The following is a 40,448-nucleotide window of genomic DNA, read 5'->3' on the forward strand; positions in this document are numbered from 1 at the left end:
GGGCGTGCCGCTCAACGCATTTAAAATATTGGAATGTGCATTATTAGGAAGGTTTTCCTTTCACCTTTGCAAATATTAACTGTTGAGGTTAATTGCTGGTAAAAATAACAAGTCAATAAAAGCAGTTGTAAAAATACGTAATTATTAATAATGCAAAAGTCCGCGGTTCATTTTTGCAATGTCGCTATATGTATACGTCTGTGTATCTATATTCTTATATCAAGTCTGAAAATTGACTTCATTAAATACCTCTCAACAGCCAAGGGTTCTGTATGTCTAATGCTCCAGAAAACCCAGCCGTCAGTCAGGGGACCAGCCAGACACATAATGACGATCACCAGACTCCCACTGGTTTGTTATGTCTGGTTATGCTTCTGCAGTACCTGAAAAAGCCCGCCGACCCAGAAACCCTGCATCATGAATTCTGCCCAACAGGGCAAGATATGGATGCTATCACCATGGTGCGGGCCGCCAAAAAGCTTGGAGTCAAGGCACGACAAACGACGATTAAAGCCAAACGCCTAGAAAAGGCTCCTTTTCCAATTATCGCCAAAGGGAAAGATAACAAGTTCTTTATTATTGGAGCTATTAAAGAGGGTGAGGCTCTTGTTCAGCAGCCGGGCAGTCAGCCAGAACAGTTAAAAATTGAGGAACTCTGGGAACGCTGGGATGGCGAAGCCATTCTGATGACCAGCCGGGCCATGATGACTGGCAAGGAACGCAAGTTTGATCTCTCCTGGTTTATTCCGGTGATTGTGAAATATCGCAAGCTGTTTAAAGAAGTTCTGCTTGTCTCCCTGTTTATTCAGTTGTTTGCCCTGGTCACGCCCCTGTTCTTCCAGGTGGTGATGGATAAGGTTCTGGTCAACCGGGGGTTAACAACACTGGACGTTCTTGTGGTGGGGCTGGTGATTATCACGCTCTTTGATATCACCTTGAACGGCCTGCGAACCTATGTCTTTTCCCACACCACCAGTCGGGTGGATGTCGAGCTGGGAGCGAGGCTGTTTGATCACCTGCTTCGCTTGCCCATATCGTACTTTGGTGCGCGTCCGGTCGGGCAGATTGTTGCCAGGGTGCGGGAATTGGAGAGTATCCGCTCATTCCTTACCGGTAATGCGTTAACGGTTGTACTGGATCTGTTGTTTACCTTCGTGTTCTTCGCAGTGATGTTCTATTACTCGTCAACACTCACATGGATTGTTCTGGGTTCCATTCCGGTTTACATCATTATCTCTGTTCTTATCACCCCAGAACTTCGCGCTCGTACAGAAGAGAAGTTCCAGCGCGGAGCTGTGAACCAGGCATTTCTTACCGAATCTGTCACTGGTATGGAAACCCTGAAATCCATGGCGGTGGAACCTCAAATGCGTCAGCGCTGGGAAGAGCAGCTGGCCGGTTATGTGAAAGCCTCCTTCCGCTCAGTGGTATTGGGTATTTTCGGCAGCCAGTCCGTGCAACTGGTGAGTAAGATCGTCACAGCCCTGCTGTTGTGGAAAGGCTCCCAACTGGTGATTACTGGACAGTTGAGTGTTGGTCAGCTGATTGCTTTCAATATGCTCTCCGGCCAGGTGGCCATGCCAATTATACGGTTGGCACAGTTGTGGCAGGATTTCCAGCAGTTCCGTATCTCTCTGGATCGTCTTGGTGATGTACTGAATGTTCCCGGAGAACCACAGCAGAGCCTGAATCGCCCAACACTGCCACCGATCAAGGGCGATATTGTTTTTGAAAATGTTCGCTTCCGTTATTCCCCCATTGGCCCCGAAATTCTGCAGGGCGTTGATCTGACCATCCCGGCCGGGCAGGTGATTGGTGTTGTGGGTCGTTCTGGCTCCGGTAAATCAACGCTGACAAAGCTGATTCAGCGGCTTTATATCCCGGAATATGGTCGGGTGATGATAGACGGCAATGATCTGGCACTGCTGGACCCGGCTTGGCTGAGACGACAGGTAGGCGTTGTGTTGCAGGACAGCATCCTGTTCAACCGTTCGGTGAAAGACAATATCGCCCTGTCTGACCCAACCATGCCGATGGATCATATCATTGCGGCCGCCAAACTGGCTGGTGCCCATGAATTTATCCTGCAACTGACCCACGGTTATGACACTGAGATTGGTGAACGGGGAGCGGGTCTTTCCGGTGGCCAACGACAACGTATTGCTATTGCGCGTGCGCTGGTCACGAATCCTCGCATTCTCATCTTCGACGAAGCGACATCCGCTCTCGATTATGAGTCGGAACGGGCTATTCAGGACAATATGAAAGCGATCTGTGCTAACCGTACAGTGATCATCATTGCCCACCGTCTCTCCACTGTTCGTGGCTGCGACCAGATTGTCACCGTGGAAGATGGCAAGGTGATTGAACAGGGCTCCCACGAGCAGCTCCTGCAGCAGGGCGGGCGTTACTCGATGCTCTGGTCTGCCCAGATAGGGGAGACAGTCTGATGTTGGATTTCATGAAAGGCATGGGGGAAACCCTGAAGAAGTATCGTGCTCTCTGGAAAGCCTCCAAGGAGCACCATGATGCCCAACCTCAGGTGGAGCGTCAGGGCAATGAGCTGGAGTTTCTGCCCGCCGCAGTAGAAATTCTGGAAACTCCCGCCTCACCACTGGGGCGCACGGTTTCCATCAGTATTCTTCTACTGTTCATTACCGCCATTGCCTGGGCCTGGTTCGGCAAGATTGATATCGAGGCCGTGGCCCAGGGGCGCATTATTCCCAAGGGGCAGGTCAAGGTTGTTCAGACCCTGGATATCGGCAAGGTGGAAGAGCTGCTGGTGACGGAAGGCGAGCATGTCGAAAAAGGGCAGCCACTGGTCAAGCTGGATCCGACCGAATCAGAAGTGGATGTACAGCAGATCAACTTTGAAATGGTCAATGCCCTGCTGAACAAGTTGCGCCTGAACCTGCTGCTCTCTGTCCTTGATGATACGGATGTTCAAACCATCCATTACCAGGAAGAGCTGGAGAAGGCTTACCCCGAACTTGGCAGTAAGGTGTCGCCTGCACAGGTTCTTCTGCAGCAGCAGCTTCTGGGGCGTGATTTGGAAACTTACCGCTCAACAGTCTCCTCTCAGGCTGCACAGGTTCAGCGACAGGAGGCGACTATCAAGGCAACCCGTGCCGAGATTACCCGCCTGGAAACCCTGAAGCCGCTGTTTGATGAGCAGGAAAAGTCGATTCGGTCGCTTCTGGATAAGGGACACATCTCTCATATCGAATGGCTGGCCTCCAAAGAACAACAGGTTGAAACCAGCCAGAACCTTCTGGTGCAGATGAATCGTCTGGAAGAAGCCCGGGCTGCGCTTGTTGCCGTTAAAAATGAAGGAATGCGCCTGAACAGAGAGTTCCGTCGTGAGCGCCTCTCCCAGTTACAGGAGTACAGCACCCAGGCCCATACCTCAGAGCTGACCCTGACCAAAGCCATGGAGCGGGAACAGAACCGTTATCTTCTCGCACCCTCTGATGGAACTGTGCAGCAGCTGCAAGTGCACACCGTAGGTGCTGTTGTTCAGTCTGCCCAGACACTGATGATTATTGTTCCCGATGACGCAGTGCTGGAAGTGGAAGCGATGGCTTTGAACAAGGATATCGGCTTCCTCCATGAAGGTCAGCATGTCGAAATCAAGGTGGAGAGTTTCCCTTACACCCGTTATGGCCTGATAGACGGCGAGCTTCGCCACCTGTCCCGGGACTCGGTGGAACAGGAAGGTGTGGGCCGGATTTATCCTATGCGTATCCGCCTGAATACCACCCGCATTCTGGTTGACGACCATTGGGAGAAGCTGCAGCCCGGCATGGCTGTCACAGCAGAAATCAAAATCGGCAAGCGCCGGGTACTGGAGTACTTTCTCGCGCCTTTCCTGAGATATCAGGATGAGTCCCTGAAAGAACGATAGACGTCGCATGAAGGCCTGAAGATAGCGCAGTTATTCAGCAGTTGTCGTGAATTCGTTCTTCTGCGTGCTCTGCTGAATAGGCATAAGCAAGGGAGCGTTAAGGCCAGGACGGTAACGATCTGACTGTAGCGGTCAGACCCGATAAAACACACATAGGTTCATTCAAACCAAACAGGACAAATGTCCATAGGATTGAAACGTATGGCTACTCAAAGTAACACCCCATCTCCGGATGATGTTGAAGTACAAAAACTCAACGAACTAGCTGATGTTATCCAGAATGACTTGATGGCTGACCTGGTCAAGAGTCTCACAGCACAGCCGGTTGCCAGTGATGAATCTGATCTGGATCCGACAGTGTTGATTGACAAGACGCTGGCCAGGCTGGATGACTACCCTCAGGATTCCGAGATGGTGCAGGCTCTGAAAGCCACACTGCAGGATCAGGAGGTCAGGGATGCACTGGCAGCCTATAGTCGTCTATCCCAGGGGAAAGGTACCCTGGCTGATGTTGAGCTCATGAATAGCAGCACCTCAGCCACAGATTTTGGCAAGGCTGAAGAGAACGCAGCAGAAGGTCTGGAAGAATCCGCTGCTTCCAATCTGGGTGAGGGTGCCACCGCTGCACTGGAGTATGTTCAGAACAGTCGCATACTGAAAGCGGGTACCTCTTACAGTTTGTCTGTTGCCGGTACCTCCCTGGCGGCTCTCAAGCACGGGACAACTCTCAGCCGCTCCCGTGGTGCTGCGACGTCTGTGGATGATGCGATTGATGTTAAGGCAGGCAAAGCCGGCCCGGCTCTCAGTGGTTTAGGGACCGCGACAGGTTTTGCTTTTAGTGCCCTGAGCGTAAAGGCCGGTTTTGAGAGTGTGCAAGAGGGTAATAAAGCGGATGGTGCCCTGATTATCACCTCCGGTGCCCTGGGTCTGGTCAGTGCCACCTACAAACTGACCGATATTATCGCCACTCGCATTGTTAAGGAAGCGGCTTCTGAGTCGGCTCAGCAGGTGGCACAGTTCTTTGGTAAAGGCGCGGCCCACGCGGGCGTAACGGCGGGCACAAAACTGTCTAAAGCGGCCGCGGGCTTTGCTATTGGTGTGGGTTCGGCACTGGCTGTTGCTGCTGGTGGTGTTTCCCTGACCCGCAACGCCATGGCTGCCGACAGAGCCCGTAAAGAGGGGCAGACGGGACAGGCTGTCATTCTGGGGGTGCAGGCCGGTCTTGACGGTGTGGGTATTGTCCTGGATGTCGCCAGCCTGATTGCGGATTTCCTTCCTGGCCCCGGCTCTGTGATCTCTACCCTTCTCGATATCGTTAACCTGGGTGTTACCGGTGTGAATATCGGGCTTGGTTTCCTTCTGGAGGCTGTGACCAACAAAGATGCGTTGCAGAGAAATGCCTTTGCGGATTACCTGGACTCTTCTGGATTCAAGCAGTATATCGCTACCCTGGGAGACAACTTCCGGGAGATGGGCTACGACAGCCTTGAAGTGATCGTTGATACAGACTCCACTGTTGGTGATTTCGGAACCGGTCAAAACCTTAAAGAAAAGGTGAATCGCAAGCTGACCGACAGGGCAGAGCGTTTACCGAATTCTGACGACCTCAGACTGGCTATTCTTGACCAGACAACCGAGGGCCACATTCTTGAGGGCAGGAACAACGACGACTACCTGGATGGCGGAAAAGGCAACGACAAGCTTTACGGCAATGGTGGCAATGACATCCTTATTGGCGGTGGCGGCAACGACTTCCTGGACGGTGGAGAGGGTAATGACCGCCTGATCCCGGGTCTGGGGCGAGACAGCTCTGACGGTGGTTCAGGTGACGATGTTATCAACGTCGAAGTAATGAACGATAAAGCGGTCGACGGTGGTGAGGATAAGGATACACTGGTCACTATCATTAATGACCGGATGATAAAAAGACTGGGGCTGGAAGAGTACTCTGTTGTGACTCACCTGCAGCCTAAGCCCGGTAGAAACTACGGTGCCATGGGTCTTGATGTCGATCATGAAGGGTTGGTGCGCCTGCTCAAAAGCAATAAAGCGAACTACTTTGCACCGGATGATCATGGCAATGTTCACAGACAAGTCAATGATTTCTATCGCAGTGTCTTCAATTACCGCACGAATTTCTCCACAAATTACACCGACGGGAGAATGAGAGACTATCTGAAGGAGAACGAGTTCGTTCTGATGGATGTCGATCTCTCAAAAGACTGGGCACGTGGCCAGGAAGTTCGCTGGTTAATCCACTACAGTTTTAAGCTGGATGATGTTATCGCGGTTGGCTACAGAAAGGATAAACGCTCTTCAAGGCCCACAACCTGGAACTATATGGGGCATGCGGAATATCAAGACAACCCGGCGCACCGTATCACTGAGGCTTTTAATAATCAGGATTTCACTGCTGAGGGTGTTCCTGCCGAGCTGGAGAATGTCTACGTATTAGCCCTTTTGTCGAAAATTGGCCTGTATGTTGATGATGGCGAATCAGCAACCTTGCCCGAACCAGAAAAAAGAGGCCACTTTGCTCCGACTGCCGATGAGGGAAATCATCAGAAAAACGATTTCTATCGCAGCCTGTTCAGTTACCGCACCCATTACTCTACGAACTACCAGGGCCACACCATGGAGGAGTACCTGCGTAGTAATAAGTTTGTTCATTTCGATACTGATTTTTCAAAAGATCGGCATAGTGGTCAGGAGGTTCGCTGGGACCTGTACTACAGCCATGAACTGGATGACATGATCGCTGCCGGGTACAGGAAGGATACGCGCTCTTCAAGGCCCAATGACTGGAATTACATAGGTCATGCTGAGTATCAGGAAGATCCGGTAGGCCGTATCCGTGGGGCCTTCGAAAACATGGTGTACTCTGCCGGGACTGTTGATCCAGTACTGGGTAATGCCTACAAGCTGGCGTTCCTGTCGAATGTCGGAGGCAGCTTTGGTCAAAACATCAGTGTGAAAAACATTGAAAATGTTTACGGTAGTGCGCTGTCCGACATTATCCATGGTGATGATAACGACAACGTTCTGAATGGTATGGTCAACACCGTTACCAAGAAAGATGAACTGTATGGTTATGGTGGTAATGATGTGATTACCATTAACCAGTTTGGTGATAAAGCCGACGGTGGTGAAGGCCACGACACATTAATTGTGAACTCGGACCAGAATTCCCACCTCTCATACACAATAGAGGATGGTACCGGCACTATCACAGAGGCAAAAGCCGACAGTAGCGCAGTCTCCTACAAAAACTTTGAAACTCTGGTTATCCGCAAGGATGACGTGGATGTGACCGGTAGCTCATCAGACGACACTGTTCAGGTTTCTGGCAAGGATACGACTGTTACCCTGGGTGGCGGTCACGATTCGGTGTATGTGGCCAAAGTTGATGGGTTGTCCATAGATGGTGGTGCCGGAAGCAACACCCTGGCCTATACCGGTAACGGTACCCTGGAGGTTGATCTGCAGAAGGCAGGGGATGGTTCCAATAATATTAAGGCCACCCACATCATCGAAGACGACGATGGCAATAAAACCACGGAAATCACTGAAGGCAAGATCAGCAATATCACGAATATTCGTGGCTCAAGCGGCTTTGATACCATCAAAGGTGATGATGAAGCCAACCTGATCAATGGTGGCAGCTTTAGAAACCACCTTGAAGGGCGTGGTGGTGATGATACATTCATTATCGACGCTACAAATTCTGCAGAGTTCAACGGTTCGCCTGTCGTTGGCCTGTTTGATGGTGGCGACGGTAATGATACCGTTGATTTTTCCGGGTTAGGCTACTTGTCTGATCAGCTTGGGGATAAGCCTGGGACGGGGATAAGCAGGATCATTTACACCATGAATATCAATCTAGGGAGTGAATCTGTTAGTTTGTCGAGATATTCTGTCAGGCACACTATTGATCGACATTACCCTGTAAGGGTGAACCTCCGGGAAGATAAAGATCTATTCACACTGAAAAATGTAGAAAACATCATTGCACCCGATGGTACCACAGTAAAGCTGCATGCCACGGGAACTGCGAAAGGGATCACTCTGGTTAGCGGAAAGGGTATTGCGCCAACATCCTTGGGCCAGTACACATATCGCGATTCTGAATTTGTTAGTCCGGGTTATTATTATGAAATCAAGTCTAACCCATGGACACCCTATGGTGTCGAATTCAAGGGCACCTATGGTGATGATACGCTGGTTGTTAACTCCCCGGATGCCAGATTCCTTTTCCTTGGTGGTGATGGTAATGACACACTTTCTTTTGCTACATACAGCCAAGAAGAAGGAAGTGATAAGGTATTAAAGGTGGCTTTGGGGAGCGCCCCCAGCTACATAGGGAATGCTTACCTTGGAACAAAGAATATCGGGGTCTTTGATAAGCTTGAGAATGTGGTAGGGCATGCTGGTCGAGATACTCTGCTGGGCAACGATAAGGACAACGTCCTGAATGGCCTGGGTGGTTATAACGTACTCGAAGGCCGGGGAGGTGACGACATCCTGTCCACAGACGGCACTGGTACCCTGAATGGTGGCAGTGGGGAAGATACCTTCATTATCTCCAAAACTGCACGGGATGTCAGGATTGTAGATATAGAGGATGACACCAGAGATCGCCTGGTCTTTGATGGCATCGGTCAGGATGAAATCTCCCTAAAGGTTGATATCGCATCTGCAGCGCCTGCCTTGTTGTTCCAGGGTAAGGATAACAACGGCAATACTATCACCTACGCCCGTTTTGAGCTGGCTGAATCAGCCCGTTCCAATACCAACTGGGAACCTATTTTTGACCAGATAGTAGCAGGCGTTGGCCGGATTGCTTTTGCTGACGAAAGTGGTGCTGTTTCCTCTTTTTCCCATGAAGAAGACATCCGCAGCTATCTTTACGACCAGCTGGTTCTGACTGACGACCCTGCTGGTATAACAGATAAGCGTGGCAGAGACATTGAAGTTACAGAACGGCACTCTGAAGGCACTGCAGGTGCCGATGTGGTCCGCGTCAAGACCAGGACGCAAGGTCATCACTACGGTACGGGTGGCGATACGTTTATCAACGAATCAACTTTCTGGCAGAGCTATTATCTTGATAATGGTGGTGTTCTCGATGCCAGGCAGGGCGGTCTAACCCTAGTGGCAGCCAAGGAAGATGGCGCGCACATATCCGTTGTTTTCAACGATAAATCAAAGGACTGCGACATCGGTCATCCGGATTATGCCCATAGTAATGCTGTCTATCACCTCTATTTTGAAGGTGGTATTGATATGATCCAGGAAATCACTAGCAATACGATCCATACAACAGGAGGGCGCAGGATCCGAATCTATGATATAGATGGTGTCGTCAATTCGGATCAGGTGAAAATTCATTTGGGCGATCGGCCTCCCATTAGCTGGGATCTGCTCCAAAATCACAGCCATATTGTTGATGACCTGCTTGATACCCTGGGCGAAAACCATCAAACCATTAATCTGGGGACAGACGGGGATGAGACCACATTAGCTTATAATTCTTCTGATTCGTACATTAACCTGGCAGCAAACAATACGCAGTTTCAGGATCACTTCAGTAGAAAGAACGCTTTTGTCCATGGTAACGATCAGGATCAGACCTATAAATTTATCGTTAACGGTGTGGATCCAGCGGCAAAAGCTGTCTGGGATGATGGCGGCCATGATGTACTGGAGGTATTCAACAGCTATGCCAACGACAATAGACAGCTATTCCGCCGGGTTGGTGACAACCTTGAAATTGTCACGCTAAATCGGTTCAGCGAAGAGACTATTGATTCAACGACAGGAAAAATACAGGTTCTTGATCACTTCAGGGACGGTGGTGAAAATGCTGTTGAAGAGTTCCGCCTGCAAGATGGGAGTGAGACGACCACACTCAGCAGCGCGGACATTAGCCAGTTGATTGAAGCAACGGAAGACTTCCTGTCCGGCATTGGTGCAGGCGACATTGGCAAGCTGAATATTAGCGAAAACTACAGTTTCCTGAGTCAGTTCGCAGCCCAGGGCAATAATGCCGATGCCATGGCTGAACTGTTCAGCCAGAATAGGCTCAATGCCTTCAATGAGCGGATGCGTGATGGCGATCTGGATTTAACCGATGCCTATTCCCATAACACCACTCTGGAGCTGATTAAGGATGCTGATAATAAAGATGTTCTGGCATTCAAGACAGAGCGGAGAGGGAAGCCCGTAACCCTGGCTCATATGGCACTGCCTGAAGGGGCGGCTGTTGATGGCTCCTGGGCTCCTCTGTTTGAGGCTGTAACCACTCAGCTGAAAAATATCAGCTTTGCTGATGATGAAGCTTTGGCAACCTCAGAAGCCATTGAACAGTTCCTGTTTGATCAGCTTGTGACTGCAGACGGCGCTGACTATGGATCCCATATGGTTCAGCACAATTCCCCTGACCGTCGTGGACGTTATATTGAAACGGTGCAGGGACAGTCTGGTATTTTTGGAAGTGCTGGTGATGATATCCTCAAAGGCACAGTTAATAATGGAACAATCACCGGTGGTGCTGGCAAAGATCTCCTGTTAAACAGTGAGGGGCTGTGGACGACATTCAATCTATCAAAGGATGATATTCTTGATGCTCGTCAGGGTAGTGGTAAGTTTTACCGCAACGAACATGCAGCGTATTGGAAGCTGGACGATACCAAGGTCATTGTAGGTCAGGATACTGGTTCATACATTGGTTATGAACGGAATGCTGATTTGGGTATGGATCTGATTATCGAGGGCAATGTTGATATGGTTCGCGACTTCAGCACTGCAGAGATACTCTTAAAGGGTGGAGGTTCTGTCTCTTTTTATGGGAAAGGCTCGACTAAACGACTTTTTGATAGTATTCAGTTCACTCAGGGTGATTTTAATAACGGTGAAGCCTTTACAATAAACTCTAATGAACATATCAAAAAGCTGGTTGAGCATATTGCTGCCTTCAAGGCCAGCCATGAAAGCAGCGACTACACCACTGTCGAGAGCACATATCAGGTTAACCACCCATTAAATAACCTGGTTTCCAGCTCGCTGGCTTGATAAAACCGCTGTGACCAAAACCAATGCCATTTGCTGAATAGCGGACGACATTGGCTTTTCCAACCCAAAGGCTGTTTCGGTGACCATCGAAGCAGCCTTTCTATTGTCTATGTTTATTGTCCATTTGCCGGGTGACTGGCAGTTGACATGCCAGGTAGCAAACAATAGGTGGGGGCAGAAACCACACCTCATGGCCAGCACTAGCTGACAGTGGGCGTGTCTGGCGGTAAAATCGAGCCGCATTCTTCTTTTTTGTGCGGATTCTTCCCTTGAGTAGACGTCTCTTTATTGCCATTGCTGTAATCTTTTTACTGGCACTGGTTGTTCGTTTTTCTGATCTTTTTAACACTCCGCGTATTGCAGAGGCCGGTGGTCCCACAATGGGAACCAGCTGGTCGGTCAAATATGTTACCAATAGTACCCCTGATGCTGAGGTGTTGCAGGGGATCAAACAATCGCTGGTGGATGTTAACCAGATCTTTTCCACCTACATTCCTGACTCTGAACTAATGATGTTGAACAAAACGCCAGTTGGGGTTCCGTTTACGGCAAGTCCTGAGCTGTTCCATCTGCTTGAACAGGCTATTCATATTTCCACAATTTCCGGTGGTGCCTATGACGTAACGGTAGGGGCTTTGGTTAACCTTTGGGGATTTGGCAGTGGGTCAGGTTTTCAGAGGGAGATGCCGGAACAGATAGGTGACAATGCCCAGCCTGCTTTTGCCAAGTGGCTGGAGAAAGGACGGGTGACTTCTGTGCCAACACCGGACGCTATTGCCAGGGCATTGGCAGAAACAGGTTATCAGTCGCTGATTCTGGACAGGAAAAACCGTACAATAACCAAGAGTAAACCAGTATTTGTTGATCTTTCCTCCATCGCCAAGGGTTACGGTGTGGATCAGGTGGCCAGAGTTCTGGAGCAATCTGGTCTTACCAGCTATATGGTTGAGGTTGGCGGCGAGGTGCGTCTCAGAGGGAAAAAGTCAGGAGGCGAAGGTTGGAAAATAGCCATTCGTGAGCCGGTACTGGAGAGCCGGGTGAATACGGTTGTCTCCCTGGACAATAAGGGGATTGCAACGTCAGGTGATTACCTGAACTATTACGAAGTGGAAGGTGTGCATTTTTCTCACCTTATAGATGCCCGTACAGGCTATCCTGAGAAGCACCGTTTGGCCTCTGTGGCAGTGGTCAATTACGATACCGGTTTGGCAGACGCCTATGCCACTATGTTTATGATCCTGGGAGAGAAAGCTGGTATTGAGCTGGCTCGGGAAAAAAATATTGATGCTTATTTTATCTATCATACGGACAAGGGTTTCACTTCTCGTGCAACTGGTAACTTTAACCGCTATGTCCTTGATAAATAAGTAGATTGGGGTTTTATTATGACAGTTATAATTATGACATTCGGTTTGTTGCTACTCATTATTGCTGGCATGGCAGTAGGGGTTATTTTTGCCAACAAGCCAATCAAAGGTTCATGTGGCGGCCTTGGCAACCTTGGTCTGAAGGAGAGCTGCCCGATTTGTGGCGGCGGTGATGATAAAGATGCACTGGCTGAGGCTCCGGAAGCTCTGTTTTATGATGCGGCTGCGCCACAATCTGAAAATACTCGAGCTATGTAACAGCGTCGTCTGCTGTACCACAGGATGACAATAAAAAAGATAAACCGGTGATCCCGGTTTAAAGGGAGTTTCCATGGGAATAACAAACTACGATCTGATTATTCTTGGTAGCGGGCCTGCGGGGGAAGGGGCTGCCATGAATGCGGTAAAGCTTGGCAAACGCGTTGCGGTTGTTGAGCAAAAGCGTGTCGTGGGTGGCAACTGCACTCATTTGGGAACTATTCCTTCGAAAGCGCTGCGTCATTCCGTTAAACAGATTTATACCTTTAACAACAATCCCATGTTCCGGGAAATTGGTGAGCCGCGCTGGTTCAGTTTTCCGAATGTGCTGAAAAATGCCTATGACGTTATCAACCAGCAGGTTCGGTCTCGGACTCAGTATTATTCCCGTAACCGTATCTCCATGTATTTCGGGACTGGCAGCTTTGTTGATGAAAACACTATTGAGATTGTTGAGCATAACGGTAATGTTGAAACAATTGCCGCCCGCCAGATTCTGATTGCGACTGGCTCGCGCCCATATCGTCCGGCGGATGTGGACTTCAGCCATCCCCGTATCTATGACAGCGACACAATTCTTGAGCTAACCCATACACCTCGACGAATTATTATTTATGGAGCTGGGGTTATTGGCAGTGAATACGCGTCAATATTCTCCAGCCTTGGGGTATTGGTCGATCTTGTTGATACCCGTGATCGTCTGCTGTCGTTCCTTGACAAAGAAGTTTCCGACGCTCTCAGCTATCATCTGCGCAACAACAACGTGATTATTCGTAATAATGAAGAATATCAACGCATTGAAGGTACAGATGATGGCGTTATTCTGCATCTTAAGTCCGGCAAAGTTATAAAGGCCAACGCATTGCTGTGGGCAAACGGGCGCACAGGTAATACTGCTGGCCTTGGGCTGGAAAATATTGGTCTTGATGCTGACAGCCGTGGTCAGCTGAAAGTCAACGAAATGTATCAGACGTCAGTCGAAAATGTCTATGCAGCAGGAGATGTCATTGGCTGGCCAAGCCTGGCCAGTGCCTCTTATGATCAGGGCAGATTTGCTGTTACGAATATCCGCAGTGATAGTCCGGTCAACCAGTTGAGTTCTGTGCCTACAGGCATTTACACAATTCCAGAGATCAGCTCCCTTGGTAAAACAGAGGAAGAGTTAACGGCGGAATCGGTTCCTTACGAAGTGGGAAAGGCATTCTTTTCTCGTTTGGCACGCGCCCAGATTACCGGTGAGACGGCAGGCATGCTTAAGATCCTGTTCCATAGAGAAACACTGGAAATTCTTGGCATCCACTGTTTCGGTGACCAATCTTCTGAGATTGTTCATATCGGTCAGGCCATTATGGAACAGCCCGATGAAAAAAATACACTGAGTTATTTTCTCAATACAACGTTTAACTACCCAACCATGGCTGAGGCCTACCGAGTTGCGGCATTGGATGGTTTTAATCGTTTAACTTGAGTTTATCCGCCAATGGAAAAGCGCCTAAGTGGCGCTTTTTTTATATCTGATCGAATGTAGGGCAGGTAAATTTTCCTATGATGTCTAATCTGACAGGAAAACATCAGGGGGAAGTTTATGTCTGCCGATCAGCGGATGGTGACACGTTTTGGCTTTATCTTTGCCGTAGCTGGGGCGGCTGTTGGTCTAGGTAACATATGGCGTTTCCCTTACATGGCCGGTGAAAATGGCGGCAGTGTTTTCTTGCTGTTTTATCTGTTGTTTGTATTTCTTCTTGGTGTGCCTGCTATGGCGGCAGAGATTTTGGTTGGGCAGGCTGGAAGGGCAACTCCAGCGACCAGTCTCAGGCAGCTTGCTGTCACTCATGGTGGTTCAAGGCACTGGTCTGCTGTAGCGATTATTGGAATGCTGGCAGCACTTATGGTTCTCTCTTTTTATTCGGTTGTTTCCGGTTGGGGTGGGTATTATCTGATTAAGTCCGTTCAAGGTGAGCTTTCCGGATTGAATACTCAGGGGCTTGGGCAATTCTTTGATAGTTTCTTAAGCGATCCGGTGTTGCTGATAATTTTCAACTCCTGTTTTCTGCTCATGACACTGAGTGTGAATGGCCGTCCGGTAGCTCACGGTCTGGAGCGATTGAATTATTTATTGATGCCACTTTTGTATGTGCTGCTGATTCTCCTTGTTGTATACGCTGCTGGGTTATCTGGCTTTGGTCAGGCGCTGGATTATCTTTTTTCTCCATCCTGGGATCACATTACACCTAAAGTTTTAGTGGAGGCCATGGGGCATGCTTTTTTTACATTGGCTGTGGGAGCCTGTTGTTTAATGGCTTATGGTGCTTACATGCCCAAAGGCCAGTCTATTCTGGGAGCTGTTTCAGTTGTTGTAATCTTGGATTTACTGGTATCGATGCTCACTGGCGTTGCCACTTTTTCGGTTGTTTTCAGTGATGGGCTTGATCCATCAAGCGGCCCTGGACTGATGTTCGTGACTCTGCCCAGGGCTTTGGATGCTATGCCAATGGGTGAATATGTTCTGCCGGTATTTTTTATCCTGTTTATTATTGCAACCTGGACATCCTCAATTAACTTGGCAGAACCGTTGGTGGCTTCTACTGCCCGTTTGTTCTCAACATCGCGGGCAAAGGCTTCATGGGTGGTTGGTGGTGTTGTGTGGAGTATGGGTATGATTCCCGCCTTGTCTTTCAATCTGTTGAAGGATGTATCACTGCGAGGGCAGGGCGTGTTTGACCTCTGGACAGGTTTGGCAACCAATATCTTGTTGCCAGCCACCGGGTTTATGGTGCTGGTTTTTGTTGGCTGGGTATTACCCCATGCGATGGTTATGGGGCAACTAGACATATCTGGCAAAGGAAGTACTCTCTACTGGATAAGCCTGTTCCGGTATATAGCACCAGGAATGGTCGTACTTGTAGGAGTCGCAGGCCTCTTCGGTTAACCCTTGTTACGTACTCCTGTAGAAACACAGTATAAAGTGCTGTCAGTGTACGTCAGTATCATTGTTCATCTGTATTAATTGAGTACTCGGGGTACACAAATGAATATTTCTCTTTAACAAGTTTCTGACTATGGAAACAGTTAAACTGACAATGATATTTGAGTGTGCATATTCTTGATTAGAAAAGAAATTTTCGTTCGGTTATCTGCAGGATTTTGATAGAGAATAAGGAGCACGTACAAGGATGTGCTCCTTATTAGGATTTAGGCGGTTTGATCCCAATTTAATCTGTGTGATACAGCATCTCGATAATGTTTTGCCCATTTGCATACTGTAGTGGAAGGGTGTGACCTCAGTGCTTTGACAAGAGATTGATAGGGGGAGTCTGGATCTTCCGGGCAAAGAAACGAGCCAAGCAGGCTTGTTTCCGGAACATTCGCAATATCGATAATATGTGGTATTGGAGAACCAGCCAGCAAATCAGCGGTCGTTGGTATAAAGCGCCTCATTCTGCCCGGAACCTGAAAAATACTTACTGCCAAAGCCACTGGAAAAGGCAGGGGCGTGTCCAGCTTACCACTGTTTAATTCTTGAGCCCCTTCGGTGCTTCCGTAGTAGGCAACCCTTTTCAGTAGCTCTGTAATCCTTTTAACTTGTTCACCCCGTTCCATGGCATGTGCCATAGAGCAGGTTTTGGTATAGGATTGTTTTGCCCGTGTGCTCAGGGTCCAGTAGGACATCAGGCTTTGTTTTCTGGAAGTGATATCTGCGGCCTCACTTCCAGTTTTGGTAAGGTCATTAATTATTTTGGCCAGTTTGGTTAAGCAATCTTCAATACCAAGCTCCTCCGAAGTCAATTCTTCATAACCACTGGGGATCATGGAAGGGTCTGAAAGTACCTCATAGATCTGTGCCATAAGTGACTCAGGGGAATTGGTGGCGTTAAGATGCTGTTGCATTAACCATTCCACTGCCTGCCTCTGACTTTGCGTTCTTATTGGGAAATAGATGAACTTATATAGAGCTGTCTGCAGAGGGGTGTGACCATTTTGGTTTCGTGCTGTAAGGTCTCCTCCAGCTGTGTAAATCAGTTTTATGGTATCCAGGTCGCCACTGATGGCTGCCATATGTGCAGAGGTGTTGCCATCTTTGTTGACCATCCTGGTTAATTCATCAGCGGATTTATCCAGAATCTTGAACTGTTGTGCGGTGGCGGCGGAGTGTGAGTTTTTATGTTGCTTTCTGGCGGCCGGGTAAAGCATACCCAGTACCATATTGGCTCTGCCAGTCAACGCAGCAACATGCAGAGGGGTATTTCCTTCAGGGGTTGTTATTGTTAAATCCCCTTTTCGTTGTAAAACGGGTAGCCATGCGTTGTTTAGCCAGCCCCTGTCGATATTGTCTGAACCTGTTTTGGCGGCGCGGGAATGATCTCCGGCCATAGAGTGAAGGAGAGTGCCCCCGCCATTGACGCCATCAGTCATGTTAATATCCGCACCGTGAGAACAGAGTAACTCCACCATTTCTTGTGTAGTGGCAACATGGAGGCAGGATTGACTGATTGTGCGTTCATCCATCAGATAGTGACTTTTGTCATTAATGTTGGCCCCGGCATGAATTAGCTGTGTGGCACAGGCCAGATTATTTGTTTTTGCAGCGCGCATCAGAGGGCTTTGTACTTTACCTGTTTCATCCCTGTTGTGATCGTAAGCCCATGCGTTGGCCAGACTCTTATCAAGAGTAAGTAGGTGCTGTAATACATTGGGCTGGTTGTGGGTGATAGCCCAATGCACGAGAAATTCCCGGTCCGATTGGTAACCATTGTATTTCCCTTTACCAATGAAACCTTGTATATCACGGCAGTTATGGGCTGTGATCAGGTCTCTGACAGCACGGCACTCAACTGCTCCCAAATCTTCTAGCCTCAGTCCAAACTTGGCGAAGTGTTGGAAACAGGAAAACTCCTGCCACCCTCTCGACTCTAAATAATCTTGCTGCAGAGTGGTAAGAGATTCCTGATCTTCAAAAATCTGTTCAGGATTGGTATTACTGGGCGCAGCTTTATCAGGCTTCTGGAAGCTGCAGTACAGTTCTCTTACCTCAGCAGGAGTAATACACAGGGACGAGATAGGTTGAGTTTTAGAGGGAGAGTTTTTTTTGGGAATGTTGCGACGGCCATCGAATCTTTTAACATAGGCCTTTTTACTCTCTCTTTGCTCTTTCTGCTGTCTCTCTAGGGTTGTTTTATTTTTGGTGTGATGTTTTGCATCTTTCCGGTGCGCGATAGATTCATCGTCTTTGCTGGTGTCGACAACAACGGGCTGTGTATAAAACGGTCTGTAGTCTCTATAGGTTTGCATTGATGAAAATCTCCCAATCTCGTCGAATCTGGATATACAAATGAGCGCCGGGCTTGGAGGAAGTTTCTGACAATAGCGGTAGGCAGCCTGACAAGGCTGTTTATGCCGGTCGTGTTGATTGGCACCAAGTGCACTGGTGCCAGGTGTAGAGGCAGCAAAGGGAGGCTAACAATCTGGGTATTATCTGAATGGCCCATACTGCTGATAATCCAAGATCAAGGTTGATAGCCAGAGCCGTGAGGGGAAGGTTGATAAGCCAGAGGGTGGAGAAACGAATTTTCATAACGGCCCGGTTACTCCCTGTGCCCAGTAGTGACTGGGTCAACACCAGGGAAGCCGAGTCGGCAATAATGCTGATAGCCAGTAATTGCAGAGGAATAACACCTGTTTCCACAAGGGAAAGGTTGCCTGCTAAAAAGATTTTAAGAATCTGCTCCGGAATCAAGAGCAAAGGAAGGCTTAGCAGCGCCATAACAGCAAGTGCTGCGAAAGAAACATCCATTCCCCAGCGCCATGCGCGATGAAGGTTCCCTGCACCAATGGCATGATTAATAAGGGTTGTTGATGCCATACCAATACCGAGCCCGGGCAGTATGAGCAACAGTGAGATATTCACCAGAACATGGCTAACGGCCATGGCATTCGACCCCATGCCAGCAATGAGCCAGAAGAAAACAGCCATTCCCAGGGCGAATAGCGTTTGCTGGGCGGAATCGGGCCAGGCTTGTTGATAAAACTGAATGGTTTTTTCTGGTCTGGATTTCGGTGAAGGCAGGTTGTGTTTTCGTGCGTATCTCAGGGCACCAATGGTATTGATCATTGCGCTGCAATACATGGCGAACAGCGTACCAATAGCAGCACCAGGTAATCCTAATACCGGTAAGCCCAGCTCTCCAAAAATAAGGATATAACTGAGACAGGCATTAACAATATGGGTAGCAACCAGAATTTTCAGATAAGACCAGGGGCTATGGCAGCCATTCCAGAACCCTCGAAAACACAGCATCAGCATGCCAGCAGGCAGGCTGAGAATGCGTATCTGAAAATAGCTTTCGGCTTGTATAGCTATTGCACTTTCGAGTCGAAAACTGCCAATAATCAGCGGAGCGCAGAAAAACAGCAGGGCAGTAAGGGGAATGCCTCCAAGCAAGGTAATGCGAACACCACTTTCCAGAGGTTCCAGAAGTCGAGACAATCGGCCTTGTCCGTGCAATCGGGCTACTCGTGACTGAACCGCCACAGATAAACCGCTGATCAGGGCAAAACAGACAAAGATTGCATAGTTGGCAGTACCGATAGCTGCCAGCGCATCACTGCCTAAATGGCCCACCATAGCAGTGTCAACAAGGTTCAACAGGCTCTGGGAAAGCATGCCGCCAATAATGGGGAAACTGAGTAGCAGAATTGTACTCAGGCGGTTGAGAGGAGTGTCTCCACCAGTGGGTTGTAAAGAGGTCACTCTGGAAGGGCGCACCTTAAATCAAGAACCTTAATGCCAATAGCTGATAGCTATTGGCATAGCTGTAAAGAATAAACGATTACTCTGGATTATAATCCAGAACCGGCATCAGCCAACGTTCTGCTTTTTCAACGCTCCAGCCTTTTCTCTCCGCATAACTCTCTACCTGATCCTTCTGGATTTTACCAACTGAGAAGTAACGGGATTCCGGGTGAGAGAAATACCATCCGCTGACTGCTGCGGTAGGCAGCATGGCGTAGTGCTCAGTCAGGGAAACACCAATTTCTTTCTCGGCATCAAGAAGGCGGAATAACTGCTCTTTTTCAGTGTGATCTGGACAGGCCGGGTAACCGGGAGCCGGGCGGATACCCTTGTAGCGCTCTTTGATCAGTTCGTCATTAGTCAGACTCTCTTGGGTATCATACCCCCATAGCTCAGTCCGGACTTTATGGTGCATATATTCCGCCAGAGCTTCCGCCAGGCGATCTGCCAAAGCTTTTACCATGATACTTTGATAATCATCGTGCGCATCTTCAAAGCTTTTGGCCAGTTCTTCTGCACCAAGACCGGCCGTCACAACAAAGCCGCCAATATAATCCTCAATACCTGAATCTGCTGGGGCGATGTAATCGGCAAGACAGAAGTTAGGTTTGCCATCAACCTTCTTGGTTTGTTGACGCAGATGATGAAGATTAACTTCGTTATCGCCATCCATCAGGCGAATATCATCCCGGTTGATCTGGGATGCTGGCCAGAAACCAATCACGGCTTTTGCGGTAATTTCATTCTTCTCGATAAACCGATCCAGCATAGCTTGGGCGTCATCAAGCAATTTTCTTGCCTCGACACCAACCACTTTATCGTCAAGAATCTTGGGGTATTTACCGTGCAAATCCCAGGATATAAAGAAGGGCGTCCAGTCAATAAAGTCCCGAAGATCACTGAGTTTGATCTCATGGAAAACTCTTTTACCGAGAAATGTTGGCTTAGGAGGCTGATAACTTTCCCAGTTGATGGGGGTAACCATCTGATCGAGTTCAGAAAACTTCACTCGTTGTGCATTGGGGCGGCGATTCTTGTGGCGTTCACGAACTTTGTGGTATTCGGCCTGAACCTCGGTAACAAAGGCAGGCTTCAGTTCTTCACTGATCAAAGTGGTGGCAGTGCTCACACTTCTTGAAGCATCGGTAACATAAACAACCTGATCATTTTGGTATTGCTGTTCGATTTTCACGGCAGTATGGGCTTTGGAGGTTGTCGCACCACCAATCATTAACGGGATATGGAAATCCTGTCGCTGCATTTCCTTGGCAACATGAACCATTTCATCCAATGAAGGGGTAATCAGGCCAGACAGACCAATAATATCAACCTTCTCCTCAATGGCTGTCTGCAGAATTTTCTCAGCAGGTACCATGACACCAAGGTCAATCACTTCATAGTTGTTGCACTGCAGCACTACGCCAACGATGTTTTTACCGATATCGTGAACATCGCCTTTCACGGTAGCCATCAGGATTTTGCCCTTGCTCTGAACCTTTCCTTCTTTTGCTGCTTCTATAAAGGGAACAAGGTGGGCAACAGCCTGTTTCATAACACGGGCGCTTTTTACAACCTGGGGCAGGAACATTTTACCGGCACCAAAAAGGTCGCCGACCACGTTCATGCCGTCCATCAATGGGCCTTCAATCACCTCAATGGGACGCTTGGCAGCAAGGCGTGCCTCTTCGGCATCTTCCACAATAAAGGTGGTAATACCTTTAACCAGCGCGTGTTCAATACGCTTGGCAACGGGAAGCTCTCGCCAGGCCTGATCTTCTTTCTGATCCTGCGCCTGACCATCCCCACGGTATTTTCCAGCAATTGCCAGCAGGTTTTCGGTGGCATCTGGAGTTCTGTTTAGAACTACATCTTCCACGGCATCCCGCAGCTCTGTTGGAATATCTTCATAAATTGCCAACTGGCCGGCATTCACAATACCCATAGACAGGCCAGCTTTAATGGCGTGGTACAGGAATACGGCATGAATCGCTTCCCGTACCGGGTTATTGCCACGGAAGGAGAAGGAAACGTTACTGACTCCGCCGGAAATCATGGCATGGGGCAGGTTTTTCTTAATCCATGCGCAGGCCTCAATAAAGTCAACCGCGTAGTTATTGTGCTCTTCAATGCCGGTAGCAATGGCGAAGATATTGGGGTCGAAAATAATATCCTGTGGCAGGAATCCGATTTCATTCACGAGGATGTCATATGAGCGCTTGCAGATTTCAATCTTGCGCTCGAAGGTATCGGCTTGTCCTGTCTCATCAAAGGCCATCACTACAACCGCTGCACCATAGCGATGACACAGGTGTGCTTGATGACGGAAAGATTCTTCACCTTCTTTCAAACTGATGGAGTTAACGATGCCTTTGCCCTGAATGCATTTCAGGCCTGCTTCTATCACGTCCCACTTTGACGAGTCGATCATGACTGGAACGCGGGAAATGTCCGGTTCAGAGGCAATCAGGTTAAGGAATCGGGGCATGGCGGACATAGCATCCAACATACCTTCATCCATATTGAGATCGATTACCTGCGCGCCATTTTCAACTTGTTCTCTGGCAACATCGAGAGCGGTATCGTAATCGTCTTCCTTGATCAGGCGTTTAAAGCGGGCGGACCCCGTGACATTGCAACGTTCGCCAACATTCACAAAGAGCGAATCTGCGGAAATAGTGAAGGGCTCAAGACCGCTTAACCGGCAGGCAGTCTCTGGTTCTGCAGGTTTACGTGGTGTTACGCCTGCAATGGCCTTCGCAATGGCGCGGATGTGGTCTGGAGAGGTTCCGCAGCAACCACCAATGATATTGACCAATCCGGATTTGGCGAATTCACTAACCACTTCAGCCATCTGTTCTGGAGTTTCGTCATATTCACCAAATTCGTTGGGAAGGCCTGCGTTAGGGTGGGCACTGACAAAACTGGTGGAAATGCGAGACAGCTCTTCAACATAAGGACGCAGCTCATCGGCGCCCAGTGCACAGTTCAAACCAAAGCTTAAAGGCTTGGCGTGGCTGAGAGAGTTATGAAATGCCTCAGTCGTTTGTCCGGACAAGGTTCGGCCAGAAGCATCGGTGATGGTTCCGGAGATCATTATGGGCAGTTCATAGCCCAGCTCTTCAAAAGCGCTCTGAACCCCATAAACTGCAGCTTTGGCATTCAGGGTGTCGAAAATGGTTTCTATCAGAATAAAGTCAACACCGCCTTCAACAAGGGCAAGAGTGGCTTCCTGGTAGTTATCAGCCAGCTCATCGAACGTTACATTACGGAAGCCGGGATCATTGACATCAGGAGAGATAGAAGCCGTTCGGCTGGTAGGGCCTACCACACCGGCTACATAGCGGGCAACACCAGTGGCTTTTGCAACTTCATTGGCGGCTTTGACTGCAAGGCGGGCTGCTTCCCGGTTAATTTCCGGTACCAGATCTTCCATGCCGTAATCGGCCATGGAGATACGGGTGGCGTTGAAGGTATTGGTTTCAACGATATCTGCGCCCGCCTCAAAGTAAGCCTTATGAATGTCGGTAATAATTTCTGGCTGGGTAAGAACCAGCAAATCGTTGTTACCTTTCAGGTCTGAAGGCCAGTCTTGAAAGCGTTCACCACGGTAATCCGCTTCTTCCAATTTGTAGGACTGAATCATGGTGCCCATGGCGCCATCAAGAATAAGGACTCTTTGTTTCAGTGCGGAAGTAATGTCTGTAAGGCGCTGCTCGCGATTCATTCGGGGGCGGGTCCTGCTCTGTTCTGCTTTCGTTATAGGTCCGCTTTATGTTCATTCAGGGTGCAAGTGAAAGCGGCCACTTCTATGTGCCGCAGTGTAACAGATTGCAGGTTGTGAAAGAAAAGAACCATAAACTCTGAGGTTATTACCTCCAGACATTTCTGTCTGTTTGGCTGAATCCAGGAGAGGTAATATACGCCCCAGCAGGGATGATTGGGAGAAAAGGGGCTCAGAGCAGGGGGAGCAAGGCAGTGATGTGTATCGGTGTTTTTACGAGGATTTGGTGGTTTTCTGAAATATGACTCTGCTTAATAATGTATGGGGTTGCCCCTATACCTGAGTGGAAGGGTTGGACTTTTCCCTGAGCCTATATAAGCGTAGAATCGGCAATGTAATTAACAGAGGAAGACCACTCTTGAGCACTCCGGAACCTGTAATCGATTTTACTGAAGGCGCCCAGAATTACCTGAAAGAACTGTTGGAAAAGCAGGGTGCTGAAGGTATTGGTGTACGAATGTTTGTCTCCAGCCCGGGTACTCCCCACGCAGAAACCTGTTTGGCCTACTGTAAGCCGGGGGAGGATAAAGAGGGTGATGTTTGTATGAATCTCACCTACTTCAACGCATTTATTGAGAGTGATAGCGTTCCCTATCTGGAAGATGCGACGGTTGACTATTCGGCAGACAAAATGGGCGGGCAGCTCACCATTAAAGCTCCCAATGCGAAAATGCCCAAGGTGAATGACGACAGTCCGCTGGATCAGAAGATTAATTATTACCTGCAGACTGAAATTAATCCTGGTTTGGCCTCTCACGGCGGGCAGGTGCAGCTAGTGGAAATTGATGAAGACGGCTATGCAATCCTGCAGTTTGGCGGTGGTTGTCAGGGATGTGCCAGTGTTGATCTGACCTTGAAAGATGGTGTGGAGCGTACGTTGGTTACCCGTATCCCCGAACTGAAAGGGGTAAGGGATGTAACAGATCATTCCAACCGCGAGAACGCTTACTACAAGTAATGCTGTGATGGAGTAGAAGAAACGGGCTTTTTGCCCGTTTTTTTATATCTAAAGTTTATAGTCCTGCCCCTCCAGATATCGCGTCACTTCTACATTTAAAGGCCTTAAAGGTTTGGTGCCTTTCGGCTTTCTCCCTTATTCGTCCGTTTGTCTACGGTCTCATTTTTTATCAAGCTGATTGAATGGATGGTCTAACTGCTTAAATTCAGTTTTTAATGCCTGCCGCTCTGTTGGGGAGTTTGCCTATCATCGTGAAGCCTGTTTCCGTGCAACCGTGCAACCGTGCAACCGTGCAACCGTGCAACCGTGCCACCGTGCAACCGTGCCACCGTGCCACCGTGCCACTGGTGCAGTCTTTGGAGTCTTTTCCAGAGCTGTGTCAATCTCCCAATGCTTGAGATAAAGGCAGTTTTTTGCATTGACTGGCCGCTCCGAGATGTGCCGTTTATGAGTCAGATACCCCAACTATCTTAGGCTCCGTAGGTTTGCGCCGCTGATCTGTTCTGGGCTCCAGCGCTCTTCCAGCAAGAGCTGAACCGGAATCCAATCAATGTCCGAAAACTGCACTTTCTTTTGCGAGTTCAAGCGTCGACTTCTGGCTCTCATGTTGGCTTTGGTAAAGTGATAAACCCTATTGTTGCGACAATGATTGCGTGTCACTTCTCGGCATATGGTGCTCCGGTGCCAGTCTAAGCCGCTTTACCTTACTCCGCACCTTACCTTACTCCGCGTCTTGCTGTGCTATAGACGGCTCTGGTTTTCATTGTGAATTCTATTTTAGTACCGGTAATTAATATTACCGGCACTAAAATGAATTTTTAAACGGATGAATGAAACCATTAATACTGGTATTATAAAACCAGTATTAATGGTCTCAAAGTGAACGGTTTTAACGGACTTATGCAAGATTCTCAGCGTCGTACCCTGATATTTAGCGTTCTGGACGACATGAAGAGCGAAGGGGAGAAGATTACGGCTCAAAAGCTGGCCGCTCAGGCAAAAATGGGGAAGCAAACCGTTCTCCCTTATTACCGGGAGTGGCAAGAGCTAGAAATCCTGGGAGAAGATGACAGTGTTGAACTGTCGGCGGATTTGATTCGGGTGCTCAAGAGGGAAATTGCTAAAGAGAAGTTTCGGCAAGGTGAGCAGGCGCGCGAGATGCAGGATCAGCTGGATGATGAGCGTGATCACTATGCGGCGCAGTCTGAAGTATGGCGCCAGCAACTTGATGAGGCCAAAGCATCCTTAGAGTTGGAGTCAAAAACACGGGCGGATCTGGAAGAAAAACTTGAAACCATCTCTCGGGAAAAACAAAGCACTGATCAGAGGTGTGCAAGCCTCACCGAGCGTCTTGAGCACCAAGCAGAGCAGCTGGCCAGCCTTGAGGAAAAGTTGGTCCAAGAAGCGGCACGCGCTGAGAAAAACCTGGCAGAGCAGGAGCGTCGCCTGGATGAGGCTCATACAAAAATTATTGATCACTGGATGAAAGTTATTGACGAGGAGCGCCGTGAGAAAGGGCGACTGAATAAGGCATTGGAGAAAAATGCTGCAGATCTTGGCAAAAGTGAGAAAGGGCGTACTCAGTGCGAATCATTACTAGCAGCAGAAAAGGCTGCACACGCAAACACTTTTGAAGAGGTTAAAGGGTTGCAGCAGAAAGAGATCGCCTCTCTTCAGGATCAGAAGACACTGCACAAGCTTCAGCTTGTACTTGGGGATGAACCCGAAAAAGCCGCAAGGGAACTCGTTAATGAGAGCGCGCTTTTAAAAGAAAAAGAGAAGGAGCTTGCAGCACTTGAGAAGGAAAATGCCGAGCTGGCCTCACAGGGCAGCAAGGTCGCAGAGACAGAGCGTGAAAATCGCAAATTGACCGAACAGGTTATAAGGTTGGAAGCCCGCCTTGAAGGTATTCAGATGGCTGGAGCTTTTCGGGTAGAGAAATAATCCCCGCAAAATAAAAAACGCCAGCATGAATGCTGGCGTTTGCAGTTATCAATATCACTCTTTAGCTGACTTCTTTCCCTGCCAGGTAGAGCCAGGTTTCCAGAACGCTATCAGGGTTCAGGGAGACTGTATCGATACCTTGCTCCATCAGCCACTTGGCCAAATCGGGGTGGTCGGACGGCCCCTGGCCACAGATGCCAATGTATTTACCCGCTTTACGGCATGCCTGAATTGCCATGGCCAATAGCGCTTTCACTGCATCGTTACGTTCATCGAATAGATGGGCAATGATGCCGGAATCACGATCAAGGCCGAGGGTTAGCTGGGTCATATCGTTTGAGCCGATGGAGAAGCCATCGAAATACTCAAGGAAAGACTCAGCCAGTAGAGCGTTAGCTGGCAATTCGCACATCATAATCACCCGCAGGCCATTTTCTCCCCTGCGTAAGCCGTTGGTTGCCAGCAGATCAGAAACCTGGCGCGCCTCGCCGACAGTTCGTACAAATGGCACCATGATCTCTACATTGGTCAGGCCCATTTCATCTCGCACCCTGCGCATGGCTCGGCATTCCAGCTCAAAGCAATCGCGGAAGCCTTCGGAGATATAGCGGGAAGCGCCGCGGAAGCCCAGCATTGGGTTTTCTTCCTCGGGTTCGTATAGGCTGCCCCCAATCAAGTTGGCATACTCATTGGATTTAAAGTCGGAGAGGCGAACAATAACCTTGGCTGGGTAGAAGGCGGCAGCGATAGTGGATACGCCCTCAACAAGCTTGTCGACATAGAAGTCAACAGGGCTCTTGTAGCCAGCTATGCGCTTGTCAACGCTGGCACGAATATCAACCGGCAGGCTATCGTAGTTAAACAGCGCCTTGGGGTGAACGCCAATCATGCGGTTGATAATGAACTCCAGACGAGCCAGCCCAACACCATTATTAGGAATAGCGGCAAAGTCGAAGGCGCGATCCGGATTGCCAACATTCATCATCAGCTTGAAGGGCAGTTCCGGCATAGAATCAACAGAGTTACTTTGAATATCGAAATTCAGAAGCCCTTCGTAGATTAATCCAGTATCGCCTTCGGCGCAGGATGCTGTAACCGGCATGCCATCTTTCAGCTTTTCGGTCGCATCACCACAACCAACAACGGCAGGAATGCCAAGTTCACGGGCAATGATCGCAGCATGACAGGTGCGGCCACCGCGATTAGTGACTATGGCTGCGGCACGCTTCATGATCGGCTCCCAGTCGGGGTCGGTCATATCGGTCACCAGTACATCGCCTGGCTCAACGCGACCCATCTCGGAAATATCGTGAATGATTTTCACGACACCACTGCCGATGCGCTGGCCAATGCTGCGACCTTCAACCAGAACGTTGCCTTTTTCCTTGAGAAGGTAGCGCTCCATAGTACCAGCTGCGCGGCTTTTTACTGTTTCCGGGCGAGCCTGAACGATATAAATCTTGCCGTCATCACCGTCCTTTGCCCACTCTATGTCCATCGGGCGCTGGTAGTGCTTTTCGATGATGAGTGCCTGACGGGCCAGATCTTCGACTTCGCTGTCAGTGATTGAGAACTGGTTACGCTCGGACTCATCAACGTTCAGGGTTTGTACGGAGCGGCCAGCTGAAGAGTCATTGGTGTAAATCATCTTTAGTGCTTTACTGCCAAGATTGCGGCGCAGCACTGCAGGGCGGCCAGCTTCCAGAGTTGGCTTGTGTACGTAAAATTCGTCAGGGTTGACCGCGCCCTGAACAACCATTTCACCAAGGCCGTAAGAAGAGGTAATAAAGACAGCATCACGGAAGCCGGATTCAGTATCCAGGGTGAACATGACCCCAGAAGATGCGGTTTCACTGCGTACCATTTTTTGAATGCCAGCAGACAGGGCAACATTGCGGTGGTCAAAGCCCTGATGAACCCGATAGGAGATAGCGCGATCATTAAACAGAGACGCGAAAACTTCTTTGATAGCTACCAGGATATTGTCGTAGCCGCGAATGTTCAGAAAGGTTTCCTGCTGGCCGGCAAAGGATGCGTCGGGAAGGTCTTCCGCTGTAGCTGAAGAGCGAACAGCGACAGACAGATTTTCATTGTCACCCTGCAGGGTTTCCCAGCTGGACTTGATCGCAACTTCCAACTCTGGCTGAAAGGGCTCATCAACAACCCACTTACGGATTTTTGCCCCTGCTTCGGCCAGGGCGCTCACATCATCAACATCCAGAGTATCAAGCAAATCATGAATGCGTTCATCCAGACCGCTTTTTTCCAGAAAGTCGCGATAAGCCTGGGATGTTGTGGCAAAACCACCGGGAACAGAGACTCCAGCGCCGGCAAGATTGCTGATCATCTCGCCAAGGGATGCGTTTTTACCCCCAACAAACTCGACATCATCGGCACCAAGCTTTTCAAGTCCGATTACATAGGCTTCCAAAAGACACCCCCTTAAGAAAACAACCCCTGAACGATATTTTCCAAGTAGAAATTGTTTTTTCCCGCTTTTGGGGCAAAGAACAATTCTGCTTATATAAACCTTCCCGGAAGGAGTATTTCGCAACCCTGAATCCGGGCTGCTTACAATACCGGTTTCGGACGAACCCGAACAGGGGTGAACAAGTATAAACCGTACAAACAGCCATTAGCATGCACGCAGCCTGCGCAAAGGTGTCTTTGTCAGGTGCTGACAGGGAGCGTACTATACGTGCAGCCATAGCGGGAAAAAATACCCGCCATGTGAGTTTACGTGTATATGCCTAGATGGGGCTTTGATTTTCCAACATGATCGAACAAAAAACTCCAACGAGTGTTTTTTTTATCTCTGATGGCACCGGTATTACTGCCGAATCATTTGGTCAGAGTTTGCTGGCTCAGTTTGAACATATTGAGTTTGAAAAAATCACGCTGCCCTACATCGACACAGTTGAAAAGGCCCACCGGGTTGTTGATGAGATTACCCGAGCCAGTAAGAAAGGTGGTCCACAGCCGCTTTTGTTCAGCACTATTATTGATGAAGCTATTGCGGCGGTTATCCGGGATGCACCCGCTTACCACGCGGACATCTTTGATACTTATATGCCAACCCTTGAGAGGCAGCTTAACTCCCACGCGGTTCACAAGGTCGGAAAAAAGCGTTCGATTCATGGAACCAGTGGCAAATACAATCAGCGCATCGAAGCTGTGCACTTTGCCATTGATAATGATGATGGCGCCAAAACCCGGTTTTACGATCAGGCTGATATTATCGTGATAGGTGTGTCCCGTTGCGGAAAAACGCCCACCTGCCTTTATATGGGGCTTCAATTTGGCATTCAGGCTGCGAACTATCCAATTACCGAGGATGATTTGGATATGATGCGACTTCCCAAGCCCCTGCGCCCCTTTAAAAATAAACTGTTTGGCTTAACCATTAGCCCTGAGCGTTTGGCTGCAATCCGCCATGAACGCCGTCCCAACAGTCGTTATTCGTCCCCCAGGCAGTGTGCTCTGGAGCTTCATGAAGTGGAGCAGATGTTTCAACAGAACAATATTCCTTACCTTGATACCACGCATTATTCCGTTGAAGAGATATCAACCCGAATTATTGCTCAGACGGGTATAGAACGACGTGTGAAATAGCCATATATAATTATTGTAAGCTATTGATTTTCAATGACTCTATCTATATTATTCATCTCGTCTCTGGCGAGTTAGCAAAGCGGTTATGCAGTGGACTGCAACTCCATTTAGACCGGTTCGACTCCGGTACTCGCCTCCAAATTGAAAAGCCAGCACTTCGTGCTGGTTTTTTTGTGTCTGTAGAAAACAGAACATCTCCTAATAATCCACTCGATAGAAGGAATTGCCAGTCTAAACTCTTTAGCTAGACTGAACTGGCATAACTAACTACTCAAAATGGATATCCTTTGTCGAATACGCCAGCGTCCACTTCCCTGGATCAGTACAGGAAGTTTATGAGGTTTCTTGTGCCGTCGGCACTGGGTGTTTGCCTTTTCCTTATTCCTTTCAGTAGTGAAAGGGGGCCTACGGTTCTTATTGGCATTATTGGTTATTCCATTCTGGATATTATCAGCCAGTGGCTTCCTTTTCTGGTTGTTGCTGTTATTACAGTTTCCGCTGCTGGCTCTTTGATTTCCCGTTTTCTGGAGCCCGGCTTTATCCATAACAGCAAGCTACTTCGCTCTCTTTTTGATACCTCGCTTTTCTGGATACTTGTTCGTGTTGTCTCAGCTGTTCTGGGAATTATGACATTGGGGGAAGTAGGGCCCGAGTGGCTTTGGGGAATGGAAACGGGCGGCTTGGTATTGTTTAAATTGTTAAGTGTGCTCTTTATATTTTTTCTTCTGGCGGGTCTGTTTCTTCCTTTTCTGTTGGACTATGGGTTGGTGGAGCTTATTGGTGCTTTTCTCCATAAGGTTCTTAAACCGGTTTACCGGATTCCTGGAAGTAGCGGAGTGGATATCATCGCCTCCCTGTTGGGAGACGGAACGGTTGGCACGCTGATTACTGCCAGGCAGTATGAAAATGGTTATTACACTGCCCGCGAAGCCGCGGTCATTGCGTCAACCTTTTCTATTGTTTCTATTTCGTTTTGCGTTGTGGTGGTGAACTTTGTTGGCCTGTCCCACATGTTTCCCTACTTCTATTTCACGGTTATCTGTACATGCCTGATTATTGCCCTGATTCTCCCCAGAATATGGCCTCTCACCTCAATTCCAGACAGTTATCATCCCCAGTCGCAGCGTTCCATGGATGTCGATAAGTATGAATCGTTCCCTGGCTTATCTGGTGCTGTATGGCTTGCTGTTGAAAAAGCCCGGGTTGGACCCGATTTGCAAACCTTGCTTAAGAAAGGGCTAAACAACGCACTGGATATCTGGTTTGTGTTTATGCCCATAATCATGGTCATAGCGACTTTAGGAATGATTATTGGGCAGGAAACCAGCGCTTTCGACTGGTTGGGAGCGCCTATTGTGCCGGTACTGAACTGGCTGGGTATTCCTGAAGCCCACAAGGCAGCCCCAGCTGTGTTCCTTGGTTTTGCAGATATGTTTCTACCGGTAGCGGTTTGTGCCCAGATTGACAGTGAAATGACACGATTTGTTATTACTGCACTTTCAATTGCTCAGCTTATTTATATGTCAGAAGTCGGCGTATTGATTATGCGCTCATCCATACCACTGAACTTCTTCCAGCTGCTGTGTCTGTTCCTTATCAGAACAGTGCTGGCTTTGCCTATTATCGTTCTTTTTGCCCGTTATTATTTTCTCTGAAGCTCGGCCAGGCAGAACATCGCGGACCATCACCACTGTACTGGCCTGCCCGGAATTACCAAGAAGATTCAGCGGTTCCATGGCAAACCGGGACGTTGCCCTACCAGACATAAAGATAACCCGGTGGTTTTCGGGAATATTCAGCAGATCACGCAGATCCTGTTCAGTATCTCATTTCGTGCCTGCACCAAAACTTCGGTGGGAAGTGTCGCTGGCCCTGCGCTGAAGTTATGCGCTCTGTAATTATCTGGCCCATAAAACCTGATTATGCCAATCCTGCTGACTATTGAGGCTACTATCAGCGAAAATAACCGGATATGAAAAAAAGCACGAGATAATTCCTCCTCCCTGCAAAAGCATCGCTAACCATCAGGTTATAGCCTCAAACACTTCCTCCAAAAAAGAGAACTTTCCTTTTTAATTGAGTCCAATAGCCCATGACATACATGAAACATAACGAGCAAAATTATGAGAGCGGTAAGAAAGAGACATTATGATTACGGCAACAAGGAGGAGGTTTCAGGCTCGCTCCCCAAAAACAAAAGATTCAAATATAAACTTGTAGAACCTGCGCCCCTCTCACCATCCCTATCCCTGAATATTTCAATTGATATGACAAAGCTTCAAGCGTTACCAACAAGACAGGTAGTACCGGTTATTCCCTCACTATCCCTGAAGGTTGTAATTGATATGACAAAGCTTCCAGCGTTACTAACAAGACAGGTAGCACCGGTTATTCCCTTAACCTCCGATTCAGATAGCTCTGACGAATCAGAGAGCCAAAGTTCAAATAGCTCTGACGAATCAGAGAGGAGTGACATGGATGGAAGCTTTAGCCTGAGCACACAAAACTCTCCCTCTCCCTGGAAAATTGGTATTAACACAAAGGATCCACTATTTACTGACAAAAAAGGTTTTATTGAGTATTGCAAGACACAACTCGACGAGAGTGATCAAGAAGAGTACACCAAGTGCATTGAAGAGATAGGATGCAGTGAAAACAGCGCACTCACAAAAATAAGAGACAGATGCCAGATGGGGGAACCAGACGCACAAAAAGCGTATGCAGTTTACATCTTTGCCACGCATAGCGAATCACCTTTCACTAACGCAGGTCGCTTTGTTGGTAAAGCAACAGAGAATGCGAGCTACATTCCTGCTGACACCGTAAAAGGTTGGTTCTTTAAAGGTACCGTTGAAGAGACCTATGCCCTGAGCACAATTTTTAACTCACATGTGACTGCGCTTAAAAAGATGGCCAATCAAAATGATGATCAAGGGAGAAATGCGACCTACTGGCTGATCAAAGCCCTAACGGATCACAGAAAAAAAGCAGCAGATGTTGCCCACGAGCTCAATCGACACCCTGCTGTAGACTGTCCGTTTGGATCGAAATGGAGCAGCGTACACATAAAAGTCATATTAGGTTGCACGGTTGATGATCTGATAAAAGACCTCAAACATGCCAGCCATCAGAATGCAGAGCCGTCAAGAGCCTTGTTTTTAATGGCTAATAATGGCGATGATTATGCACTGAGCGAATTTATCAAGTATTACCGTGACACCAAAAAAATTTCATACTCACGTATCGCACAAAAGCTTAATAACCATGTGAAAATCCCTACCTATGGAGAAAATAAAAGGTGGCGTGCCCACATGGTTGAACAATACTTATTGAGTCAACCCATTACCCTTGATGTGTCTCCTGACTATGAAAGGGACACTCGCACACCGAAAAACCAAACTCGCACCAGCTCTTCTAGTAAGTGCAGGCAAGAAAGAGTATTACAGCCCACCACAGCGACACACGGAAAATCCCGGAAGAAAAAACTGAGCCAAAAACCAATCACCCCATACAACGACACAAGCAGTGACTACAGCAGCACCGATAGCGATCATAGCAGTAGTGGTAGCAGTAGTGGTAGTGGTAGCAGTAGCAGTAGTGGCAGCAGCAGCGGTAGTAGCAGCAGCGGTAGTAGCAGTGAATAAGCAGAATAAAGAGGCAACCATTTTTATTCTGCACAACCAAGGCAGGGCTGATAACTGCTTTTGATACGTCAGGTTGGCCAAGTATCCCAGGACGGTTCCCACTCTGAATTCAGGTGTAGAAGTGTGATTACCAAGGGGATCTGCTTCTCTTCATAAACAACCTCATCCTCAGGCTCCTGCACTCGCTCCAGAGTCACCATCAGCCATCCGGATCAAGCGACACCCTTGGTAGCACGACTCTTGGTTGGATATTCAGCCAGCTCCGCCCGCTTGCCGTAACCATTTTTGGTAGCGGTCAGAACAGGATCATCCGTATGCGGAACAATCAGGCAGACAATTTTCTGAGCATTTTCAAGACGAATACCACGAAAACCTGTTGATACTCGCCCCATGGAACCCACAGGTCTTCAGGAAAGCGCACAACCTTACCGGCATTTCTTAAACCTGGAACTCGGGTATGATGAGTTTTCGCTCACAATAATTAGAACAGTGTGAAAACCATGAACGGATTCTTTAAGGATAAAACCCGCCCACTCGTTTTGGGGCACAGGGGGGTACCTTTTGCTCACCAGGAAAACACCATGGCTGGCTTTCACATGGCTGTTGAGCTGGGCTGTGATGGCGTTGAGCTAGATGTATTTGCAACACGGGATGATAAAATCGTGGTGTTTCACGATGAGGATCCGGAGCGCCTGACTGGGGTAAGCGGCTCTATCACTGATATGACCTGGGATGAAGTTTCCCAATTAAGAATCAAGCGCAGAATTGCCCAGAATGAAACTGGAGACGTTTTTCGCACTTACCCTAGTGAAGAGCGGATACCTTTACTTGAGGAGGTTCTGGAAGAGTTCTCAGGTAAGTTGCTGATTAATATTGAAATGAAAGCCTACAGCCCTATGTGGAGCCGCCGAAGAACCGGCAGGCTTGTGGCTGACGTGATTGAGAAAGCGGGAAGTTCAGATAGCGTTATTTCCACGTCTTTTGATTTTTTTATGTTGCGAGATTTGGAAAAGCGCATGCCGTCACTTCATAGCGGTTTTGCCTATGATGATGCAATTGTTGATAGTTTGAAGAAGTGGACTTCAAGGCTGCCTGAGTTTGATAGCGAGATGGCGGAAGCCGCTGGCAATCAAAATCATCTTTCTTTTCTGAATATGCTGCTGGAGTTGAATACTATTGGCCGATTTGTTGGCTCGTCCGTTGTTGGTGCAGAGCATAATCTAATTGATTTTGATACCGTTCGGAAGTTTCATGAGCGGGAGATGTTGATTGGCGCCTATACTCTGTACCCCCTTGATACTCGCACGGTTTCTGGGTCTTCCCTTGACCAGGATGAAGAAGTTAGAAGGTTGGCTGATTGTGGTGTTGACTGGATTGAGACGGATGACCCTGAACGGCTGTTGACCTTGCTCGTTAATTTCCAGAACGCTAATTAACCGACAAGCGCTGTAACACTTCCTAACGTATTAAAGACGGAACTTTAGCCCTTTCTTTTTACTCATAGGTGGCACTATCACTCCTGCAATCCTGCAATCCTGCAATCCTGGTGAGGTGCTGCCTGTGACTCCTTTTGCGATCGTTCGCCCCTGGTTTTGCTGTGTGCTTTCGCTGGCATGCCTGGGTATTGGCCACGCCCGGGCTGATATTATGTGGAAGGACTGTATAGTCCCCGAAAATATGTATGTCACCAAAAATGACAGTAAGGCTAATTTCTCCAAAATGATGGGAAGCTTTGAGGAGCTGGATCGGCAGGCAGAAGAGATGAATATGGATTTGAACTACTACGGGAGGGATTCCTGGGAGGTAGCTAAACAGCGATTTCTTTTCAATCATCCAGCCCCCAGAGTCTCATTTTTGGCCATTATGGTTGATCCACACAGCAAGAATATCTCCCTGATGATTACCAGCGAACACCAGAAAGAGGATTATGACTGGGTCACTGATAATCAGGTTTTTGTCGATGGGAAAAACAATCAGTATGCTGACTTCCGCTGTAGTGGGTCTGTTATACAACTTAGCTGGAACGGGCGAGACTATGATGGCATAGACGCTAATCAGAACAGTTTTCTCAACGAATTCTTTGACTCCGCTGAAGGGAAACTAACAGCAAAGCTGGAAAGCTATATTAATGGTGAAACAGGTCAGGAGTTTTATCTCCTCAGAGTTGCTCAGATGGAGAATTCTTATCCCTATTCAGGGCTTTATGGAAGATTTTCCAAATATAATCAGTCATATGGGCTGGGAGTTTCACCTTATATCCACAATCTTCGGCATAAATACAAACCGGAAGACCCTGGCTGTGACTTTGGCTCTCCCGGTTGCTTAATGCCCATGCTAAAGCCTGGTTATGACCCAATCGACAGAACCAGAACCAATCATGATGCTGCCAAACTGGATTACGACGAGTATGAAACCTCATCTCAAAACAACCTGAAAGATCACCTGCCTGTCGCCATTCATACGGTCAGAGCCCATTTGAGTAAAATCAGAACAGAGTTGAGGGCACTGTCTTTGAGGTTTTCCCGGAATTCCTTTCAGGGAAAAGGTGTTCACGAGCGAATAAACGAATTAGACCGGGCTCAACGCATTGTTGATGATGCAGATATGTCTATGGCCAGCGGCCTGCGGGAAAAAGGTAGCGATAGAGATGTGCACTTTAAAGCGGCTGGCGATCAATTAATGGAGCTGGAGGCATTAATCGGCAGCAATGAAGATATTGCTGGCAATACGTCCAGTAGCATTGGTGATGTGATTGGGGAAACATACGATGCCAAAGTCAAAATTGCCATCATTAAAAGAATGGTGGCCACTCTGGATGCAGCCCGAATCAATGCTGTTCTGAAGCGCCAGCCAGTCAATGCCACAGAAATCAAGAATTCAAAAATTGATTCTCGGATTATTAATGTCCGTCAGTTAAATACCTTGATGGGGTATGAAAATGAGAACGAAGAGAGTGATCAACGAGATGAGGATGACAATTCTGGGGATCTTCCATTAGAAGATGACTTGCAATTGGAATATGCCCAGCAAGGAGATGACGAACAGGGCTGCCTTATGACCGGCAAGCAGATTGCCCACTTTATTCCCAAACGGGTAGATAACCGTTTTGGTTTCATTACTGGTATAGAAGTACGTGTTTCGGATACCTCATCCAAACCGATGGTTTTTCTGAAGTCTTCGCGCACTCCGTGGACCTGGTTCTGGCAGCAGTCTGGCAGGGATTACATGATTCCTGAGGTAGATGTCTGGTGCCGTGGAGCACTATTTGGAGTGGATCATGTCAGCAGGGGAATGGATACAGGGGTTTTAAGAATAACTGTTCGTGGTGTTTACGATAATGTTCGCAAGGAAATTTATGTGGGCAGTATGTGGAGTACCTGGAATGAAGCCTGGCCAATGGCCTATCTGCAAAGCGCCCTGAGCTTTCTTACCCCAATTGGTACTGCGGCTGGCAGTGGGCTTGTCGCTGCGAGTGTAGGCAGCCCGTTGCTGGGCGTTACCCTTGCTGCCGCCAATATCGTTCTGGCTGGCTTGTCGCCTTATGCGCCTCCCGAAGTTAAGTTTGTGCAAGGACAGGCTGTTGAGCACTTTTTATCAAAATATATGTTTATGGGAGACCGCTACTACAACGGATCCATGAATATGACTTACTACAGTACGTTTGGAACCCTGGAGTCAAACGGAAATATTCGCTGACAACTGGATTTTGATAAAGGGTATGGGATAATTTCTCAGGTTTATGGCAAATACCTGAGAATAACAATGGTGAATGTGTCACGGGTTGACCTGAATTTACTGGTGTACCTTGATGCGCTGCTGCGGGAGCGAAATGTGACCCGGGCAGCGGATCAGCTGGGCATAACCCAGCCCGCCATGAGTAACGGTTTGCGGCGTCTGCGTAATTTGTTTGATGATCCCTTGTTGGTCCGTACCAGCGATGGTATGACGCCAACAGCAAGAGCTCTTGAACTGCAGCCTTTGATTCGTCATGTACTGACTGATGTGGAGCAAGCCATCCGGCCTCAGACATCTTTTGTACCTCTTTCCAGTAAAAGGGTGTTTCGGATTATGGTCAGTGATTATGCCGAATCCACCCTCATCCCTCTATTGCTCAGGCAACTGCGCAAAGATGCCCCTAACATCACCTTGGATATGCTGACCCCCAGTGATGTGGATTTTCACGATGTGGAGCAAGGGCGGGTTGATATGGCCATCAACCGTTTTGATGATATGCCCCAATCGTTTCATCAAAGCACGGTCTGGGAAGATGGTTTCTCCTGCCTGATGAGCAAAAAAAACCTGATTCGCCGTAAATTTACACTGGAGAACTATCTGCAGGCACGGCATATCTGGGTCAGTAAAACCGGTATGGGGGTCGGTGTTGGGGTCAACCCGGAGGATGTGCAGAGATTAGGGTGGGTGGACGATGCCCTGAATCGCCTGGGAAAAAAACGACAGATTGCTATTTTTACCCGGCACTATCATGTAGCTATGCAGCTTTCCAGGCAGAATGACCTGATTGCTACGCTGCCAACCCGCGCTGCCAAGCTTATGGCTGATGATCCAGAGCTGGTGATTTTACCGCCTCCCTTTCTTATCCCATCCATTGAGCTGAAAATGGCCTGGAGTCCACTATTGCAGCAGGATGCAGGGCATCGCTGGCTGCGGCGGCTCATTGTTGAGCTGGCCAGCATCCAGAGCTAAGTCCTGAAAATGCCCGGGCCGAAACCATGTAGCAAAACAATATTCCGGGCATCCCGGGCATCACTGCGCTGCCCCATTCTTGCTTACTCCGGCTTTCAATACGTTACATTCACTCACAAGACAGACAACCCCGCTATCAAGACATCGACCCTATGTAGTAAAGCGCCGTTTCATGTGGTCTATAAAAGCAACTTTCCATGCTTTCACTACTTCTGGAACAGGCGTTAAAAATGAATACTCATGCACACTCTGGCTTAACAACCCTGAAAGCTTATGCTTCCGAAACCACTAATACCTCCGTAGAGCCAAAGGCCCCTGATAATGTCAGCCGCTAGCGGCTGGTAAGTAAAATACAGGGGTGGGTCGGTCTAACGGACAATGTTCTATTGACCAATCAGGACATCAGTACGCTATCTGATTGTGAACTCTGCATGCTTCGTCCACTGGGCGATCGTGATGTAAATATGGTAGAGAGTGAAGAGTGTGATCTCGGTGCTCTTTTTCTTTCCAGAAGTAACGCTCCTGTACTATGCCAGTCTCTACAGCTGAATCGGGAAAAAACTCTCACGGTGTTAGGTGGCTCAGATGATTTGAAGACGAAGCAGATACGCCTACTATTTAAGACAAATTTTATCCCCGCAACATCGTCTTATGCAGGGCTCGCAGGCGCCGTTAAAGATGCTAAAAGCAAGGGCTTCGGCATCTCCGATCTCACTTTCAAACTATTTTTGAAAAAAATTCTGTCTATTGATTTCAGCAAACACTTAGAAAACTGTCCGGAACCTCCTCCCAGGAGTGAATGTGTCTCAGATCCAAGTGAGTCAAGAGAAAAGAGGCCACTATCTCCGTCGGGTGCTGATGATCTACACCGCAGCATGAAAAAGATGAAAATAACGCCTTCTCTTACTGAAAGAGATCAGAGTCAGTCATATGAATCAGAATCTATCCTGGTGTTTGCTGAGGTGAGCAAGCCTGGTTGGAAGCAGAAACTGACCCTTGAGCACCTCCCTGTTTTTGAAAAACTTATCTCCCAGATGGGAAATAGCATGTTTGTGCTGGGTATATTTCTGGTTGGTATGGAAGCGACTGAAGAAATAATAAACAATGCCGGATCTTTTGCGGACAATTACACCCTGAACAAAAACATATTCCAACAATGGTTAGAAAAAGGCAATGAGGTTTCGATCGAACGGCTTGCACGCTGCTTAGTGCATATAGAGCGCAATCATTTATGCAGTCAGATCTTTTCAGATTATCCAGAGCAACAGCATGAGCATTTTGAAGCACTCCGACTTCCTCCGTTAGACAAGCAACTTTCTTTAGAGGATATGCCGGCCCTCATGCAAGAAGGGGGGGTGGCTCTCACAGTGGCTTCCAGGTGGGAGGATCTGGGAGCGGAGTTGGGAATGAGCCCAACAGTCCATAAATTAGAGACTTCAAACGTCACAGCCACGTATGCGATCGGGAGACTTCTGGCTGAGTATATTACCAGCAGAAAGGCTACACTTTCAGGCTTGTTATCTACATTAAGGGCTACGGAACAATTCACCGCCGCAGATGCATTGGAAAGGCAATCACGCCTCGACAACCTATAAGTCGAGGCTTCCCCATACGCTAGCAGCCTGTCGGACTGGCCCGTCCATTTGAGTCCTTTTTGATCATATCGGCCTACAGAGCTCATATCTGCCTTCAGAGGTCACTTACTCAAACAGAACGCCAGCGTAACCTCATGAGACAGTGGCTGACTACAAGCCAATAAAGCACCAGAGCCAGCCATTTTTTATCATCGACTTGCTTCAGGTTGAACATTCGGCGCAGGTTGAATGTCAGGCAGACCAGATCCCACTCTTTCGAGACCACTTCCAGTCCCCGCACCAGGAATCGCCGATATCCCATTGCCTCCTTCTGTATTCCGAAGGTGGGCTCTATCGTGCATTTTCGTCGGCTGTAGATGGCTCGCCCTTCTTGTGTCTGCAAGCGCCAGCGCATCCACTCCAAAGCGCTGGCGTCATCATCCGGGACTGGCGGGTCCGGCTGGAAACGCTGCAAGGGGGGCGGGTTGTGCTCATCCCGTTTTATAGCAATGTAGGGTGTCAGTTCTTCTTTATCCACAGCGCAGACATTAGCCTCGCTGAAGTAGCCCGTGTCGGCCAGTAACCCCTCAGCTTTTCCAAGCACGGGGGCCAGTATGCGTAACTGTCTGAGTGTTGGCTCAACTTCTTTTTTGTCATTCGGTGCCTGAGTCACATGACGTGTCACGATCAGACCACTCCCGATGTCTACAGACGCCTGGGCATTGTAGGCTTGTTCGAATGCACCACCGGCAGTGGGCATAATACGAGATTCGTCGTCTGTCAGGTTGACCTGGTCTTTGTCCCCTGCACCTGGTTCCGGTGGCTTTGGCGCTTTGCCGGG

At 48.5% G+C, this 40,448-nt stretch carries 24 protein-coding genes and 1 tRNA gene; 18 read left to right on the top strand and 7 right to left on the bottom strand.

The annotated features are described in order from the left end of the window. The first annotated feature begins 272 nt into the window (after positions 1 to 272). The 7 genes from QMA35_RS11295 (at position 273) to QMA35_RS11325 (ending at position 15,529) form a co-directional block, all read left to right on the top strand. Positions 273 to 2,450, top strand: coding sequence for a type I secretion system permease/ATPase (locus QMA35_RS11295; protein WP_281647257.1), 2,178 nt, complete (start codon positions 273 to 275; stop codon positions 2,448 to 2,450). Then, positions 2,450 to 3,904 carry an HlyD family type I secretion periplasmic adaptor subunit gene (locus tag QMA35_RS11300; protein ID WP_281647258.1) on the top strand — a complete coding sequence of 485 codons (1,455 nt, stop codon included), beginning with the start codon at positions 2,450 to 2,452 and terminating at the stop codon, positions 3,902 to 3,904. The genes QMA35_RS11295 and QMA35_RS11300 overlap by 1 nt, the downstream gene beginning before the upstream one ends. 201 nt (positions 3,905 to 4,105) lie before the next feature. Then, positions 4,106 to 10,975, top strand: a complete 6,870-nt coding sequence (locus QMA35_RS11305; protein WP_281647259.1) for a hypothetical protein — start codon at positions 4,106 to 4,108, stop codon at positions 10,973 to 10,975. A 269-nt stretch (positions 10,976 to 11,244) separates the two neighbouring features. Beyond that, positions 11,245 to 12,342 carry an FAD:protein FMN transferase gene (locus tag QMA35_RS11310; RefSeq protein ID WP_281647260.1) on the top strand — a complete coding sequence of 366 codons (1,098 nt, stop codon included), beginning with the start codon at positions 11,245 to 11,247 and terminating at the stop codon, positions 12,340 to 12,342. 18 nt (positions 12,343 to 12,360) lie between these two features. Next, a complete protein-coding gene (gene nqrM / locus QMA35_RS11315) occupies positions 12,361 to 12,600 on the top strand; it encodes a (Na+)-NQR maturation NqrM (RefSeq protein WP_281647261.1) in 240 nt (79 codons plus the stop codon). A 73-nt stretch (positions 12,601 to 12,673) separates the two neighbouring features. Next, positions 12,674 to 14,068: a Si-specific NAD(P)(+) transhydrogenase gene (gene sthA / locus QMA35_RS11320; protein WP_281647262.1), complete on the top strand. Its 1,395-nt coding sequence runs from the start codon at positions 12,674 to 12,676 to the stop codon at positions 14,066 to 14,068. Positions 14,069 to 14,185: 117 nt separating this feature from the next. Then, complete coding sequence (locus QMA35_RS11325) at positions 14,186 to 15,529, top strand: sodium-dependent transporter (RefSeq protein WP_281647263.1); 1,344 nt, start codon at positions 14,186 to 14,188, stop codon at positions 15,527 to 15,529. Between the two features lie 263 nt (positions 15,530 to 15,792). Here the strand turns inward: QMA35_RS11325 and QMA35_RS11330 are convergent, their stop codons facing one another. The 3 genes from QMA35_RS11330 to metH form a co-directional block, all read right to left on the bottom strand. Next, the gene (locus tag QMA35_RS11330) at positions 15,793 to 17,889 is read right to left on the bottom strand and encodes an ankyrin repeat domain-containing protein (RefSeq protein WP_281647264.1); all 2,097 of its coding nucleotides are present in this window, start codon (positions 17,887 to 17,889) and stop codon (positions 15,793 to 15,795) included. Positions 17,890 to 17,989: 100 nt separating this feature from the next. Then, positions 17,990 to 19,348 (bottom strand): MATE family efflux transporter, encoded by a 1,359-nt coding sequence (locus tag QMA35_RS11335; RefSeq protein ID WP_281647265.1) that lies wholly within the window; start codon positions 19,346 to 19,348, stop codon positions 17,990 to 17,992. A gap of 79 nt (positions 19,349 to 19,427) precedes the next feature. Further along, complete coding sequence (metH, locus tag QMA35_RS11340; RefSeq protein WP_281647266.1) at positions 19,428 to 23,114, bottom strand: methionine synthase; 3,687 nt, start codon at positions 23,112 to 23,114, stop codon at positions 19,428 to 19,430. A gap of 415 nt (positions 23,115 to 23,529) precedes the next feature. Between metH and nfuA the strand changes: the two genes are divergently transcribed. Beyond that, positions 23,530 to 24,129: a Fe-S biogenesis protein NfuA gene (nfuA, locus tag QMA35_RS11345; RefSeq protein ID WP_281647267.1), complete on the top strand. Its 600-nt coding sequence runs from the start codon at positions 23,530 to 23,532 to the stop codon at positions 24,127 to 24,129. A gap of 900 nt (positions 24,130 to 25,029) precedes the next feature. Further along, the gene (locus tag QMA35_RS11350) at positions 25,030 to 26,073 is read left to right on the top strand and encodes a hypothetical protein (protein WP_281647268.1); all 1,044 of its coding nucleotides are present in this window, start codon (positions 25,030 to 25,032) and stop codon (positions 26,071 to 26,073) included. A gap of 61 nt (positions 26,074 to 26,134) precedes the next feature. Here the strand turns inward: QMA35_RS11350 and ppsA are convergent, their stop codons facing one another. Next, positions 26,135 to 28,504, bottom strand: a complete 2,370-nt coding sequence (ppsA, locus tag QMA35_RS11355) for a phosphoenolpyruvate synthase (RefSeq protein WP_281647269.1) — start codon at positions 28,502 to 28,504, stop codon at positions 26,135 to 26,137. Between the two features lie 344 nt (positions 28,505 to 28,848). Here ppsA and QMA35_RS11360 point away from each other — a divergent pair, with 344 nt between their 5' ends. From QMA35_RS11360 to QMA35_RS11375, 4 genes are all read left to right on the top strand, one after another. Continuing rightward, complete coding sequence (locus tag QMA35_RS11360; protein WP_281647270.1) at positions 28,849 to 29,685, top strand: pyruvate, water dikinase regulatory protein; 837 nt, start codon at positions 28,849 to 28,851, stop codon at positions 29,683 to 29,685. A 65-nt stretch (positions 29,686 to 29,750) separates the two neighbouring features. Continuing rightward, positions 29,751 to 29,824: transfer RNA gene (locus QMA35_RS11365), tRNA-Cys, on the top strand. 196 nt (positions 29,825 to 30,020) lie between these two features. Further along, positions 30,021 to 31,340, top strand: a complete 1,320-nt coding sequence (locus tag QMA35_RS11370; protein WP_281647271.1) for a YjiH family protein — start codon at positions 30,021 to 30,023, stop codon at positions 31,338 to 31,340. A gap of 468 nt (positions 31,341 to 31,808) precedes the next feature. Continuing rightward, complete coding sequence (locus QMA35_RS11375; protein WP_281647272.1) at positions 31,809 to 33,329, top strand: hypothetical protein; 1,521 nt, start codon at positions 31,809 to 31,811, stop codon at positions 33,327 to 33,329. 68 nt (positions 33,330 to 33,397) lie between these two features. Here the strand turns inward: QMA35_RS11375 and QMA35_RS11380 are convergent, their stop codons facing one another. Next, entirely contained in the window at positions 33,398 to 33,529 is a 132-nt protein-coding gene (locus QMA35_RS11380; protein ID WP_281647273.1) for a hypothetical protein, read from the bottom strand. A 12-nt stretch (positions 33,530 to 33,541) separates the two neighbouring features. Further along, positions 33,542 to 33,721 carry a DNA gyrase C-terminal beta-propeller domain-containing protein gene (locus QMA35_RS11385; protein ID WP_281647274.1) on the bottom strand — a complete coding sequence of 60 codons (180 nt, stop codon included), beginning with the start codon at positions 33,719 to 33,721 and terminating at the stop codon, positions 33,542 to 33,544. 108 nt (positions 33,722 to 33,829) lie between these two features. Between QMA35_RS11385 and QMA35_RS11390 the strand changes: the two genes are divergently transcribed. From QMA35_RS11390 to QMA35_RS11410, 5 genes are all read left to right on the top strand, one after another. Then, entirely contained in the window at positions 33,830 to 34,765 is a 936-nt protein-coding gene (locus tag QMA35_RS11390) for a glycerophosphodiester phosphodiesterase family protein (RefSeq protein WP_281647275.1), read from the top strand. Between the two features lie 124 nt (positions 34,766 to 34,889). Beyond that, positions 34,890 to 37,025: a hypothetical protein gene (locus QMA35_RS11395; RefSeq protein ID WP_281647276.1), complete on the top strand. Its 2,136-nt coding sequence runs from the start codon at positions 34,890 to 34,892 to the stop codon at positions 37,023 to 37,025. A 69-nt stretch (positions 37,026 to 37,094) separates the two neighbouring features. Continuing rightward, positions 37,095 to 38,033 (top strand): LysR family transcriptional regulator, encoded by a 939-nt coding sequence (locus QMA35_RS11400; RefSeq protein WP_281647279.1) that lies wholly within the window; start codon positions 37,095 to 37,097, stop codon positions 38,031 to 38,033. A gap of 197 nt (positions 38,034 to 38,230) precedes the next feature. Next, a complete protein-coding gene (locus QMA35_RS11405) occupies positions 38,231 to 38,368 on the top strand; it encodes a hypothetical protein (protein WP_281647277.1) in 138 nt (45 codons plus the stop codon). A gap of 51 nt (positions 38,369 to 38,419) precedes the next feature. After that, entirely contained in the window at positions 38,420 to 39,628 is a 1,209-nt protein-coding gene (locus tag QMA35_RS11410; RefSeq protein WP_281647278.1) for a hypothetical protein, read from the top strand. 109 nt (positions 39,629 to 39,737) lie between these two features. Here the strand turns inward: QMA35_RS11410 and QMA35_RS11415 are convergent. Beyond that, positions 39,738 to 40,448 (bottom strand): transposase (locus tag QMA35_RS11415; RefSeq protein ID WP_281645792.1); only part of this gene is annotated, 711 nt, incomplete at its 5' end.

The organism is Parendozoicomonas sp. Alg238-R29 (assembly GCF_947331445.1).
GTDB lineage: Bacteria > Pseudomonadota > Gammaproteobacteria > Pseudomonadales > Endozoicomonadaceae > Sansalvadorimonas.

Bases quoted from the DNA above. Each gene is read 5' to 3' on its own strand.
- QMA35_RS11295 (WP_281647257.1), top strand. From the start codon at position 273: ATGTCTAATGCTCCAGAAAACCCAGCCGTCAGTCAGGGGACCAGCCAG.
- QMA35_RS11300 (WP_281647258.1), top strand. From the start codon at position 2,450: ATGTTGGATTTCATGAAAGGCATGGGGGAAACCCTGAAGAAGTATCGT.
- QMA35_RS11305 (WP_281647259.1), top strand. From the start codon at position 4,106: ATGGCTACTCAAAGTAACACCCCATCTCCGGATGATGTTGAAGTACAA.
- nqrM (WP_281647261.1), top strand. From the start codon at position 12,361: ATGACAGTTATAATTATGACATTCGGTTTGTTGCTACTCATTATTGCT.
- sthA (WP_281647262.1), top strand. From the start codon at position 12,674: ATGGGAATAACAAACTACGATCTGATTATTCTTGGTAGCGGGCCTGCG.
- QMA35_RS11325 (WP_281647263.1), top strand. From the start codon at position 14,186: ATGTCTGCCGATCAGCGGATGGTGACACGTTTTGGCTTTATCTTTGCC.
- QMA35_RS11330 (WP_281647264.1), bottom strand. From the start codon at position 17,889: ATGCAAACCTATAGAGACTACAGACCGTTTTATACACAGCCCGTTGTT.
- metH (WP_281647266.1), bottom strand. From the start codon at position 23,114: ATGAATCGCGAGCAGCGCCTTACAGACATTACTTCCGCACTGAAACAA.
- QMA35_RS11350 (WP_281647268.1), top strand. From the start codon at position 25,030: ATGCAAGATTCTCAGCGTCGTACCCTGATATTTAGCGTTCTGGACGAC.
- QMA35_RS11360 (WP_281647270.1), top strand. From the start codon at position 28,849: ATGATCGAACAAAAAACTCCAACGAGTGTTTTTTTTATCTCTGATGGC.
- QMA35_RS11370 (WP_281647271.1), top strand. From the start codon at position 30,021: ATGAGGTTTCTTGTGCCGTCGGCACTGGGTGTTTGCCTTTTCCTTATT.
- QMA35_RS11375 (WP_281647272.1), top strand. From the start codon at position 31,809: ATGAGAGCGGTAAGAAAGAGACATTATGATTACGGCAACAAGGAGGAG.
- QMA35_RS11380 (WP_281647273.1), bottom strand. From the start codon at position 33,529: ATGGTGACTCTGGAGCGAGTGCAGGAGCCTGAGGATGAGGTTGTTTAT.
- QMA35_RS11385 (WP_281647274.1), bottom strand. From the start codon at position 33,721: ATGGGGCGAGTATCAACAGGTTTTCGTGGTATTCGTCTTGAAAATGCT.
- QMA35_RS11390 (WP_281647275.1), top strand. From the start codon at position 33,830: ATGAACGGATTCTTTAAGGATAAAACCCGCCCACTCGTTTTGGGGCAC.
- QMA35_RS11405 (WP_281647277.1), top strand. From the start codon at position 38,231: ATGCTTTCACTACTTCTGGAACAGGCGTTAAAAATGAATACTCATGCA.